The sequence below is a fragment of the Streptomyces sp. NPDC028928 genome (assembly GCF_055564915.1).
The window spans coordinates 429,906-485,974 of record NZ_JBVHVI010000001.1 but is presented as its reverse complement, the minus strand read 5'-3'; the positions used below and the strand labels follow the sequence as shown (position 1 = coordinate 485,974).

The 56,069-nt window shown below is 71.2% G+C and carries 52 protein-coding genes and 2 pseudogenes (2 of these 54 cut by a window edge); 23 read left to right on the top strand and 31 right to left on the bottom strand.

Annotated elements, in window-relative coordinates; genetic code table 11:
* On the bottom strand, window positions 1-21 hold the 5' end (the start) of the coding sequence (locus tag ACZ4U1_RS02175) for an EamA family transporter (RefSeq protein WP_467900034.1). It extends 882 nt beyond the left edge of the window; only the first 21 of its 903 coding nucleotides appear in the window; the start codon lies at window positions 19-21; its stop codon lies beyond the left edge, outside the window.
* A gap of 212 nt (window positions 22-233) precedes the next feature.
* Here ACZ4U1_RS02175 and ACZ4U1_RS02170 point away from each other — a divergent pair, with 212 nt between their 5' ends.
* Window positions 234-1,571, top strand: coding sequence for a hypothetical protein (locus tag ACZ4U1_RS02170; protein ID WP_467898498.1), 1,338 nt, complete (start codon window positions 234-236; stop codon window positions 1,569-1,571).
* Between the two features lie 61 nt (window positions 1,572-1,632).
* Here the strand turns inward: ACZ4U1_RS02170 and ACZ4U1_RS02165 are convergent, their stop codons facing one another.
* A complete protein-coding gene (locus ACZ4U1_RS02165) occupies window positions 1,633-2,757 on the bottom strand; it encodes an alpha/beta hydrolase family protein (RefSeq protein ID WP_467898496.1) in 1,125 nt (374 codons plus the stop codon).
* Between the two features lie 342 nt (window positions 2,758-3,099).
* Between ACZ4U1_RS02165 and ACZ4U1_RS02160 the strand changes: the two genes are divergently transcribed.
* The 3 genes from ACZ4U1_RS02160 (at window position 3,100) to ACZ4U1_RS02150 (ending at window position 6,281) form a co-directional block, all read left to right on the top strand.
* Window positions 3,100-4,164 (top strand): ArsR/SmtB family transcription factor, encoded by a 1,065-nt coding sequence (locus tag ACZ4U1_RS02160; protein WP_467898493.1) that lies wholly within the window; start codon window positions 3,100-3,102, stop codon window positions 4,162-4,164.
* A gap of 186 nt (window positions 4,165-4,350) precedes the next feature.
* Complete coding sequence (locus ACZ4U1_RS02155) at window positions 4,351-5,094, top strand: class I SAM-dependent methyltransferase (RefSeq protein WP_467898491.1); 744 nt, start codon at window positions 4,351-4,353, stop codon at window positions 5,092-5,094.
* Between the two features lie 224 nt (window positions 5,095-5,318).
* Complete coding sequence (locus ACZ4U1_RS02150; protein WP_467898488.1) at window positions 5,319-6,281, top strand: RimK family alpha-L-glutamate ligase; 963 nt, start codon at window positions 5,319-5,321, stop codon at window positions 6,279-6,281.
* 18 nt (window positions 6,282-6,299) lie between these two features.
* Here the strand turns inward: ACZ4U1_RS02150 and ACZ4U1_RS02145 are convergent, their stop codons facing one another.
* From ACZ4U1_RS02145 to ACZ4U1_RS02135, 3 genes are all read right to left on the bottom strand, one after another.
* A complete protein-coding gene (locus tag ACZ4U1_RS02145) occupies window positions 6,300-6,710 on the bottom strand; it encodes a mycothiol transferase (RefSeq protein WP_467900032.1) in 411 nt (136 codons plus the stop codon).
* A gap of 221 nt (window positions 6,711-6,931) precedes the next feature.
* A complete protein-coding gene (locus tag ACZ4U1_RS02140) occupies window positions 6,932-7,972 on the bottom strand; it encodes a vWA domain-containing protein (protein ID WP_467898485.1) in 1,041 nt (346 codons plus the stop codon).
* A gap of 463 nt (window positions 7,973-8,435) precedes the next feature.
* Window positions 8,436-9,716: an MFS transporter gene (locus ACZ4U1_RS02135; RefSeq protein WP_467898482.1), complete on the bottom strand. Its 1,281-nt coding sequence runs from the start codon at window positions 9,714-9,716 to the stop codon at window positions 8,436-8,438.
* A 134-nt stretch (window positions 9,717-9,850) separates the two neighbouring features.
* Between ACZ4U1_RS02135 and ACZ4U1_RS02130 the strand changes: the two genes are divergently transcribed.
* Entirely contained in the window at window positions 9,851-10,786 is a 936-nt protein-coding gene (locus tag ACZ4U1_RS02130) for a LysR family transcriptional regulator (protein WP_467898480.1), read from the top strand.
* 51 nt (window positions 10,787-10,837) lie between these two features.
* Here the strand turns inward: ACZ4U1_RS02130 and ACZ4U1_RS02125 are convergent, their stop codons facing one another.
* Window positions 10,838-10,999, bottom strand: coding sequence for a hypothetical protein (locus ACZ4U1_RS02125; protein WP_467898477.1), 162 nt, complete (start codon window positions 10,997-10,999; stop codon window positions 10,838-10,840).
* Here ACZ4U1_RS02125 and ACZ4U1_RS02120 point away from each other — a divergent pair.
* Window positions 10,998-11,744, top strand: a complete 747-nt coding sequence (locus tag ACZ4U1_RS02120) for a hypothetical protein (RefSeq protein ID WP_467898475.1) — start codon at window positions 10,998-11,000, stop codon at window positions 11,742-11,744. The two genes, ACZ4U1_RS02125 and ACZ4U1_RS02120, sit on opposite strands and share 2 nt — an antisense overlap.
* Window positions 11,745-11,841: 97 nt before the next feature.
* Here ACZ4U1_RS02120 and ACZ4U1_RS02115 read toward each other — a convergent pair whose 3' ends face one another.
* Window positions 11,842-12,720, bottom strand: a complete 879-nt coding sequence (locus ACZ4U1_RS02115; RefSeq protein ID WP_467898473.1) for an alpha/beta fold hydrolase — start codon at window positions 12,718-12,720, stop codon at window positions 11,842-11,844.
* A gap of 112 nt (window positions 12,721-12,832) precedes the next feature.
* Between ACZ4U1_RS02115 and ACZ4U1_RS02110 the strand changes: the two genes are divergently transcribed.
* The 3 genes from ACZ4U1_RS02110 (at window position 12,833) to ACZ4U1_RS02100 (ending at window position 16,223) form a co-directional block, all read left to right on the top strand.
* Complete coding sequence (locus ACZ4U1_RS02110; RefSeq protein WP_467898470.1) at window positions 12,833-14,779, top strand: BTAD domain-containing putative transcriptional regulator; 1,947 nt, start codon at window positions 12,833-12,835, stop codon at window positions 14,777-14,779.
* 248 nt (window positions 14,780-15,027) lie between these two features.
* On the top strand, window positions 15,028-15,300 hold the full coding sequence (locus ACZ4U1_RS02105; protein ID WP_467898468.1) for a hypothetical protein: 273 nt from the start codon (window positions 15,028-15,030) through the stop codon (window positions 15,298-15,300).
* Window positions 15,297-16,223 (top strand): TetR/AcrR family transcriptional regulator, encoded by a 927-nt coding sequence (locus tag ACZ4U1_RS02100; protein WP_467898465.1) that lies wholly within the window; start codon window positions 15,297-15,299, stop codon window positions 16,221-16,223. Before ACZ4U1_RS02105 ends, ACZ4U1_RS02100 begins: the two co-directional genes overlap by 4 nt.
* Here ACZ4U1_RS02100 and ACZ4U1_RS02095 read toward each other — a convergent pair.
* The 7 genes from ACZ4U1_RS02095 to ACZ4U1_RS02065 all read right to left on the bottom strand — a co-directional run bounded on the left by ACZ4U1_RS02095 (window position 16,213) and on the right by ACZ4U1_RS02065 (window position 22,173).
* The gene (locus tag ACZ4U1_RS02095; protein WP_467898462.1) at window positions 16,213-16,722 is read right to left on the bottom strand and encodes a nuclear transport factor 2 family protein; all 510 of its coding nucleotides are present in this window, start codon (window positions 16,720-16,722) and stop codon (window positions 16,213-16,215) included. The two genes, ACZ4U1_RS02100 and ACZ4U1_RS02095, sit on opposite strands and share 11 nt — an antisense overlap.
* A 69-nt stretch (window positions 16,723-16,791) precedes the next feature.
* Entirely contained in the window at window positions 16,792-18,093 is a 1,302-nt protein-coding gene (locus ACZ4U1_RS02090; protein ID WP_467898460.1) for a GNAT family N-acetyltransferase, read from the bottom strand.
* 301 nt (window positions 18,094-18,394) lie between these two features.
* Window positions 18,395-19,039 carry a TetR/AcrR family transcriptional regulator gene (locus ACZ4U1_RS02085; RefSeq protein WP_467898457.1) on the bottom strand — a complete coding sequence of 215 codons (645 nt, stop codon included), beginning with the start codon at window positions 19,037-19,039 and terminating at the stop codon, window positions 18,395-18,397.
* A gap of 38 nt (window positions 19,040-19,077) precedes the next feature.
* Entirely contained in the window at window positions 19,078-19,752 is a 675-nt protein-coding gene (locus tag ACZ4U1_RS02080; protein ID WP_467898454.1) for an SGNH/GDSL hydrolase family protein, read from the bottom strand.
* A gap of 42 nt (window positions 19,753-19,794) precedes the next feature.
* Window positions 19,795-20,253, bottom strand: a complete 459-nt coding sequence (locus ACZ4U1_RS02075) for a hypothetical protein (RefSeq protein ID WP_467898452.1) — start codon at window positions 20,251-20,253, stop codon at window positions 19,795-19,797.
* A 105-nt stretch (window positions 20,254-20,358) separates the two neighbouring features.
* Window positions 20,359-21,924: an ABC1 kinase family protein gene (locus ACZ4U1_RS02070; RefSeq protein ID WP_467898449.1), complete on the bottom strand. Its 1,566-nt coding sequence runs from the start codon at window positions 21,922-21,924 to the stop codon at window positions 20,359-20,361.
* A 9-nt stretch (window positions 21,925-21,933) separates the two neighbouring features.
* Window positions 21,934-22,173 (bottom strand): hypothetical protein, encoded by a 240-nt coding sequence (locus tag ACZ4U1_RS02065; RefSeq protein ID WP_467898447.1) that lies wholly within the window; start codon window positions 22,171-22,173, stop codon window positions 21,934-21,936.
* A gap of 187 nt (window positions 22,174-22,360) precedes the next feature.
* Between ACZ4U1_RS02065 and ACZ4U1_RS02060 the strand changes: the two genes are divergently transcribed.
* Together ACZ4U1_RS02060 and ACZ4U1_RS02055 are read left to right on the top strand one after the other, a co-directional pair.
* Window positions 22,361-23,557: a polyprenyl synthetase family protein gene (locus ACZ4U1_RS02060; RefSeq protein WP_467898446.1), complete on the top strand. Its 1,197-nt coding sequence runs from the start codon at window positions 22,361-22,363 to the stop codon at window positions 23,555-23,557.
* Between the two features lie 34 nt (window positions 23,558-23,591).
* Window positions 23,592-24,134 carry a hypothetical protein gene (locus ACZ4U1_RS02055; protein ID WP_467898444.1) on the top strand — a complete coding sequence of 181 codons (543 nt, stop codon included), beginning with the start codon at window positions 23,592-23,594 and terminating at the stop codon, window positions 24,132-24,134.
* Window positions 24,135-24,208: 74 nt separating this feature from the next.
* Here the strand turns inward: ACZ4U1_RS02055 and ACZ4U1_RS02050 are convergent, their stop codons facing one another.
* The 6 genes from ACZ4U1_RS02050 to ACZ4U1_RS02025 form a co-directional block, all read right to left on the bottom strand.
* A complete protein-coding gene (locus tag ACZ4U1_RS02050) occupies window positions 24,209-25,060 on the bottom strand; it encodes a caspase family protein (protein ID WP_467898443.1) in 852 nt (283 codons plus the stop codon).
* 69 nt (window positions 25,061-25,129) lie between these two features.
* Window positions 25,130-26,308, bottom strand: coding sequence for a YcaO-like family protein (locus ACZ4U1_RS02045; RefSeq protein ID WP_467898441.1), 1,179 nt, complete (start codon window positions 26,306-26,308; stop codon window positions 25,130-25,132).
* Window positions 26,302-27,594: a TfuA-like protein gene (locus ACZ4U1_RS02040; protein WP_467898439.1), complete on the bottom strand. Its 1,293-nt coding sequence runs from the start codon at window positions 27,592-27,594 to the stop codon at window positions 26,302-26,304. Before ACZ4U1_RS02040 ends, ACZ4U1_RS02045 begins: the two co-directional genes overlap by 7 nt.
* 58 nt (window positions 27,595-27,652) lie before the next feature.
* A complete protein-coding gene (locus ACZ4U1_RS02035; RefSeq protein WP_467898437.1) occupies window positions 27,653-28,033 on the bottom strand; it encodes a tail fiber domain-containing protein in 381 nt (126 codons plus the stop codon).
* Window positions 28,027-28,224, bottom strand: a complete 198-nt coding sequence (locus tag ACZ4U1_RS02030; RefSeq protein WP_467898435.1) for a hypothetical protein — start codon at window positions 28,222-28,224, stop codon at window positions 28,027-28,029. Before ACZ4U1_RS02030 ends, ACZ4U1_RS02035 begins: the two co-directional genes overlap by 7 nt.
* A gap of 210 nt (window positions 28,225-28,434) precedes the next feature.
* Window positions 28,435-29,094 carry an amidohydrolase family protein gene (locus ACZ4U1_RS02025; RefSeq protein ID WP_467898433.1) on the bottom strand — a complete coding sequence of 220 codons (660 nt, stop codon included), beginning with the start codon at window positions 29,092-29,094 and terminating at the stop codon, window positions 28,435-28,437.
* Here ACZ4U1_RS02025 and ACZ4U1_RS02020 point away from each other — a divergent pair.
* From ACZ4U1_RS02020 to ACZ4U1_RS02010, 3 genes and pseudogenes are all read left to right on the top strand, one after another.
* Window positions 29,038-29,238 (top strand): annotated as a pseudogene (locus ACZ4U1_RS02020) (VOC family protein); the annotation flags it as partial. The gene ACZ4U1_RS02025 and the pseudogene ACZ4U1_RS02020 overlap by 57 nt on opposite strands.
* A 130-nt stretch (window positions 29,239-29,368) precedes the next feature.
* Entirely contained in the window at window positions 29,369-30,271 is a 903-nt protein-coding gene (gene dmpG, locus ACZ4U1_RS02015; protein WP_467898432.1) for a 4-hydroxy-2-oxovalerate aldolase, read from the top strand.
* A gap of 53 nt (window positions 30,272-30,324) precedes the next feature.
* Window positions 30,325-30,711, top strand: a complete 387-nt coding sequence (locus ACZ4U1_RS02010; RefSeq protein ID WP_467898430.1) for a hypothetical protein — start codon at window positions 30,325-30,327, stop codon at window positions 30,709-30,711.
* 96 nt (window positions 30,712-30,807) lie between these two features.
* On the opposite strand, the gene ACZ4U1_RS02005 is transcribed toward ACZ4U1_RS02010, so the two are convergent.
* The 3 genes from ACZ4U1_RS02005 to ACZ4U1_RS01995 form a co-directional block, all read right to left on the bottom strand.
* A complete protein-coding gene (locus ACZ4U1_RS02005; protein WP_467898428.1) occupies window positions 30,808-31,707 on the bottom strand; it encodes a hypothetical protein in 900 nt (299 codons plus the stop codon).
* A gap of 251 nt (window positions 31,708-31,958) precedes the next feature.
* Entirely contained in the window at window positions 31,959-32,093 is a 135-nt protein-coding gene (locus ACZ4U1_RS02000; protein ID WP_467898425.1) for a hypothetical protein, read from the bottom strand.
* A gap of 133 nt (window positions 32,094-32,226) precedes the next feature.
* Complete coding sequence (locus tag ACZ4U1_RS01995) at window positions 32,227-33,669, bottom strand: lipase maturation factor family protein (RefSeq protein WP_467898422.1); 1,443 nt, start codon at window positions 33,667-33,669, stop codon at window positions 32,227-32,229.
* Window positions 33,670-33,829: 160 nt separating this feature from the next.
* Between ACZ4U1_RS01995 and ACZ4U1_RS01990 the strand changes: the two genes are divergently transcribed.
* Window positions 33,830-34,219 carry a DUF2267 domain-containing protein gene (locus tag ACZ4U1_RS01990; protein ID WP_467898419.1) on the top strand — a complete coding sequence of 130 codons (390 nt, stop codon included), beginning with the start codon at window positions 33,830-33,832 and terminating at the stop codon, window positions 34,217-34,219.
* Between the two features lie 12 nt (window positions 34,220-34,231).
* On the opposite strand, the gene ACZ4U1_RS01985 is transcribed toward ACZ4U1_RS01990, so the two are convergent.
* A complete protein-coding gene (locus ACZ4U1_RS01985) occupies window positions 34,232-34,432 on the bottom strand; it encodes a cold-shock protein (RefSeq protein ID WP_467898416.1) in 201 nt (66 codons plus the stop codon).
* Window positions 34,433-34,777: 345 nt separating this feature from the next.
* Between ACZ4U1_RS01985 and ACZ4U1_RS01980 the strand changes: the two genes are divergently transcribed.
* From ACZ4U1_RS01980 to ACZ4U1_RS01970, 3 genes are read left to right on the top strand one after another with little or no spacing between them, the layout of a single operon-like run.
* Window positions 34,778-35,587, top strand: coding sequence for a hypothetical protein (locus ACZ4U1_RS01980; RefSeq protein ID WP_467898414.1), 810 nt, complete (start codon window positions 34,778-34,780; stop codon window positions 35,585-35,587).
* Window positions 35,584-36,165, top strand: a complete 582-nt coding sequence (locus tag ACZ4U1_RS01975; RefSeq protein ID WP_467898411.1) for a hypothetical protein — start codon at window positions 35,584-35,586, stop codon at window positions 36,163-36,165. The genes ACZ4U1_RS01980 and ACZ4U1_RS01975 overlap by 4 nt, the downstream gene beginning before the upstream one ends.
* A 12-nt stretch (window positions 36,166-36,177) precedes the next feature.
* Complete coding sequence (locus ACZ4U1_RS01970; protein WP_467898409.1) at window positions 36,178-40,929, top strand: nSTAND1 domain-containing NTPase; 4,752 nt, start codon at window positions 36,178-36,180, stop codon at window positions 40,927-40,929.
* Window positions 40,930-41,013: 84 nt separating this feature from the next.
* On the opposite strand, the gene ACZ4U1_RS01965 is transcribed toward ACZ4U1_RS01970, so the two are convergent.
* Window positions 41,014-41,499: a hypothetical protein gene (locus ACZ4U1_RS01965; protein ID WP_467898406.1), complete on the bottom strand. Its 486-nt coding sequence runs from the start codon at window positions 41,497-41,499 to the stop codon at window positions 41,014-41,016.
* Between the two features lie 328 nt (window positions 41,500-41,827).
* A complete protein-coding gene (locus ACZ4U1_RS01960) occupies window positions 41,828-42,712 on the bottom strand; it encodes a helix-turn-helix domain-containing protein (protein ID WP_467898403.1) in 885 nt (294 codons plus the stop codon).
* 99 nt (window positions 42,713-42,811) lie between these two features.
* On the opposite strand from ACZ4U1_RS01960, the gene ACZ4U1_RS01955 reads away from it, so the two are divergent.
* Both ACZ4U1_RS01955 and ACZ4U1_RS01950 read left to right on the top strand, forming a co-directional pair.
* Window positions 42,812-44,248, top strand: a complete 1,437-nt coding sequence (locus tag ACZ4U1_RS01955; protein ID WP_467898400.1) for an amidase — start codon at window positions 42,812-42,814, stop codon at window positions 44,246-44,248.
* Window positions 44,249-44,518: 270 nt separating this feature from the next.
* Window positions 44,519-44,719 carry a cold-shock protein gene (locus tag ACZ4U1_RS01950; RefSeq protein WP_467898398.1) on the top strand — a complete coding sequence of 67 codons (201 nt, stop codon included), beginning with the start codon at window positions 44,519-44,521 and terminating at the stop codon, window positions 44,717-44,719.
* Between the two features lie 98 nt (window positions 44,720-44,817).
* Here the strand turns inward: ACZ4U1_RS01950 and ACZ4U1_RS01945 are convergent, their stop codons facing one another.
* Together ACZ4U1_RS01945 and ACZ4U1_RS01940 are read right to left on the bottom strand one after the other, a co-directional pair.
* Window positions 44,818-45,501: a helix-turn-helix domain-containing protein gene (locus ACZ4U1_RS01945; protein ID WP_467898395.1), complete on the bottom strand. Its 684-nt coding sequence runs from the start codon at window positions 45,499-45,501 to the stop codon at window positions 44,818-44,820.
* 244 nt (window positions 45,502-45,745) lie between these two features.
* Window positions 45,746-48,130, bottom strand: coding sequence for a phosphoketolase family protein (locus ACZ4U1_RS01940; protein WP_467898392.1), 2,385 nt, complete (start codon window positions 48,128-48,130; stop codon window positions 45,746-45,748).
* Window positions 48,131-48,454: 324 nt separating this feature from the next.
* Here ACZ4U1_RS01940 and ACZ4U1_RS01935 point away from each other — a divergent pair, with 324 nt between their 5' ends.
* Both ACZ4U1_RS01935 and ACZ4U1_RS01930 read left to right on the top strand, forming a co-directional pair.
* On the top strand, window positions 48,455-49,309 hold the full coding sequence (locus ACZ4U1_RS01935) for a potassium channel family protein (protein ID WP_467898390.1): 855 nt from the start codon (window positions 48,455-48,457) through the stop codon (window positions 49,307-49,309).
* 174 nt (window positions 49,310-49,483) lie between these two features.
* Window positions 49,484-50,221, top strand: a complete 738-nt coding sequence (locus ACZ4U1_RS01930; RefSeq protein ID WP_467898387.1) for a flavodoxin family protein — start codon at window positions 49,484-49,486, stop codon at window positions 50,219-50,221.
* A gap of 43 nt (window positions 50,222-50,264) precedes the next feature.
* Here ACZ4U1_RS01930 and ACZ4U1_RS01925 read toward each other — a convergent pair whose 3' ends face one another.
* The 3 genes and pseudogenes from ACZ4U1_RS01925 to ACZ4U1_RS01915 form a co-directional block, all read right to left on the bottom strand.
* Window positions 50,265-50,858 carry a sarcosine oxidase subunit gamma gene (locus ACZ4U1_RS01925; protein ID WP_467898384.1) on the bottom strand — a complete coding sequence of 198 codons (594 nt, stop codon included), beginning with the start codon at window positions 50,856-50,858 and terminating at the stop codon, window positions 50,265-50,267.
* Window positions 50,848-53,993, bottom strand: a pseudogene (locus tag ACZ4U1_RS01920) (sarcosine oxidase subunit delta family protein). The gene ACZ4U1_RS01925 and the pseudogene ACZ4U1_RS01920 overlap by 11 nt, the downstream one beginning before the upstream one ends.
* A gap of 26 nt (window positions 53,994-54,019) precedes the next feature.
* The gene (locus ACZ4U1_RS01915; protein WP_467898382.1) at window positions 54,020-55,270 is read right to left on the bottom strand and encodes a sarcosine oxidase subunit beta family protein; all 1,251 of its coding nucleotides are present in this window, start codon (window positions 55,268-55,270) and stop codon (window positions 54,020-54,022) included.
* 186 nt (window positions 55,271-55,456) lie between these two features.
* Between ACZ4U1_RS01915 and ACZ4U1_RS01910 the strand changes: the two genes are divergently transcribed.
* Window positions 55,457-56,069, top strand: partial view of a GntR family transcriptional regulator gene (locus tag ACZ4U1_RS01910; protein ID WP_467898379.1) — the 5' portion only. The gene runs 44 nt beyond the window's last position; the window shows 613 of its 657 coding nt (coding positions 1-613); it begins with the start codon at window positions 55,457-55,459; the stop codon falls past the right edge of the window.

Here is a 56,069-nt window from a genome sequence, read left to right as displayed (position 1 = left end):
TTCAGCCCGGTCGAGGTTCATGGTGGCCACGCGTGGATTGTCGAGGCTCGCTCGCCACGCGTCACATGATTTTCCGGGACGACGGGGCCACGGGGCCACGGGACCACGCGACTCCGGGACCGCTGGGGTCCGCCAAGCAGGCGGTTGGTGACATGTGCGGCGGTGCGGCTCCGACGCGGCGGGCACCTCCCTTGGGCATATTCCCAGTCCTGTCGACAGATGGGCGGAACGGCATGACCACACCTGCGACCGGGACAGCGGCGCTGAAGGCCACCTCGGAGCTGCTCACGGCAGCGCGGGCCCTGATCGGGCAGGCGCCGTCGGCGGAGGCCACCGAGCAGCCCGCCCCCGCGGACCAGGTGCTCGACCCGGGTGGACTGCTGAGCCAGGCCCGCCAGGCCAAGCGCAGCTACCAGGCCACGAGCCGTTGGATCCTCGCGGCCTTCGCCGTCGTCGGCCTCGTCCTCTTCGGCTCGCTTCCCTTCTCGAACATCGGCAGGATCACCGGGGGCGACGTCTGGCTCATGGGCATCGGGCTCGGCTGCGCGGCGCTCGGGATCGGGCTCGCCATCTGGGCGGCATCGCTCGTCCCCGAACCACTCGACGCCAGTCTCGGCGCGTTGGAGCAGCGCCTGAAGCCGGCCATGAAGAACCGGACCATTCGCTGGTACATGGGGCCGCGCCGCCGCGCGGAGATCCAGCTGGCCTCGATGCTCACCGGCAACGAGCACGAAGCGCATCTCGGCCCCGGCATGCACAAGATCTCCGACCTGATCAGCGAGCTGGGCAAACTGCAGAAGGCCCGGCTGGTGCAGGCGACGGCGGCGGCACGACGTGACGACGTGCTCAAAACCCTGGACGGTGCGGTGTCGGCGCACCTCGCCACGCTGGCGGAACTCCGTGAGCAGGCCGACGCCGTCGGCAAACTCGGCGACACCAACCCCAACAAACAGCGACTGGCCGACGAGCTGGCCGACCGGATCCAGCGGGAGTCAGCCGCGTACGCCGCCGCCGCGGACGAACGCGCCCGGCAGGCCCGCCGGCTGGCGACGGACGTCCGCCTCCCCGCCGCCACGGGCAGCGCTCCGCCCGCCCCGGCCGCCGCCGACCAGGACCCCGCGCCCGAAGGCGACAATCTGGCCGCCACACAGACACGACTCGACACCTACTTCTTCCACCGGGCGGTGCTCCTCGTCCAGTCCGCCATGATGCAGATGCGGGGAACCTTCCGCCTCGCCCGTCTGCTGATGATTGCCGGCGCCCTGCTGACCCTCGCCGGCGGCACCCTGTACGCCTACGTCCTGCCGGCAGGAGCATCCGAGAAGAGCCCGACCCAGGACGCGGAACGGAAACCGGCCACCGCCGCGACCGTCACCGTCGACGCGGGGACGGACATCGCCGCACAGCTCCCCGCGACCTGCGTCGGACGCCCTGTGAAGGCCCTGCGGCTGGACCAGAAAGTCCCTCCGCGCAACGGCCCCTTCACCGTGGTGGTCATCGACCCCGCATGCCCCGGAGCCCTCACCGTCCCCAAGGACCAGGGCTCCATCGACTCGCCCGCTCCTTCCTGAACACGCCCTGGGCACCAGGACCGTCAGGGCGGCCGGAAACGACCACCCTGGCGGTGGGCGGTCACACGGGCAGGTGCCGGGCGAAGAACGAGAACACCCGACGGCGTACGGTCGGCACCGCAGTGGCCGGATCGATCGCGCCGACCAACGCGTTCCGGCTCTCGGCGGCCATCAGCCCCACCGCTTGCAACTGCGGCGCCATGGCGGCGTAATCGGTGAACACCCGGTGCGTGGCATTGCCGATCACCCCTCGACAGACACGTCCGCGAGGGTGCGCCGACAGGGCGGACCAGGAACGCTCCAACGCCGTTCTGCCGGCGAAGCCCTCGGTCTGCAACAGAAGCAGCGGCCGGTCCACGCCGTGCTCGGCAACCGGGAGCAGCCTCCCCTCCTGGCCGGGTGCGGGCGGCGCGTGGTCCAGGTAACCCTCCAGATTGACAGCGGCGTCGATACGGCGATCCTCGTACATCGCCTCGGCCGCGGTGGTGCCGCCGGCCGAGTGGCCGTAGATCCCCACCCGCCGCAGATCCAGCGCACGCCCGAGGCGCTGCGGCAACACGTGTCCCGCCGCGTCGGGATCGCGCCCGGCCGCCAGTTCTTCCAGCTGGTCCAGCACGAACCGGGTGTCCGCGACCCGAGTGCCGATCATGGTGCGGAACTGCTGCGCGTCCTCCCGGGGATCCTTCCGGAAGACGGTTTCGCGCACCCTGCGCCTTCCCCGCATCGCGTGGGGGAAGTCCACCTCACTGGCATCCCCGGGGTGATCGATGGCCACCACCACGTAGCCGCGGCTCGCCAGCTCCTCGGCGAGCCCGGTGCCGAGGGTGCGCGGGTCGAGGCCGCCCGGGCTGTACAGCAGCACCGGTCGCCGCCCCGCCTGCGCGGGTGCCCCCAGGTGGGAGTGGGTCATGGTCGCCGCCCAGTTCACGCCGGCCATCGGCAAGCGGTGCACCGAGGCGTCGATCACCCCGAACAACTCGGCGGCTCCCTGGGTCATCTGCGCCGCGACAGGGTAGCCACGGACGGCACGGGCCGGGTAGAACACCGTGACCATCACTTCCCGAACCGGAATCTCGGGCTGCCACGGGTCGTTCCTGGACCGGTCGACCAGGTACAGCCTGGTGACTCCGGTCCGGTGCGGGCCGGTCGGCGCCGGCAGCCGCAGGACGACGCCGCCCCCGCTCACCCCCTGACCGCGCGCGACACCGCCACCGGCGAACAGCAGCGTGGTGGCCAGCAGGGCCGACTTGGTGACGGTCCGCCGGTCCCATCCGGCAGCACCTTCGCCCCCGACAGGGCCGCCGAGGTCTCGCCCGAGCACGCGGGCCCGGTCATCCCGCTCACTGCCACCGTGCCTCGTCCACGCCATCTCTGTCCCCTTCAGTCACTGTGCCGCAGGCCCTGTGCCTGCCGTGCCTGCCTCGCCTGCCTGACGAGGGCACGACCTGCATGCTGGCGCCCCACAGGGAGGACGGGCCAAGGTTGAGGCACAGTCCGAAACGATGGCGCGGTGACCTGGAGGAGAGTAGTGATCCGGATTCGCTTCACGGCCGCGGACTTCACCCGGATCCGGTTCGCTCCCCGGCCGGCGCCCCTGCAGGAGCTGAACACCGCCCTGATGAGGATGACCGGCGCCGACAACGAGGCGCTCCACGGCCGTTGGAGGAGGCGGGCGCTGCGATCCCTGCCCGCCGCGGTCCTGCCGCTGGCGGACCTGGTGCCCCTCGGGCAAGCACCCAGGTTCATCGACGTGTTCAGCGACAGCCTCACGGAAGGACTCGACACCGTCCGGGCTTCGCCCCCGGAACTGGTGCGCTCGGAGATCGAGCGGGTCTACGCCACCAGCGTGTCCCGTGCTCCGCTGTGGATCCGCGCACTGCACCGAGGCGATGCCGAGGCCTGGCAACTCCTACGACGCGCCCAGCACACGGCCTTCGAAACCCTCCTGCGCCCCGTGTGGCCGGTGGTGCGGGACCTGCACCAGGCGGAGTTCACCCGTCACGCCCTGACCCTGGCCGAGCACGGCCTCGGCGCCGCGCTCACCGCGTTCGTCCCCGCCGGCCGACTGCACCAGGACATCTGGGAACTGCCGGCCCCCTGGAACCAGCACATCGAGCTGCGCGGCCGCGGCATGGTGCTCGTGCCCACCTTCCACGGTCCCGGACATCCCCTCATCGCCGACCTGCCCGGCCACCCCCTGTACGTTACCGCTTCCGCCGGCCCCGGCCTGCCGCTCTCACCGGACGGTGCGAGCGACACGGAGGACGCGCTCGCCGGGGTACTCGGACGGACCCGCGTCGCCCTACTGCTCCAGCTCTCGGAGGAGCACACCACCAGCCGGCTCGCCCGACGGCTCGGCGTCAGCAATGCCACCGTCTCCGCCCACACCGCAGCGCTGCGGGCCGCGGGCCTGGTCACCACGGTCCGCGTGGGACGAGCAGTCCTGCACCGACGTACCGCCCTCGGGAACCTCCTGGTCCAGGGGCGTAGCGGAACGCGGGACACGAACGGCTGCACGTCAGCCGACTGCCGGCAGGGCCCTGAGATCCGGGACCGACGCCGGGACACCAGCGGCCGGACCGGTGACATATGAAGTGACGATCGCGGCGGTGTTGGGTGATCGGCGGTTCACCCGGCCCCTTTCTTCGTGGCATCTGCCAGTACGGCTGCCGGACCGCGCGGAGGAAGACTCTCTGCCACGACCGCGGCCCCGGCGAGCCTCCGGGTTCGGAGGGCCGGTACAGCCGCGTACAGGACGGAACACACGAGGGGGCAGCACGTGAGCGTGCAGCAGTACGACGAGATCGGCGAGGCGTTCGAGGGGTTCAAGGCCCTCCCGTTGACGCGCTACGGAGAGGTACCGAGCTTCCTGGGCCTGGTCGGGGACGTGAGCGGCAAGTCCGTTCTCGACCTGGCGTGCGGCACCGGGTTCTACAGCAGGGAGTTCAAGCGGCGCGGCGCCACGGATGTCCTCGGGGTCGACATCTCCGTCGAGATGATCGCCGCCGCGCGGGACATCGAGCAGCGTGACCCGCTGGGGGTGCGCTACGAGGTCGGTGACGTGGCCGAGCTGCCGCCCCTTGAGCGGCGCTTCGACATCGCGCTGGGCGTGCAGTGCCTCAACTACGCCGAGGACATCGCGACGATGGAACGGATGTGCCGCAACATCCGCCAGAACCTGGCGCCGGGCGGAGAGTTCTTCGTTCTCGCCCAGAAGCCCGACTACCAGTTCGACAACCCGTCCCTGGACAAGTACGGGTTCCTCTGCGAACCGGCCGGCGAGGAGATCGAGACGGGCACGCGTGTGCGGGTCACCGCTCTCATCGACCCCCAGCCGATCACCATCGTCTCCTCGGCCCCGCGTCGCGAGGTCTACGAGGACTGTCTGCGGGCGACCGGGTTCAGTGCGGTGGAGTGGGTTCCGCTGCAGGTGTCCGAGGCCGGCATCCGTGAGTTCGGCGAGGACTTCTGGGCGGACTTCCACAAGTACCCACCGCTGGAGATGCTGCGCTGCCGAGCCTGACGGCCGGGGGAGCGGCCTCAGGCTGCTGCGGTGCGTGGTTGCCGCACGACCTGGAGGGGGCGGGGGAGAGGTTCTCCTCCGCCCCGTTCGTCACCGGCGCTCGTACGACCGGAGTGGCGGATCAACGAGAACAATGGGACGTGATCAGGAACACTGGGAGACTGACCGCGCCGGCACCCGAGCGGGCGCCGGTCGACGGGCGACGAACACGGCGAGGAGCCACCGTGACCGACCAGCACCCTGCTCAGCCGGACACCCCGGTCGCCGCCGCCGACGTATGGATGCTGGTACGACAGCGCCCCGCCGTACTCCGCCGCTCCACCCAGGAACTCGCCACAGCGCTCGCCACCGCCTACGGCCCCCGCTTCGCTCTCTGGCATACCGACGAACTTGTCTTCGGCATCCACGACGGCCGGCTGACGCTCCATACCCTGGGCGGCACGGACCTGCCCGCGCCCAAGGTCGTGTGCGTGCGCCAGGTCGCCGGCCCCATGGACCACGACCGCGAGGTCACCCTGCTGCGCCACCTCGAACGCATGGGCAGCACCCTCGTCAACCCCCTCGACGCCCAGCTGAGGTCCCGCAACAAGATCTGGCAGTTGCAGGAACTCGCCCTGGCCGGACTGCCGGTCCCCGACACCCTCTCGTACGCCACCGCCCCTCTCGAAGGTGTCGTCCGCAGCCCCCACCTCACCACCCCGTGCGTCGTGAAGAGCGTCAACGGGGCGAAAGGCGCCCAGGTCTTCCTGGCCCCCGATCCCCGCCTCCTGCGCGAAATTGCCGGCAGCCTCACCCGGGAGACACCGTTCCTCTTCCAGGAGCACATCGCCCCCTCCCACGGCCGTACCCTGCGCGTCATCGTCGTCGGCGGAGAACCCATCGCCGCCGTCCTGCACACCTCCCACGACCACGCTCTCGCCGCGAACATCGCCAACGGCGGCTCCGCCACCGTGTGCACGGGCCGCTACCCGCAAGCAGAACACCTGGCCGTACGAGCGGCCCACACCCTCGGCCTGCACATCGCCGGAGTCGACCTGCTGTTCACCTCCCCGGACACCCACACCATCTGCGAGGTGAACGCCGTCCCCGGCTGGCGCCCGGAGACGACCGCGGTCACCCCCGCCATCACCGCCTTGATCACCCACCACCTGACCACCCACGACCGCACGGCACCCCACCGACCTTGAGGACCACGACGTCACGCGTCAAAGGTCAGTCCGCGTGCCGGCTGAACCAGCATGACGGGGCTTGGCGACGGCGGCCTTGGCAGCCCGCTCGATTTCCACACGGCGGGCCTCCCAGAAGGCCGCGTCGTACGGCAGGGCCGCGGAACCAGCCGTTGTTCCCGTCGAGTTGTCGAGCTGCTCGCGCAGGATGTCGGCGTGTCCGGCGTGCCGACTGGTCTCGGTGAGCATGTGGACCAGGACGTTGAAGAGCTTCACATGGGGGCGGGGCCACCAAGGCACATAGCCGGCGGAGTCAAGGGCAAGGGCGCTGATCGTCGCGTCCGAGTGCCCCCACACGCGACGGTAGCGGTCGATGATCTCCTCCCGCGTCTCGTCCTCGGCCGCCCACATGTCGGCGCCGGGCCCCACGGAATCGTCCCACCGCGCCAGAGGCTCGGGGAACGGCCGGTCGAAGGCCTCGCCGAAGTACCTGCACGGCGCACGAGCCTGTCACGCGCCGCCGACGAGGCTCAACCTCCGATCGCCACCACTCTCATCGGACAGTTCGCCCGCTCTTTCAGGTGAACCCTTGGCGCTGAGGGCGCAATACCCACCGGTCTGTGACGGTGTTGCCCGCTGCGTTACAGCGGGCAACACCGCTTGGGCGAGTGTCAGAGCATCAGCAGGAGTCGAGTGTTCGGTACGAGCTTCCGGTTCACGCTGGTGCTCTGTACGAAGATCGTGAAGTCGTCGTTGTGGTCCGGCTTGACGCGGACTTCGACGTCCGGGAGACCGAGCAGGGCTCGGGCCTCGGGACCCGTGTACACCCGGTCCGTCTTCTTCTCCAGCACCGCTATCCGCTTCTGCGCCTGGACCTTCTCCGTCTTGCTCAACTGGTAGAACGCACCACCGGTGCGGTAGGTGTGCCCGCTCTCGACGACCCATTCCCGGATCGCCGCGTCACGGGTCACCGGGATCAGCCGGTACTCCGACGGATCCGCCGGGGTGAGGCCGGCTGCCTTGATGGTGTCCTTGTTGACCGCTTCCGCGCCCGTGGAGAACACCGTCCGCGATCCCCGGATGCCCTGGGCGCGGCCCACCATGAACTTCTCGGTGGCCTGCTGGATGACCTGCCCGGCCTCCTCAAGACCCTGTGTGCTCGTGGCGTCCCAGATGGCGATGTTGTCCTTCGGGAAGCCGCACTGCATGGCCTCGCGCTTGCCCATCTGGTCCGGCACAAGGACGGCCAGGGTCCAGTTGTCCTGCTGCGTCTCGATCATTGTGGCCACGGCCTCGACCAGTTCACGCGGGTCCCTGGCAGGAGCGTCCGGGCAGCGATGACTCGCGTTCTCCTGCCCGTCGGTGAGCACGAACGTCAGGAAGCTGTGGTCGCCGTACAGTTGAGCCGTCTGCGCCAGCTCACGTTGTGACTTCAGGGCGGCCGCCAGCAGCGCCGTCATCCCACCGACCCGGTACAGCTGCTTGAGCGACGGCATCCGCAGCACATCCTTGTCGTAGATGACGCACTCCACCTTGTCCGCGAAGACGTACACCGTGACACGGGTTTCCTGGTCCAGTTCCCTCGATCGGCGGGCGAGATACGCGATCTGCTGGTCGGCGACCTCGACCACCTTGCGGCTCAGGTGCGACATGGACGAACTGGCATCCAGCACAAGGGCAACGTGATTGATGTAGTTCTGGTTACCGGACATGGCGGCTCCCCCTCTTTCCGACTGGATGCTCCTACTGTCTCACCCACCACTGACAATCGATCTTGGTCGACTCGCTCACCCTCCAGTGCGCCCTCACCGCGCGGCGAAGCCCGATCGCAGCGTGACCTGAACCAGAGGGGAGCAGCGGGTGGCCGGCGGCTGCCGGAGCCCGACGCACTCTTCCCGGACCGCCGCCCACAGCCAGTGGTGGCGGGCTTGCCCTCGGGGTGCGGGAGGGCAAGCCGTCATGTCCTGCTCACTGGCCTCCGCCGACCACACAGCGATCATGTACCGCCTCTGACGCGGTTCAGGCGCTACGACCGTGGGGGCGAGGGTCGACGGGCGTGATCCAGTTCTTCTCGGAGACCATCGGCCACCCCCGTCCTCGCCGTCTACGGCAACCTCCAGCTCGTCATGGACGCCCTGGCCGACCGTTGCTCGCGGTGACGGCCGGGGCGGCCCGTCATGTGCGGCTCGGTGCCGGGGCCGGCTCGGGGAGAGGCGCTGCCGCGCGGCGGGGGAGCAGCAGCGGGGTCGCCAGCAGGAGCACGCCGGCCAGGCCGATGGCCGTACGCGGGCCGAGCAGGCCGCCCAGCAGGCCCCAGACGGCCGTCAGCAGCGCGGTCGTAGCCTTGGCCGTCACCGCCCAGGCGGACAGCGTGCGGGCGACCCGGTCGGTGGCGGTGCGTTCAAGGCGGTAGGTGGCGTGGACGGGATTGAAGACCCCGCAGCAGAAGACGAGCCCCAGTTCGACACCGATCACCAGCAGCAGCCCTCCGGTGCCCGGCCCGAGGAAGGCCAGGCCGACGGGCCAGATCGCGCGCAGCCCCCCGGACACGACCAGGACCCGGTGCTGCCCGAACCGGGTGACGAACGGTCGAGCCAGCCGGGAACCGAGCAGCCCGCCGATCGAGGGCGCGGCGAACGCGAGGCCGTACTGCCACGGTGAGAACCCGAGCCGGCCGAGCATCAGGACGGTCAGCAGCGGCTGGGTGGCCATCACCAGGGCGTTGAACAGGGCCGTGTTGAGGAACAGCGGACGCAGCGCCGCGTCGGCGAGGATGTACCGCCAGCCGTCGAGCAGGTCCCCGGCCCGCATGCGCGCCGCCTTCCGGTGCTCCGGCCGCGGCTCGTGCCTGCCCGTCGCGCGGATGCCCAGGGCCGAGAGCAGGTAGCTGACCGCGTCGGCCACCACCGTCGCCACCGGACCGAGAAGCCCGATCGCCGCGCCGCCCAGTGGTGGTCCGATGATGGTGGTCGTCCAGGCCGTGGACTCGAACCGGGCGTTGGCGACGAGCAGGTCCTCGGCCGGCAGCAGCGTCTTCAGGTACGCACCGGAGGCGGCGCGGAAGGTGATGTCCGCCGCCGCGACGACGACCGAGACCAGCAGGAGCTGAAGGAAGGTGAGCACGCCGAGCGCGAACGCGGCGGGGATCGTCAGCAGCGCCGCGCACCGCACCAGATCCATCGCGACGAGCACCAGCCGCTTGCGGCGGAACTCCACCCACGGGCCGAGCGGCACCGCCACGGCCGCGCCCACCGCGGCCCCCACCGAGGAGAGCGCGGCGACCTCGGCCGGTCCGGCGTGCAGCACCCGGATGGCGATCAGCGGGAACGCGCCGAAGGCGAGCCACGTACCGAGCGCGCTGGTCCCGTACGCCGCCCAGAGCCACCCGAACCGGCGCCCCAGCCGATGCCCGAGCCGATGCCCGAGCAGATGTCGCAGCGGCTGCCCGCTTCCCAATGCCCCATGCCCTTCGCCACTCACCCGCACAACCGATCAGCGATCGGATGCATCAAAGCGAGCGCCAGGGCCTGGGATCAAACAACCACAGGGCCGTCGCGCACAACCAATGGTTGTGGCCGTAGGGTGTCGGCATGGACCTCGACGCCGTCCGGACTTTTGTCGTCGCCGCCGACGCGGGGCAGTTCCAGGAGGCCGCCGCCGAGCTGGCGGTCACCCAGCAAGCCGTCTCCAAGCGCATCGCCGCGCTGGAGCGCAACCTCGGCGTGCGGCTGTTCACCCGCACCGCGCGAGGCGCCCAGCTCACCATCGACGGGCAGGCGTTCCTGCCCCACGCCCGTGACCTGCTGCGCGTCGCCGAGCGCGCGGCCGCGTCCGTGCGCACCGGCCGCCGTCCACTGCGGGTCGACATCATCGCCTCGCGCGGCGCGGCGTCGGGCCTGATGCGCGGCTTCCACCGCGCGCACCCCGAGATCGACCTCGACGTGCTGATGCTGTTCGAGATCGATACGGCCGTGGCCGCCATCCGCTCCGGGGCGATCGACGCGTCCTTCCGTGCCGTCGGCGCGCCCGGCCAGCCCCTACCCGAGGACATCGAGTCCGTCCGGGTGCTCGACGAACCGCTCCAGCTTCTCACCGGTCCCGGCCACGCCCTGGCGGGCGCCCGGTCGGTGTCCCTCGCCCAGCTCGCCGGGCACCGGATCTGGATGCCCGGCATCGTCCCCGGTACCGAGTGGGCCGCCTACTACGACGACCTCGTCGCCGAGTTCGGCCTCACCATCGAGGCGACCGGCCCCAACTTCGGCTCCGACGCGCTCCTCGACACCGTCGCCGACACCCCGGCGCTGGCCACCTTCATGGGCGAGCACACCCGCCTCGTCTGGCCCGCCGGCCACGGCCTGCGCCGCATCCCGGTGACCGACCCCACGCCCGTCTACCCGCACTCGCTCCTCTGGCACCGCGACAACCCCCACCCGGCCCTGGCCACCCTCCACGCCCATCTCGCCGTCACCCCGTCCGGCCACGACACCGCCGGAACCTGGACACCGACCTGGGCGCCCCCGCGCTGAACGCCTCCGCGCTGAACGCCTCCGCGGAAGCCGGCAGGATCCTCGGCGAGGTCACATGCCCGACGCGGACCGGCGGTCGCGCAGCTTGCCGAGGAGCCGCTGGGCCTGGGCTCGGCGGCGTGGATCGGCCGCGGTACGGCGTACTTGTTCGATCGTGCGCCGCCCCTGCGGACTGCGCGCGAACTGCTTGAGTCGTTGAAGAACTCCTGACATGACACTCCTTTCGCCAGGGGGCCCTGCTCTCGTCGGGCCCCTCGGAGTTCGACTACCCGGTGACCGACGGTCCAGCCTCTTTCGGTCGAGGGCGGGCCGTCGCTGCGCCACTTCGCTTGCAGACGCCCGGGAGTTCCGACCGGCACCGGGCACGCTGCCTGGAGGAACGGAGCGAGCGCGCCGGATGGCGCTGAAATGGTTGAAGCGTCACGTGGGCGGCAGACACGGCCACTGCTGCCTCGCCGCAGGGCAACCGTCGTTCACACCATGCAATCACCGCTCTGTCCGAAGGCAGGTGCAGGCGATTTGCGTCCGGGTCGGCCTCCTGATTCCTTCGACACCTGAACACATGAGGGGCCGTTCTTGCCCGGTTCTTCGTCCGCTTGTACGTCTTCCGTTCGAGAGTCAGGGAGTCAAGTCAGTGCAGAGTTGGATGAATTGGTCCGTACGGACGGCAGGTTCCGTCATCTCTTTGATCCTCCCCTTCGCCCTTGCCGAACCGGCCTTCGCGGGGTCCGAGAGTTCTGAGCCGGCCCCCGCCTGTGTCGCCATGTACGAGAGCTGGCGGTACACCAGCGCCGCCAGCAACTGCGCCGAAACGGTCGGGGTGATGGTCGTCTACCAGGACGGTGCCACCGGCCTGTGCTACACGCTGCCGCCGGGCGCTTCCCGCACGGTCGGCGAGGGGTACCTCGGTCAGCATGGTCACCCCGACCACCTCGGAGTCTGCGAGGCGGCCGGATGACACGACGGCAGATCCGGTGTCGGTCACCGCGGCACCCTCGCACGGAGCGTGTCAGGGCCGCCGGTGAGTGCGGCCGGCACCGGCCGTCCGGGGGTGATCACCGCTTCACCAGGTTCAGGATCAGCGTGGCGATGTCCTCGGGAGCCTCCTCGGCCATGAAGTGGCCCGCCTGGGTGGTGAAGTGCTGAAGGTCGGCGGCCCACGGCCGCCAGACAGCGGCGGCGTCGAACCCCAGCTGTCGGCCCCAGTCCTGCTGGACGACCGTCACCGGCATGGCGAGCCGGTTGCCGGCGTCGAGGTCGGCCTGGTCATGTGCGATGTCGACGGTCGCCGTGGCGCGGTAGTCGGCGACGATCGACGGAACGGCGTCCCGGCATGCGCGCAGGTACTCGGCGCGCACGTCCGCCGGGATCGCTTCGGAACTCCTGGACCAGACGTCGAGGAAGTGGCCGAAGAACGCGTCGGCGCTGCCCGCGATCATCTGCTCGGGCAGACCGGGCGGCTGGGCCATCAGATACAGGTGGAAGGCCACCGCCGCGCTGACCCCGTGGAGGACGTTCCAGGTGTCCGGAGTGGGAACGATGTCCAGGATTCCCAGGTGGCTGATCCGCTCCGGGTGGTCCAGGCCGGCCCGGAAGGCGACGTGCGCGCCGCGGTCGTGCCCGACCAGCGCGAACCGGTCCAGGCCGAGTGCGTCGGCCAGGCCGACGATGTCCGCGGCCATCGTCCGCTTCGCGTAGGTGTCCTCGGTGACCGCTTCCGGCTTGCTGCTCGCGCCGTAGCCGCGTAGGTCGGGGCAGAGCACGGTGTGGTGCTCGGCGAGGAGGGGAGCGACACGTCGCCACATCAGGTGGGTCTGCGGAAAGCCGTGCAGCAGCACGACGGCCGGGCCGTCTCCGCCGACCGCCGCGGTCAGCTCAACGCCGTCGGCCACACCGATCGACCTGGTCTCGAACCCCGGAATGGTGATGCCCATCGTTGCCACTCTCTCTCGAACGCGTGAACAACAGGGAGGATCGGGGAGCCGGGTCAGCAGTGGATCAGCAGTGCATCAGCAGTGGTGGCCCGAGGCCAAGGACAATGAGGGCATGGAGATCCTCGTCAAGGTGCTCGGACCGATCGAGGTCAGGGATGCCGAGGGCCGCCCTGTAGCGGCCGGCAGCCGGCGCCGCCGCGAGCTTCTGGGACGCCTGGTCGCGGCCGGCGGCCGGGCCGTGCCGCTAGCGGTGCTGGTCGATGATCTCTGGGAGGACCCCCCGCCCACCGCGGCCGGGACGGTCCGCACCTTCGTCGCCGAGCTGCGCCGAGCCCTTGAACCGGATCGTCCCCCGCGCAGCCGCTCACACGTCATCGAGACCGTCGGTACCGGATACGCCCTACGGATTCCACGGACACACGTCGACGCCCACCGTTTCGAGGACACCCTTCGGGCCACGCGCGACGGACCCAGCGGCCAGGTTGCCCGTGCGCTGAGCGAAGCGCTCTCGTGGTGGCAGGGCGAGCCGTACGCGGACCTCGACACCTCGTCCTGGCTGACATCAGAGCGCGCCCGCCTGGCAGAACTGCACCGTCAAGCCGTCGAGCTGCGCGCCCGGGCGGTGCTCGACCTCGGGCGTGGCGCGCCCCTCGTCCCGGAGCTGGAGACGTTCGCCACCGCACACCCGTGGCGGGAGCATGCCTGGGTGCTGCTGGCCCAGGCGCTCTACCAAGCCGGACGTCAGGTCGACGCGCTGGCCTCGCTGCGGGCCGCGCGAGCCAGGCTGCTGGATCGGTTCGGACTCGAATCGGCGGACAGTCTCGACCATCTCGAACGGGACATCCTCCGGCACGCCGCGCACCTCACGCCCACGCCCCGGGACGAGGACCGGTTGCGCCTGCTCACACGCACGGAGGCGACGGGGACCTACACCCGGCTGCGCTCGATGAGCACCGTGGCCAGGGCCGCCGCGGTCACCGGAGGCACCAACCTGGTACTGGCCCAGGAGCAACGCGCCGCGGCAGCCGCGGAAGCGGAACGGACCGGAGACCCCGGCCTCACGGCCCGCGTGATCGCGGAGTACGACGTCCCCACCATCTGGACACGCGCCGACGATCCCGGACGGTCCGAGGCCCTGGTCGCGACCACGCGACGCACGCTGCACCGCCTCGGCCCAGGGGCTCCACCCGCCCTGCGAGCACGTCTCCTGGCGACCATCGCGCTGGAGCATCGCGGAACCCGAGACCGCTGGGCCGCCGAGGCGGCCACCGAAGCCGAACAACTTGCCCGAGACCTGCACGACCCCAACGTTCTGGCACTCGCGCTCAACGCCCGATTCGTGCAGTCCTTCCAGCACCCAGGGCGCACCGGCGAACGCGACATGGTTGCCGACGACCTCATCGACCTCTCCACGCGGCATGATCTCCCGCTGTTCGAGATCCTCGGCCACCTGATCAAGATCCAGGTCTGCGCGGCGCGCGGCGACACCGAGACCGCGCACCGCCACGTCGTGGCGGCCGAGCGGCTCGCCACCGTCCACGAGACCCCGCTTGTTCACGTCCTCACCGCTGCCTTCCGGACCATGCAGCTGGCCGAACGGTCGAACGACCCCGCCGAGGTCGCTCACGCCTATCGCACCGTAGCCACCGACCTCGCCGGCGCCGGCATGCCCGGGGTGGAAGCCGGCATCTTCCCGCTCGCGCTCCTGTCACTCCGCGTGCGCCACCGACGTCCGGCGCCGACGGACCCCCACCTCGACTGGGGCCCCTACCGGCCCTGGGTCCAACCCCTCCTCGACCTCGCCCGCGGCGACCTCGCAGCGGCCCGGCAGGCCGCCGCCCTCCTGCCCACACCCCCTGCTGACCACCTGTACGACTCGCTCTGGGCCGTCAACGCGCATACGGCGATCCTGCTCCAAGACGCCTCACTCGCCACACAGGCCCACGACGCCCTTTCCCCGCTGCGCGGCGAGATCGCGGGCGGAACTACCGCCATGATCACCTTCGGCCCCGTCGACGACATCCTGGCCACCCTCGATCAGCACCTGAACCGGCGATAACGCCCCTCACCCGCGGGGTTGAGACCCGTACGCCCCGCAAGACGCCGGCGTACGCCGAGCCGCCACGCGCACTCCTCACACCTCGAGCAACGACCACAAGCAAAGTAATGGCCCATTACTTGGTGACGCTGCCGAACGTTGCTTGTGTGCCGGCACAACGCGGTGCCGCGGGGGAGACAGGAGGAACGGTGCTATCGGAAGCGTTGTGGGGGCTGGCGGTGGCCGGCGGAACGGCGATGGTGGGGGCCATGGCGGCAGATGTCTGGCGGTGTGCGCAACTGCGGTTCGCGGCCCTGCTCGGCCGAGGAGAGCCCGCCCGGGAGCGGGGGGAGTCGGAGCGGGGGGAGTCGGAGCGGAGGGAGTCGGAGCGGGCCGAGTCGGGACGGGAGGCAGGGCCCCGGCACCGGACCCGGTCCCGGGTGACCTGCGTACAGCACAACACCGCCCGCGACGGCGGGACGCAGCACATCACCCTGAGCGGGGACGTCAACGTCGGCCGGGAAGGCCGGGGCCCGTGGTGAGCGACGAGGCAGGGCACGAGAGCCCCGGAACGGCGGCCGCGGTGCCGGGTCAGAGCAACGCGGCGCTCCACGGTGGCACGCAGTACATCACCGGTGGTGGCGACGTGCGGACCGTCAACGTGTTCGTCGTTCTGCACGAGCAGGCGACGGAGGAGGACGGCCCGATGCCTGCCCCCACCCGCCGCGAACGGCTGCGCCGGCAGATGTCGAGGGACGTCCGTGCGGCGGCGCGGGAGGTCATCACCCGGCAGGGTGTGGAGGCGTTGACACTCGCCGGCATCGCCCGCCGGGTCGGGGTGACCCCGGCGGCTCTGTACCGGCACTTCGACGATCTCGGGGACATCGTGCGGCACACGGCCCGGGACATCGTCGCGGAGCTGACGGACCAGTTGCGGGCATCGATCGAAGGGGAGCGCGAAACGGACTTCGCGGCCCGCCTGATCGCCCCGTCCCGGGTGTTCCGTCGCTGGGCCCTGGCGCATCGCCAGGAGTTCCGTCTGCTGTTCGGCACGCCCACCGTGGCCGCCGGTGTGACCCACACCGATGTGACCGCCGAGTGGGTCCGGGAACTCGCCGCCGTCTGGGGTGCCGAGCACATGCGGCTGTGGGCGGCCCGCCCCTATCCGATCCTGGCCGACGAGGACCTCGACCCACGGGTGCGCCGGCAGATCGCCGACTACCGCGCCGCCACGGGCGTGGAGATCCCCCTCGGCGCACTGCTCGTCATGCTGTCGTGCTGGCGCTCCCTGCACGGACAGGTGGCACTGGAGGTCTTCGAGCATCTGACCCCGTTGATCACCGATCAGGAGCCGATGTTCGAGATGCTGATGCTGGAACTGGTGACCCGCATGGGGCTGGGGGCGGACTACCGGCCCCCGAAAGGCCTCGGAGCCGACCTGACGCGGAGCCGGCCTACCGGCTGATCCGACGCGGAACCGACACGGCGGCAAGCTTGTCCGGGTTACGGATGGCGTAGACGCCGGTGACCTTCCCGTCGCCGATCTCGACCAGGAAGACGCCTGCCGGACGGTCGCCGCTGTAGACCACCATCGCGGGCATGTTGTTCCAGTTGACCACCTTGTTCCGCGGGTCCGCCAGCCGTGCCGTGCGGAAGACGGTCACGAGGACCGCGGCCACCTTCTCCGCCCCCACCACCGGCCGACGCGCCGCGGTGGTCCTGCCCCCGCTGTCCGCGGTCCAGGTGGCGTCCGGCGCGAGCAGCGAGAGCAGCCCCTCCAAGTCGCCGGTCGTCGCGGCGGTCATGAACTGCTCGGTGACCCGCGCGGCCTTCGCGACGTCGACGGGCTCGAAGCGCCTATGCCGAGTCCGTACGTGCTCGCGGGCGAAGTGCGCCACCTGGCGCGCCGTCACCGGGGACTTACCCACCGCCACGGCGATGACGTCGTAGTCGAAGCCGAACACCTCTGGCTTTCGCCGCTGCGTGACGTTCCCCGTCGCGGCGGTGCCGGTAGCCCGCGAGCGGCCGTCGGTTCAGCTGACCCAAACGCCCTGTGGTGAGAGTCGCCGTGCGAGACGCCGGCCCGCGTCACTGATCGGCGTCGACCAGGACACATCAGCGACCTGACAACCGAAGTCGTCGGCGAGTGCCTGCACGAGGCGGGCCCCTGTACCCCGGCGGCGGTATGTGTCCGCTATCCAGATCAGGTCGATGCTCGGGCGCAGGGTGTCGTCCTGGTCGCCGTACCGGGACCCTTGGACCAGATCCCAGCGGGCGTGCCGGCTGTGGTCATGGGCGGCCAGGTAGCCGATGACGCGCTCGTGCGCCTTCAAGAGGTACGCCCGCACGTTGTCCGGAGTGACCTCAGGCGCATCGAGGTGGGACCACGAGCTGAAGTCGTAGTGGTTCTCTCTCTGCGGCATCCTGGCTACTCGCGAGACCAGCTTCCGCCACGCGATGGGCGACTGGGTCGTCACGACGGCCAGGCTGCCCCACCATTGGAGGTTCTTGGGGACGCGGACGCCGAGCGCCCACGCCACGTGGTGTGCGGCGTGCCGGTTGCCATCCTCCCCGCGGTTGCGCGAGTCCATGCCGCAGGGGCAGTCGCCGCCGCTCGGTGCCTCGACGGCACGGAACCGGACGGGTTCCGCGCCGTGACTGAGATCGTGGTCTCTGCCGCCTACCCAGGGTCTTCCGGGAGCGCCGTCCGGCTCGGTGTGCCCGGTCCAGCGATCCACCCACCCCCGATACCGTTCCGGATCGCCTTCCCGTTTCTGCTTCTCGGCGGGTGGCAGCGTCGGACGGACCCACACGCTCCCGGCTGTCGCTCGACCGTTGAGGCGCAGCCCGTGCTCCTTGGCCTTGCCGCGCAGGAACCGCAAGAACGCGGCGGGTGGCGAGACGAAGTCGACACCGCGTACGAGTTCGCGCTCACCGGGAGCCAGCCAGTCATCGACGGGGAGCGCCAGTCGTTCGGCGAGGGTGTGAAGTCCTGTGTAGTCATGGGCGAGTTCGGCGGCACGCAGCGCTTCGACCGTGGCATCGACATGCGGGAACGGAGCGAACAGCGGGATCCAGGACGGGCCGCTGCTCCAGAAGAAGCGGCCCGGATAGCCGTCGTACGAAATGCGGTCCATGCAGGCTTCACGCGCCTTGTCGACGGCTTCCGTGTAGGCGGCGGGCAGCTCGCCGTCGTGTCCCCGTGAGGCCGCAGCGCTGAGGTATCCGTCGCGGTCGAGAGACACCGTGGCGTACCAGCGGTAGGCCCGGACCTGGATCTTCCGGCAACGCCAGTCACGCGGATCGGGATCGAGGTGGATCGTGCGCTCCGTCATGTGCTCCGCTCTTCAACCACTTGGCCCGGCAGCCGCTCTCGCCAACTCCCAGCGCTTGCACGGTGAGTGCGACGGTACGCGGCCGACGGGTGACCTGTCGCGGTCCGCTGCGGTGGCGAGGGAGCGTACGCGACCGTCATGATCGGTATGTTCATGGCGACCCTGGACTCGTTCATCGTCGTCGTGGCCGTGCCCGGCCGTCCAGACCGATCTCAGGGCGACCGCCTTCGCCATCGCGGCACTCGCGGCCCTGCTGGTGTTCCTCCTGCCGAAGGCGCCGCCGAGGAAGGCGTGACGACGGTCAGCAGGCCGCTTTCAGGAGGTTTTCCACGGTGCGGCGAACCTTGCCGACGACGTCTTCGTCTCCCAGGCGCAAGGCCGTGTTGGCCGCGCAGAGCACGGAATCGATCTGAAAGACCGCGAGGTCGATGTCGAGTTCCGCAATCTCGTGGGATCCGACGGCGTTCCGCAGTTCCTTCCCGATGGTGTCGAGCCATTCCTGCTGATCGCGCAGGAGGGCGTCGCGGATCGTCCCCGGCTTGCTGTCGAAACGGGCGATGTTCGCGACGCGGAAGCAGCCGCCCTCGAACAGCGGGGTGGTGGCGTACGCGATCCAGTGCTCGACCAGAGAGCGCAGCCGGTCGACTCCGGGAGCCGCGTCCCTCGCCGGGCGGACGACCGCGTCGATGAACATGTCGCGCGCGTAGTCGATGGTCGCGAGCTGGAGCACTTCCTTGGACCTGAACAGGGTCTGGATGCCCGCCTTGCTCATGCCCGTATCGGTCGCGAGACGGCCGAAGCTGACGTCGTCCAGTCCGTCGAGGGAGGCGATGTCGACGGCGCGCCGCAGCGCGGTCTCCCGCGCTCGCGCCCCTTTGAGCAGGCGTTTGTCAGTGATCGACACCGTGTCCGTCCGCCTGGCGAACGTGCGCGCTCCAGTGTCCATACGGTCGATCGTACCCCTTGTGGGGGGTGGCGCGGTGTTCAGCGTGTGCGGCGGGCCAGGGTGGCGGCCAGCGCCCTGACCATCTCGCTCGCCATGACGGCCTGGCCCGCCGTGGAGAAGTGGATGCGGTCCGCGCTCAGCAGGTTCTCCCGGGAGTTGACGGGGTGATCCCACATGTCGACGACGACGGCGTCGTACTCGCAGGCAAGGGTGCGTGTGAGGTCGTTGAGGGTGAGCACGCGTTCCGTCCAGTCGGGGAAGACCGGCACGACGTAGGAGCGCCCCAGGGTGAACGTCGTGAGCTGCGCGCCCGTCCCGGCCGACAGGTCGTACATCGTGCGCATGTTCCGCTCGATCTCCACGAAGTCCGGTGAGCGGCGCAGGAGGTCGTTGGCGCCGCACGGGATGTGCAGCAGGTCCGGGGCGAAGTCCCGCATCCCGGCGATCTGGTGGGCGAGGGTGTCGACCGTCGTCGCACCGATCACTGCCGTGTTCAGGTAGGCCAGGTCAGGCCTCACCTGCCGCAGGACGTGCGCGAATCGATCGGACCAGCCCTGGTTCCCGTAGCCGATGCTCGTGTCTCCCGTCCCCGCGGAGAGGCTGTCCCCGATCACGGCGTAGCGCTGCCAGGGGGCGTCGAACAGCATCGCCGCGGCGTCGACGGCGGCCAGGCAGAAGGGGTCGGTCTCCTCGGTGAAGGATGTCGCAGTCATGATTAAAGCATGCGGTCGACCGTATGTAGAGTCAAGAGAGGGTCACCAGCCGATCAGCTTGGGCTTCGGTGCCGTTGGGGACAGTGCCTGCTGAGCGGTTGCCGTCGCCGCCCCGGCCGCTCCCACGGCCTTGCCCGCCCCGGCCTCTGCCGCTTTCTCCGCACCCGCCGTCACCGCCTCACCGGCCGGAAGGATCCCGTGCGCGTCCAGCAGGGACGGCAGCTGCCGCACGGTCTGGGCGAGTTGGCCGGTGACCTCGGTGAGCTGGTGCAGCAGGCGCGGCAGCGCCACCAGGCTCTCGGTGAGGGCGGCGCTGTCATCGGCTGTCGTGGCCGGGGGCAGCAGGGACCACTGTGCCGGCGGTGCGGCTGGGCTCCCCGCGCTCCGCCCGAACGCGTCAGCGGGACGGTCCAGCAGTTCGTCCAACGCCTTCTTGGAATCGTCCGCCACGGCGCCGAGGAGTTCCTTGAGGATGCGGGTGATGTCCATGGTCCTGTCCATGCCTCTCATGAGACGTCACGCTTGCGGAACAAACCGCGGAACGACACCGAACAGCGGCACAACAGCGGCACCAACAGCGACACCGAACAGCGGCACCGCGAAACGTCACCGTGCTCTCGTCGCATGACGGTGGGCTGCCCACAGCGCGAGCGCTCCGCAGGCCAGGAGGGCGCTTCGGCCTGCGCCGGAGGGGCGGTTCGGTGGGCAACAGCCGCTGTGCGCGGGGCCGGGCGAGGGAAAGTGCGGACGGTCGGTGTGGGTGGTGCGGTCCGCGCGGAGTTGTTCCCCGGCCATGCTGTAGGCCAGGAGGGACTCCAGGGCTCGCCGGGCCGTGTGCTGTGGGGAGATCATTTCGCGCAGGACGTGCAGGACGATGCCGTGGACCTCGGACTCGAACAGGTCGGAGAAGGTCAGGTGCGGTGCCAGCAGCCGCACGCTCCCCTCCAGATTGACCAGCGACTTGCCCACCAGGCCGACGGTCGGGGCGGAGGCGATGCCGCGGCGGGCCGCCTTCTCCAGTACGGCGCTGAACGCCACCCCGAAGTTCAGCTCGGCCATCGACGCCGTGGCGAGCTTCGGCACCAGTGCGGCCATGTCGGCACAGAAGGCCGGCAGATTCGCCCACGGGGTGCTGCGGCCCATCTCGGCCCACACCTTGGCCAGGCCGTGGCCGTCGTTCTGGCTCACCGCCATCAACAGCAGCAGCATGCGGATGCTGGTCTGCTGGTCGAGGCGTCCGATCATGCCCCAGTCCAGCAGGGTCGCCGGCGCGTCGGGCGTGACGAAGACATTCCCGGGGTGCGGATCGGCGTGGAAGAAGCGGTCGATGAAGTAGCCGCGCCCCATGAACGCGGCCAGGTCGCGGGCGACGGCCTCGCGGTGTTCCGGACTGACTTCCCCCCGGTCGACGCGTGCCACCGAGCCGCCGGGGGCCAGGGACTGCACCAGGACGCCCGGCGCGGCGGCGACGACCTCAGGGATGTCGAGATGGGTGAACCGGCTCACCGAGGCCCGGGCCCGCTCCATGTTGGCGGCCTCCTTGGTGAAGTCCAGTTCCGCCTCCATCGCGTCGAAGACGTTGGCGAGGATGGACTCCACGTCGACCACCGCGTTGAACCGTGGCGCGCCGCGTGCCGTCAGCCAGGCGGCACGGCGCAGCAGCGCCATGTCGGCCTGGACGACCCCGCGGATCCCGGGCCGCTGGATCTTCACGACCCCGGGCGTGCCGCCGCGGAGTGTCACCCGGTGCACCTGGGCGAGGGAGGCGGCGCCCAGTGGCCGGGTGACGTCGACGTCATCGAACATCCGCTCCCAGCGGGGCCCGAAGTTCGCCTCCAGTACGGGCACGAAAGTGGCGAACGGCTCGGCGGGCACCTGGTCGTTCAGCTTCTGGAACTCCGCGCGGACGTCGGCCGGAACCATGTCCGGCCGGGTGGCCAGCACCTGGCCCAGCTTGATGTAGAGGGGGCCCAGCCGTTCGAGTGCGCTGCGTGCGGCTCGGGCCCGGCGGGCGGCTCCAGCGGAAGCGGCGCGGTCATCGCTGTCGGTGAAGGCGTGGGGCTCCGCGTTGTCGTGACGTGGTCGGACGGCTGAGCGCCCCGTCTGCTGTACGGCCAGCTCGCTCAGCACGCGTGCCACGGTGAGCAGCCGCCCGCCCGCCTGGCTCAGCATCGGTTCCTCTCACCCACGGTGCGCCGGGCCGTCGGATGCGGGCGATGTGTCCGTGGGCGCGTTGCTCACGCCGTTCATCCGCCGAAGTGTTTCCGGGAAGAGCGTGGCCAGGGCGAGCGCCGGTGCGGCGAGGACCCAGGCGGCGCGGTTCTCCTCACCGGCCTGTCGGCCGAGAAGGTCGTCGAATGCCTTCTTGTAGTCGTCCACCACGTTGTCGATGAACTCTTCGACGACATTGCGCGGTGGCATCAGAGGCCGTCCTTCCAGTGGTAGTCATTTCGGAGGCACGGAATGTATCGGCCAACTCCTGCGAGGGCAAACGGAATGGATAATCCTATGAGAGGGAAATGGGAATGCGCTCGCTGATTCGTGTCACTTGCCGGTATTCGCTACCTTTAATCTAGCCATTGCACTCTTAACGGAGCGAGCGAATTCAATGCCCGACGAACTGTCATCGCTGCCCGGTCCCGGAGGCGTCGCCGCGAGAGCCGTGGTGCACCCGCGTACGTCCCTCGATCCGATGTCCGGCTGCGACATCACGCGGGTCGCGGCGGCGCTGGACGAGGGTCTCGCCCGCATCTGCCCGTCGGCACCCACGGACACGCTGGGCGCTGAACTGATGGGTCGGGAAGGCCGGGAGGGCCCGGAGGACGCCGGCGACGGCCGGCGCGACCGGCGCCTCCACGCGGCCCTCGTCGCTCCGGTGCGTCATCTGCTCGACGCCGGCGGCAAACGCTGGCGCGCCCATCTGATGGCCCGAGTCCTGGAGATCTTCGGCGTCAACCCCCGCCCGTACGCCGAGTTGCTCGCCGCGTGCGAAGTGGGGCACGCCGGCTCCCTCATGGTGGACGACGTCGAGGACGCCTCACCGGTACGGCGCGGAGGCCCGGCCGTCCACACGCTCTTCGGCGAGAGTACGGCCATCAACGCCGGCACCGCGGCCTACTTCAGCCTCGACCGTGCCATCCGGCGCACCCTCCCCGAGGACCCGGCGCTCCGCCTGGCGGTGTACGAGACCTACCTGGCGGGCCTGCGCGCCACGCACGCCGGCCAGGCCCTGGACATCCAGGGCCATGCGGAGGAGCTGGAGCTGGCGCTGGTCACGCGGGACGCCGGGCCGCTGCTGCGGATGCTCGCGCTCACCCACCGGCTGAAAACAGGTGCGCAGGTGCGGGCCCTGTGCGAGATCGGCTCCCTGGTCGGACGGGCCGAGCCCGAACAGCGGGCCGCGCTGGGGGACTTCGGGGAGGTGCTCGGGCTCGCCTACCAGATCATGGACGACGTCGGCGACCTGCGGGGCGTGATCCATCGGGAGAAGGCCACGAAACGCGCCGCGGAGGACCTGTGCAACGCCAAGGTCGGCTTCCCGCTGGCGCACGCCGTCACCCTGCTCCCGCTCAGGGAGGCGACCGACCTGTGGCAGTCCTTGCGCACGCGTCCGGACGCGGGGGCCGTCCGGCGTGCCGCACGGACCATCGAGGACAGCGGGGCGGTGCGCGTCTGCGAGGAGGAAGCGGTTCGCCTGCTCGGTCAGGCATGGGCCGATCTGGAGCCGCACCTGCCCGACTCGCCCCACACCACGGCCCTCGCCGAGGCCGCCACCGCAGTCGTCCACCGCACCTGGAACACCTGAGCCGTCCCCCCGCACCGTGTTAAGGAGAACCCCGATGACGGACACCTTCCGTACCCTGATCGGCGACCTCGCCGACGACGCGAAGAAGGCATTCGACGACATCCTCGACCGCCCCTCCGGCTCGTCCCCGACCTCGGGGGCGGACTCGCTCGCACGACAGCTGCGCCTGCAGGCCGTGGCCAACCTGCCCGCGGAGTCCCTGCAACTGCTCGGCCGGCTCGCCGCGCTGCACAGCCTGGGAGAGGAAGAAGCCACCCGGCTGCTCAAGGACGGAGGAAAGACGCTGTCCGGCCTCACCGGACTGGCGGGCCAGTTGGGATCCCTGGGCGCGGCGAGCGGTGCGGCCACTCCTCTCGCCGGGCTGACCGGCCTGCTGGCCGCGGCTTCCGGTACCGCCGGCGGGGCGGGCCCGGCGGTCGAGGCGGCGACGGCACTGGCCGGCCTGCCCGCCCAGGTGGCCCAGCTCCAGGAAACCCTCAACGCGCTCACCAAGGCGCTCGAGGGGCTCCAGAGCCTGGCGGGCACCGCCACGCAGGCCACCGGCAGCGGCGGCGGGAACGCGAAGAAGGCGGGCTGACCCGTGGGTGAGCGCTCCCTCGCTGAACAACCACCGAGGGAGCGCTCGGAGACGACTGCCGGGCGACAGGCGTGTCAGACGGAGAACGGCGCCTGGGCGAGGAAGGCCGGGCTGGACTTGCCCGACTGGAACATGTTGGGCGTCTGGTAGAAGGGCATCTTCTCCACGATCTGCCGGTGCAGGCTGGAGTAGGTCCCCTGGAAGGCGCCGTTCCGCCAGGTCTTGAGAAGCGTTTCGGTGAACAGCCCGTTGGGACCTGAGCCGTCGCTGGAGGTCTGGTTGTCCTGGCACCCGGAGACCAGCAGCACGTCCGCCTTGACCTCCTGCTGGTCGAGGGAGGGCAGGTCGCGCTGGATGGAGTCGTACAGCTCCTGGTCCCGCTGGTAGTTGCGGAACTGCGCGTCCTGGGGGAGGACCCTGACCCTGGCCCGGACCTCGGCCGGTTCGGCGGTGTCGAAGGTGCGTTGCAGTTCCGGTCCGTTGAGGAAGAGTGACAGGTCACGGGCCACGGTGCCGCTGTGGCAGCTGTCGGACAGCATGACGATCCGTACGTCCTGGGCGAACGTGGCGAACAGCGCGTGCAGTTCGTCGTCGATCAGCTGACGGTCGTAGAGCACCCAGGTCTCGTCCATCCGGTCGGGCTCGTCACTGTTCTTGTCGGGCACCTGCGAGCCGTGGCCCGCGTACGTGAGCAGGAGCATGTCTCCGGCGGTGAGGCGGGAGGCGGCGTCCTTCAGCGCCTGCGTGACGTTGCCGCTGGTGGCTTCCTTGGTGAGCAGGGTGCCGAGCACGTCGAAGCCCGCCGTCTTGGCGAGGTTGGTCATGGTGACGGCATCGTTCTCGGGGTTCTTGAGCGCGCCCTTGGTGCCGTACTTGTCTTCGTCGATCTCGTTGAGGCCGATGTGGATGGACAGGCCCTTGGCCATGGTCTCCTCCTGCTGTGCGGGGATGGACGGTGGGCGCCCGCGTGGAATGCGGGCCGGGTGGGGGCGGGGTCAGGGCGCGTAGGACGGTCGCGGGACCTCGTGGCGGGCGTGGAAGCGGAGTCCGGGGCAGAGGACCTTGACCACGGCCAGTTCCTCGCGGTCGGCGAGGTCGACGGCGATCGGGGCGCAACCGGTGGTGCGGGCGATGTGCTGGGAAAGCCAGGCGAGTTCCGCGGACACATCGTCGAAGGCCTCGCGGTACGGGGCCACCGCGGTGTCGTAGGTGACGAGGTCAGGCGGTCGTCGCGGCGGCTCGTGCGGTCCGTCGGGATACAGGGCGGGGAGGTCGTCCCTGGTTCCGGTGATCGCGGTGAGCCGGCTCTGGGCGGCTTCGGTGACGGCCCGGGACAGCGCGACGTCCGGTGAGGAGTGAGCGCCGGAGCCGGCCGACCAGACCGGGAAGTCCTCGCTCCACACGTAGGACACGAAGCAGGGCACCTGCCACCGGTTGGGTACCAGGGCGATCTCCAGGTAGGCCCGGGCCTCACGGAAGAGGCGGACCAGGGGTGCGCTCGTGCCGTCCAGGACGGTTTCGCAGTCGACCGGGACGCGGCAGTCGTGACCGGTGTTGTCGAGCAGAGTGAGGCTGTCCCTCTCCACGACCTCGTACAGGGCGTGCAGCAGTGCCTCGTCCCGGGAGTTGCCCGACGCCAGACCGTTGCTCGATGCCTGTAGTCCGGGCGGCTGCCACGGCCGGGCCGATTCCAGGGTGAGGCGAACGCTGTCGAGGGGGACGGGCACCGGCCGCCCGTTGAGCACATCGGCTCCCCGGACCCAGGAGATCTCCTGGCCGGGGCCCACCATGCTGCCCGGCTGGTGGTCGAGGTCCAGGAAGTCGTAGGGCAGGCCGAGATCGTGCGCGGCAGTGCGCTCGAGGTCGGGCTCGGACACGACCCGCTCGGCGTGCCACAGCTCGATGCTCTCCATGACGGCGGACAGTTTCGCCAGCAGAAGGGACTGTCCCTTGCCCTGCGAGACGGCGAGGGTCCGCGACAGCGGCCGTACGGCCATGGCGACGGGCAGGCCCACGGTGTCCAGTCCCGTGACGTCGGCGACACGGGTGATGCCGTACTCGGGCAGGAGCGGCCGCACCAGGTCCCAGGTCTCCCGCGGTGCCCGCACACGGTGCGTACCGTCGGTGAACACCTTGCCGGACAGGGCCGCCCGTGCCGGAGGAACCGTCAGCATGGGCGGACTCCTCCGGCGTCGTCCGGCCGCCCTCGCCGTGCCAGCACCGCCCGTGCCGCCTCCACGGCGTCGAGGACACTGGCGTAACCCCGGTCGCGGGCGCACGCCAGCAACGCCCCCGGTTCCTCGGGCACGTTCCAGACACGGCTCAAGTAGGCGCGAAGCTCACTCCGCTTCCACTTCCTGACGTCACCGGCCGCCCCGGGAGGCGCCGGCTCGCCGGCGTGGGTGCCTTCAGGGTGTTGCCGGAGCAGCGCGCGGAGCCGGTCGGCTTCCGCGGCGCGGGCGAGCGGTGGCCTCGCGGACCTGACGAGGGCCGCGCGCACCGCCCGGTCCTCCTGCCACATCCGCGCTTCCTCGCTGGTCAGCCACTCCCGCTTCGGCTCCGGGCCGAGCCGGTCCGGCGGAGGGGCACCGTGCTGCGAACCGATCCACGCCAGTACGTAGGCGGACCAGCGCTCGGGAAACTCCGGGTCGTGGAGGCGTTGGTCGTGCAGCGCCTCGCCGAGCGTGCGCGGTGAGGCGCCTGTCGGTTCGAGCGGCAGGTGCTCCACGACGGCTTCGTCCAGGAAGGTGGTGACCCACCCGGACCCCCCGGCCCACTCCTGCCCGGCGGGTGCGGGCGCGCCGGCGGTGAGCGCCTGCGCGTGATCGAGCGCGAGGAGCGCGTCGCGCGCTTTCAGGCTGTGCCGGAGCGGGTCCTCCCGGACGGCACGGACCGCGGTCTCGACGTGATGCGAGACATGCGTCCCGGCCCGGACGAGATGATGCCGGATGGCGTTCCACGAACGGGAGGTGTACGGAAGCGCCGTCGCCACGGCCATGATGCGGCCCGCCGTGTCGGCGGTCAGCACGCCACCGTCCGTGAGCAGGGCCAGTTGGTGCCGGAGATCCACCAGCGCCAGGGTCAGGGCCCGGTACGGAGGCTCGTCCACGTGGGCGACCGCCACGTCGGCGTCCGAGTCGATGACACCGTCCCGGTACTGGCGGTAGATCTCACCGACACCGACCATGCCGTAGGCGTCGAGTTCGGCGGCGCGCAGGGCTCCGATACTGGCGGCGCCGATGACGACGGTCCCTCTGGTGAGGGCCCACAGGATCTCCTTGTGCCGCAACGGCAGACTGTGGTGGTACAGGCCGTCGATGACCACGGCGATGTCGCCGTCTCCCGGATCGAGACGGATCAGATCACCGTGGCGGGCGGGCGCGTGGACCACAGCGGTGGGAAGCCGGTCGTGGACGAGGCCGGCGGGGAGGGTGGGCCCGACGAAGACATGGATGGTCACTGGTTCGTATTCCCCACGGTCGTGGCGGAACGGCTGGTGCGGCTGGTGCGGCCTGCGGTCACCGGCCCGTCGCGGCGTCGGCGGTCAGACGGGCCACCTGCTCGCGCAGCTCCTGGACCTCCTGGCGGCATTCGTCCAGGAGTCGGTGGAGGGCCTGGATGCAGACCATGGCGACGCCGTTCATGTCGACCATGCTGATGGTCCTGTCGTCACCGCCGAGACCGAAGGCCTCCCACCAGTCCTGTGCCATGGGACCCAGATGACGGACCTGTTCCGGGTCGTTGCGGTAACGCCAGGTGCTGATCGGCATGGCGGCGACCTTGTTCAGTACGTCGAAGCCGTCGAGGGGCGGGCAGTCGACGACAGCGGGCGCGTTCTGCGGGCGGGGCCTGCGGTGTGCCTCGTCGGCGCACCGCAGGTCAGCAGCGTCGGCTACCACTGAACCGCCGCGATGTCCGTCTTCAGCGCACGGTCTGAGATGGTCGCACCACGCGACTGCGGCGGATCCTCGTCGTCACCGGACTTGCGGGACTGACCCTTCCTCTTGGGGTCCTCCTTGGTCTTGTCGGACGACCGTTCCGCCGAACGGGTCGGCTCTTCCTCGGGGGTCTCGTCGGGCCTCTCAGCCATGACCGCCACCTCCTTCGATGATTGCTTCGCCACGGCGTATGCCGTGGGCACATTCATTCGTTGCACGCGGAGGCTGTTCGAATGCGTCTCCCGGCGTTTTTCGCCTGAGAGGGCGCTTCCGGCGGGTCAAGCGGACGCTGGTGACCTACCCTCCCGGTGCCGGCAGGCAGCCGCCGGCTCCCGTGCCGCACCTCCACATAGTGGCCCGTGTCAGTCGGTGCTGGGCTGTACGAGCTTGAAGACCAGCCGTGCGGCCGTGCGTCGGGCGGTACGGCGCAGGCGTACGGGGGCCGGGACGGCCGGGGCCGGCGGTGGGGGAGTGGTGGCGAACAGGACGTGTCCCGGACGGGCGAGGGCGAACAGGGTGGGCAGGGCCGCGGGGCTGGAGGACAGGGCGGTGTCGAAGCAGAAGGAGCGGAGGTCGTCCAGCACGTCCAGGGGACTGCGGCCGGTGTCGTTCGCAAGGGTGACGGCCATGCGGTGGGAGGCGTAGGGAACGAATCCGCCGGCGTGGCTGAGGATGAAGCGGATGTCCGGGTAGCGGCGGAGGATGCCGTTGCGGACGAGGAGGTAGGCGGCCCGGGCGGTGTCGAGGAGGAAGTCGGCGGCGAACGCGGGGATGCCGTCGACCGGGGGCGCGGGCAGTTCGGCCGGGTGGACGAAGACCACGGCGCCGCGGTCGTTCAGTGCGTGCCAGAGGGCGTCCTGGCCGGCGCCGCCCAGACAGGCACCGCGGTTGTTGGCGAGGAGGGTGACTCCGTCGGCTCGCAGCTCATCCAGAGCCCGGGCGGCCTCCGCGGCGGAGGCGGCCGGGAGGTCGGCTGGAACCCGATCATCATCGACGAGACGACCTGGGAACCCGCCACCCACCAGGGCATCAGCGTCTGGGGCCACCTCCCCGTCGGCCAGACCATTGTCGACAGACTCGCCCAGTTCCGCGCCGGCGCCCGCTCCCTGGCTTACCCCGAGGACACCGTGCCCGCCCTCAGCGGTCCCGGCATCCCGGACGACTGACAGGCCGCACCCGGATCTGGTAGCCGTCGCCGTCACGCTCGAGCAGGCCGAGGCGCACCGGACCGCCCGCACTTCTCCCCCTGTCTGTGAGGCACCCGGCCACCCGCCGCGCCACGGAGGTGGCACCGCGATGACCTCCCTGTACGTCCAGGACGTGACCCTGAGGGACGGCATGCACGCCGTCCGCCACCGCTACACCGTCGAGCAGGCCCGCACCATCGCCGGCGCCCTCGACGCCGCCGGGGCCACCGCGATCGAGATCGCCCACGGCGACGGCCTGTCCGGCTCCAGCATCACCTACGGCGTCGGCGCGCACACCGACTGGGAGTGGATCGAGGCCGTCTGCGACGCCGTGACCCGCGCGGTTCCCACCACGCTGCTCCTGCCCGGCATCGGCACCCTGCACGACCTGCGCCGCGCCCGGGCCCTCGGTATCCGCTCGGTCCGCGTCGCCACCCACTGCACCGAGGCCGACATCTCCGCCCAGCACATCTTTGCCGCCCGCGACCTGGGCATGGACGTGGCCGGGTTCCTGATGATGTCGCACATGGCCGGACCGGCCGAACTGGCCCGCCAGGCCAAGCTGATGGAGTCCTACGGCGCCCAGTGCGTGTACGTCACCGACTCCGGCGGCCGGCTCACCATGGACGGCGTCCGCGACCGCGTGCGCGCCTACCGGGATGTCCTCGACCCGGCGACGGAGCTGGGCATCCACGCCCACCACAACCTCGGCCTGGGCGTCGCCAACTCCGTCGTCGCCGTCGAGAACGGCGTCACCCGGGTCGACGCCTCCCTCGCGGGCCAGGGCGCCGGTGTCGGCAACTGCCCGCTGGAGGCGTTCGTCGCGGTCGCGGACCTGATGGGCTGGGAGCACGGCTGCGCCCTGTTCCCGCTGATGGACGCCGCCGACGATGTCGTACGACCGCTGCAGGACCGTGCCGTGCGGGTCGACCGGGAGACACTCACCCTCGGCTACGCGGGCGTGTACTCCAGCTTCCTGCGTCACGCGGAGACGGCCCGCGACGCCGGCTGAGCGGACACTCCTATATAACGAGGCAAGGAGGCTCCACCAGGGAGGCGGTTGCCGTGCTGGTACGGGCTCGGGTCGACGGTGATCAGCTCCTCGTCCGCCTGCCGTGGCGCTTGGCCGCAGCCGCACGGCAGTGCGCCGTGAGGATGCCGCTGCGGCTCGTGTCGGAGATCCGGGTCGAGCCGTCGTGGTGGCGGGCGCTGCGGATCGGTACGCCGGGCCGGCACTACCGTTTCCGTCCAGGGCGGTGGTGCGCCGGAGAGCTGGTGCACGCCGACGGCCGGGACTTCGTCGCGCTGGTGGCGGGGGAGCCCGCCCTGGTGGTGGAACTCCGTCACCCACCGAGCCCGTACGCGCGCCTGGCACTGTCCGTCCGCGACCCGCACGGACTCGCCGCCCTTCTGCGACGCCGCACCGCGAGACAGGCAGATCCATCGCGATGATCTCCCTGTGGGGTGCAGTAGTACGGATCGGTCAGCCGGCCCCCTGCCGGTCGTACCAGGGTGCCGAGTCCCCGTCGTGTGGGGCTCCGGGAACGGTCAGGTCCGGCTGGCGCTCAGCCGCTCGATAGCCTCCAGGACGGCCTTGCGGCGCGCGTGCGTGCGCTCGTATCCGTCGAGAACGTGCAGGTCGGACTCGGACAGGGCGGGGAGGCGGCGCTCGATCTCCTCGACGCCGAGCTGGCTGAAGCCGATGATGGGCAGGCTCTCCTCGCTGCTGACCGCTCCCTGGATCTGCTCGGCCGCGGCAGACACCTCGTGTTTCTCCGCCACCGGCTCCCCGCCGTCGCCGGGGCCCTGTGCGGGGCGGACTGCCTCGCGCACCCAGGTGACGACGGCCCGCAGCGGCCGGGTGGCCGTGTCGGCGAGGCCGCCCTGCGCCGTCTGTTCCACCTTGAGGCCGTCACTCGCTGCGGCCACGGTCCGGGCCTGCCGGGTGAGGCTGTCCTCGAGCAGGGCCAGCAGCTCCTGGTCCTCGCGGTGCATGTCCCGGAGCAGGTCGCGGCTGGTGCGGTCCTCGGCCTGGTCGGCGAGAACCTCGCCGGCCCGGGTGCTGGCCAGGGCCCGGGCCGCGACGGCGTACTCGTCCTCGATGTTCCTCAGCACCTGCCGCTCGTCGGCCGGCCCACGGCCACGCACCAACCCGGTCACGGCCTTCTGCCCGATGGTGAGCGGGAGCGTGGCCGTTCTCCAGGTGGTGCGGGCGGCGAACCGCGCCATGTCGGTCGCGCCACCGAGCAGTCCGCGGGGACGCAGGCCGCGGACATGGCGTTCGATGCGCTGCACGCGGTCCTGCATGTCGTCGGCCTCGTGCTCCAGCATCTGCCGGTGGGGGCCGGGCGGCGCGAGGGCCGCATCCGCCCGTAGCCGGTCGCGTGCCGCGGCATGGGCCTGGTGGGCATCCTCAAGCGCCGGTATCAAGGTCTGCGTCATCGCCATGGGGGGGTTGCTCCCTGCATGCGGAGATCGGGCGGCGTTCAGCCGGGATCATCCTGCGAGGCCCGCGCCAAGATCACCCGCCGGGAGCGCGCTCGCCAAGGGCGGTGACGGTGCTGGAGCCCGGCCTGCCGCGCGCTGTCACCGGCACGGAGGCGGTCTGCCGACGGTTCGGCCATCCGAGTGAGGTCGGGTCTCCGCAGCGCAGCGGGGGCGGAGGCTGGGGCACGCCGACGGCGCGCCGGGCGCGCCGGTCAGGACCCGCTCGGGTACTCCGGCTCCCCGCCGTCGGCGTCGAACACCTTCGTGAAGGTGGCACCGCAGCGGCAGCGCGAGTGCTCGACCAGTTCCCCTTCTTCCGACACGCTCAGCCCCTGGCTGAGTCGCACATGCACATGATCACCCATGAGGAACCGCTTCCCTTGACGTCCGACAGTCCGCCCATCGTGCGGGCTCGCCGTTCCCGTGGGCAATGCCGCAGCTCACACCGGTCACGGCTCGCGGTACAACCCCGCCGCTGCGTCAGTGCAGGGGCAGCTCCTCGCGTTTTGCCACGGGTGGGACCAACTCGCCGAGGAAGGTCCGGCTCCACCAGGCTCCGGTGGCGCGCAGTTCCGGCCGGCTGGTGAACCGGAACTCGTACAGGCAGATCCGGACGAAGGCGGGTGGCGGGCCCGGGAAGGGGTTGTGGCGCAGCAGCCGCAGGACGGCCGGGTTGTTCTCCAGGAGGGCGACGAGCAGGGCGGGGAGCCAGCCCCTCGCGTACAGAGGGGAGATCGCGGCGAACCACATCAGCCAGTCCAGCCTGAGGTGGTACGGGGCCACCTGGGGCGGCAGGCGCCGCGTGTCGCCCGGCTTGCCCTTGAAGGCGTACGCCTTCCACACCGTGCCGTCGGTGATCTCCGGTTCGTCGGTGCCCTCGACGATCAGCTCGTACCGGATGCGACCCACGCTGCCGAACGCGCCGTAGGTGTTGACCAGGTGCAGCGGAGTGAAGGAGGCGTTCATGACCTGGCTGCGGGAGAGCAGGTTCCGGACCGGCCAGTAGCTGAGCACCGCGACCAGCGCGGTGACCGTCGTCACGATCCCCTCGAACCACGCCGGTGCGGCGCCGAAACGCGGCGCGGGCGGCAGCCCCAGCGCGTGGGTGACCTGCGAGCCGCCGATCGCGGACGTCGCCAGCATGATCGTCAGCCAGTTCAGCCAGGCGAAGTTGCCGGACGCGATCAGCCACAGCTGCGTGACGATCACCAGTCCGGCGGCGACGCTCGCCACCGGCTGCGGGGTGAAGAGCGCGAACGGCACGAGGAGTTGCGCGACATGGTTGGCCGCCACCTCGGCGCGGTGCACGGGCTTGGGCAGGTGGTGGAAGAACCAGCTGAGCGGGCCGGGCATCGGCTGGGTCTCGTGGTGGTAGTACAGGCACGTCAGGTCGCGCCAGCAGCGGTCGCCGCGCAGTTTGATCAGCCCGGCGCCGAACTCCAGCCGGAACAGCAGCCAGATCAGCAGCCATCGCACCAGCACGGGCGGCGCGATGTCGTCGTTGCCGAGGAAGACCGCGAGGAAGCCCGCCTCCAGCAGCAGCGACTCCCACATGAACCCGTACCAGGTCTGCCCGACGTTGACGATGGACAGGTACAACACCCACAGGGCCGCCCACACCGGCATCGCCGCCCACAACGGCATCAGGTCCGGCACCCCCGCCGCCGCAGCGGCGGACACCGCGGCGCCCGTCCAGGCCACAGTGGCGAAGAACCGGTCGGAGTAGTGCAGCTGGAAGAGGCTCGGGGCCCGCCGGAAGGGCACCTGGGCTGTGAAGCGAGGTACCGGCAGCAGGCCCCGTTCCCCGATCAGGCCGCGGAACTGGAGGGCGGAACTGAGGAAGGCGACGCAGTACAGCACGGCGATTCCGCGCTGGAAGAGCATCCTGCCCAGCCAGTAGTCAGGGTCCGAGAACCAGTCCATGACGGCATGCCTCCGCACATCCGTCCGGCGCTACCGCATCTTTCTCGTCAGCTTGACATTTACCCTGCTCATGACCTATTCAATTATCACAAATGACCAGATCGCAATGACTTGTCGGCTTCGGTGACACCACGAGGGCAGGGGGTGAACCGAGGTGATCATGCACTGGGACGCCTTGATCGCCGCAGTCCAGGACCGCGGTGAATACGCTTCGCAGGAGGAGGCGGAACGCGCCACCCGAGTCGTCCTGGCCCTGCTGGGCGCTCATCTGGTGGGAGATGTACGCGCCGAGCTGGCCGCCCGGCTCCCCGAAACGCTCGCGCTCGTCCTGCTCAACCCGCTCCAGGCACACGAACCACTGCCGCCCGAGCGGTTCATCCGGGCCACCGCGGCCTGGATCGAGGGCGCGACGGAGAAGACCGCCACCTGGGACGTCAGCGCCGTACTCAGCGTCGTGGCCGACATCGCGGGTGAGGACCTGATGAACCGCATCCTGCTCCAGCTCCCGCCTGGCTACGACCTGCTCTTCGGGCACCCGCAGCCAGGCTGATCACCACCGGTGTCAGAGCAGGCTGACGGCGCTGGCCTGCGGGCCCTTGTGGCCTTCGGTGACCTCGTACTCGACCCGCTGGCCCTCCTCCAGGCTGCGGAAACCAGCGGCCTTGATCTCGGAGTAGTGCACGAAGAGATCGGGACCGCTGTCCTGCTCGATGAACCCGAAGCCCTTGTCGGCGTTGAACCACTTGACGGTGCCCTGCGCCACGCTCGCTCCTGCTGTGTCGTACCGGTGTCAGCGGCGCCATTCTGAGCCTCATACCTTCCGTACGGTGGGCGACACGCCTGGGCGTACGCCAGCCCGACGCCCCAGAAGGTGAGCCCGGCCCGCCCGGTGGCCGCTGCTGCCTCCACACCTCCTCCACCGACACGCACATTCTCTGTATTGCGTGGGAATTCCGATCACGTACCCCGTGCATATATGCATTTCCGTGGACTCGCTATCGGACAACGCGCCCCTTCGCTAATCTGCTGCTGATCGTGGCTGCCCGATCGATGTGGCAGGGGGAAGCCGAAACGGCAGTGCGCCGGTTCGGATCGGGGGGAGAACGTGATGCAGCGCCTTGGCGTCAGGGCGGCGGTCGTTGCTGTCGCCTTGCTGATCGTCGCCGCGGGCTCGGCCTATCTGCTCCTGCGGCCCGGCGGTGCGGCGGACTCGGTCCGGCTCGAGCTCGTCGCGGACAGCCGGCTGGCCGCACTGGACCTGCCGGGGGAGCCGGACGGGGCATGCGAGGTGAAGTCGACCGTGTGCCGGTCGAGTCTCCGGGTGGAGAAGAACAGCGAGGTCAGGAAGGTCGTCGTCACCGCGCGTGACACGCTGCCGGACGGGGTTCGGCTGGCCTACTGGGGATGCCGGGAGGGCCCCGGGGCCTCCGGCTGCACGGTCCGCCAGGACCACGACGCCATCATCTGCGTGACCACCACCGGGCCCGCCGACGTGGCGCGCCAGGCCTGTGGGAAGAAGGCCGCGCCGGCGCCGGCCGACGGAACCGGAACGCTGACCGTGATCTTCAAAACGAAATGGAAGATCGATCTGTTCGGCAATTTCAAGGGATCCTGCGGTAACGACGGCGTTCTCGGAAAGAAGTGCGAAATCGCCGTCAAGCCGGGAAAGATCTATTACCTGCGCGCCCAGCCCCCGCGGGAAGGCGATCCGTACGCGCACCCCGCCCGGAAGCCCGGATTCTCCTACGTGTACATCGACTACGAGGGCTGCAACAGCGGCTTGGGGCACGGTGACGCGATCACCTGTGCGGTCTTCGGATCGGCGGGGAAAGCGACCGTCTGTGTGTCCACCGGAGACAAGTTCGAGCAGAAATCCGCGCGGGAATGCAACGCCTACCGCAGGACGGAGACGCCATGACCGGCCGCCTCGCCCGACGCCTTCTGCCCGTGGCCCTGCTCCTGGCAGCCGGATGCGCGTCGTCCGGCCAGGACCACGACGACGCTGCCCCGGGCCCTTCGGCGTCCGCGTCCTCCCGCTCCCGTGCCGACGGAGTGCCCCTGGTGGTGCTGATGACCTCCGCGTGGAGTGCCGGGATCGGCTCCGACATCCCCGGCCAGAAGTTCTGCCCGGACATCCGTGAAAGGGGCAAGACGCAGCCCAGCACCGCCGTCTCCTGCCGGTTCGTCGTCCCCCGTGGCACCGCGGTCAAGCTCACCGCGAAGGTGCGGGAGCGGCATCCGGCCCTGGTGGTCTCGAATGAAGGGGTACGGCTCAGCCTCTGTCCCCATGACGTGTGGTCCGAGGCGTCCCGGACCGTGACCTGCACCGTGACCGTGACGGAGGGAACGGCGCTGTGCCTGAACGACAACATGCCGCATCTCTCCGTCGAGTGCGAGTGGGTGGCGCAGGGATACGCACGCCTGCCCGCCACCGCCCCGTCCGGCTTCCGCCCCGGCCCGCACCAGGCGGCGCGTCCCGACGAACCGTTCAGCTGACAGGTCCGAGCGGTGAGCGAGGAAGAGCCGGGCGGCGGGCAGGACGAGCGCCGCCGACGGATGCTGGCCGGGATGCGCGGCAGGCTCGGCCGGTACGCGGAGGCGTCCGTGCCGGGGGTGCGGCGCTGGACCCCGCGCCTGCTGCTGGCCGCCCTGGCGGCCGGGGCGTTCGGCGCGCTGCTGGGGCCCGACGGGGCACTCCTGCCGACGAGCATCGGCGTACTCAGCTCGGTCGGCGGCAACGTCCTCACCGACTTCGTCACCTCCGCCGTGGACCACCTGCGGCCCGATGCCTCACCCGAGGAGGCCGAGGCGGAACTCCAGCGGCGGATCGAGGAGGTGCTCGACGAGGGCGGCGACCGTGCGGCGGTCCTGCGCGCGGCCGTCGCCCGGCTACTGCGGGACAGCGGAGCCCTCGGTGAACTCCTCCGCGGCGATTTTGGGGACGGGCGGGGAGCAGGCGGCGAACTGATCGCCGGCCTCGCCGAACTCGCCGCACACTTCGGGGAGTTCCGCTTCCTGTTCGTAGACATCGGTACCGCCCTGGACGGCCTGCGCAGCAGCGCCGACCTGCACACCGCGCAACACGACCGGATCATGGACGCGATGCGCCGGCAGGAGGCCGCCACCCACAGGGTGGGGGACGGCATAGCCGCCCTCCGCGGCGGCCCGCCGCAGACACGGACCCCGGCGCCCCGGCCCCGCTGGGTGGGGGACTGCCCGTACCGTGGCCTGGCGGCGTTCCGCGAGGAGGACGCCGAGCTGTTCCACGGTCGGGCGCGGGCGATCGAGCGACTGGTCACGCTCACCGCCGGCGTGCTCGCCGACGACCACACCGGCCCCGCCATGGTGATGGTCACCGGCGACTCCGGCGTCGGCAAGTCCTCGCTGCTGCGGGCAGGGCTGCTGCCCGCTCTGGCGGCGGCGTCCGGCGGGCTGCCACCGGAGACGACGCGGTGGCCGCAGATCGTCATGACGCCCAGGGAGTTCGGTGATCCGCTCGGCACCCTCGCCCTCCACCTCGCGTCCGTCCTGCCCGGCGCCGACCAGCACACACTGCGCGAGCGGCTGACGGCCGATCCCGAGAGCACCGGGAGATACATCCGGCAGGCGCTCCTCTCCGAGCGGCTCGAACGCCGGCGGGCCGGCGCTCCCGGCGACGGGCTGCGACTCGTCCTGGTGGTCGACCAGTTCGAGGAACTGTTCGGGGTGGGCACCCCCGACACCCGCCAGGCCGCGGCGTTCGTCACCGCCCTGCACTCCGCCACAACCCCGGCCGCAGGACACGGCAGGCCACCGGCGCTGGTGGTGATCGGCATGCGCGGGGACCAGCAGGACAACTGCTCCCGCTACGAGGTGTTGCGGCAGGCCCTGGAGCAGAACCTGTTCATCCTGGGCCCGATGGAGGAGCCGGATCTGCGCCGGGCGATCGCCGACCAGGCGGAGGCCGCCGGGCTCGCGGTCGCCCCGCGGCTCGCCGAAAGGATCCTCGCCGATCTGCGCTCCCCCGAACTCCTCGTTCCCGGCGGCGGATTCACCGCCGGTGCGCTGCCGCTGCTGTCCCAGGCGATGCTGCTCACCTGGGAGTGCCGCGAGGGAGACCGGCTCACCGACCGCGCCTACGAACTGTCGGGCGGAGTGCGCGGCGCCGTCGAGACGAGCGCGGAGCGGGTGTTTGCGGCCCTGACCCCGCGCGAGCAGGACGTCGCCGCGGACGCCCTGCGCAGACTCGCCCTCATCGGCCCGGACACGCCCGCCGTCAGCCGCCGCGTACCGCTGCGGGACCTGCCCGAGGAAGCACCAGCCGTACTGCGGAAGTTCGCCGAGCGGCGGCTCGTCGTGATCGGGAACGAGTACGCGGAGCCCGCCCATCAGACGCTGCTCCACGCCTGGCCCAGGTTGCGCGACTGGCTCAGCACCGACATCGAGGAATGGCGACGGCACGGCCGCCTCGCCCAGGACGCCGAACGATGGTCGCAGGACGGGCAGGCCCCGGCCCACCTCTACCAGGGCCCGCTGCTCGCGGCGATACGCGAGGCGGAACAGCGGTGGCTCGCCGACCCCGGCAGGTTCCCCACGCCGGAGGGACGGCAGCGGGAATTCCTGGACGCGTCCTACGCCGCCGAGACCCGACGGGTGCGCCGCCGCCGCACGCTGGCCGCGACGGTGGCGGTGGCGGTGGTCCTGGCACTGATCGCTGGAGTCTTCGCCCTCGTGGCGAGCGGCAGGCTCGACAGCCAACGCGACATGGAACTGTCCCGGCGGCTCGCGGAGAGCAGCGCGCAGGCCGCCGACCCCGTCGAGGCGGCGCTGCTCGCGGCCGCGGCCTGGCGGGTCGCTCCGACCGACGATGCCCGCCACAGCCTGCGCGTCGTCCTCGCGGGCCCCCTGCGCGGCACCCTCACCGGCCACGGCGCCGTCACGGCGATCGCCCACAGCCCCGACGGCCGGACGATCGCCACCGGCGGCACGGACTCCTTGGTCCGGCTCTGGGACGCGGCCTCGCACCGCCCGGTCGGCAAACCGCTCGCCGGCCCCGCCGGCACCGTGACCGCGCTGGCGTTCAGTGCGGACGGCCACACCCTGACCGGCGCGGGCGACGACCACACCGTACGGATCTGGGACCTGCGCGGGGGCCGGACACGGGCCCGGCCCACCGCGGCGATCGCGGCCGGCGACACCGGCCCGATCGTGCTCGGCCCGGGCGGCAGGACGTTCTTCAGCGGCACGCGGCTGTGGGACACCGCCTCCGGCAAGTCCGTCGGCGACCCGCTGGACACCCCGGCGAGCAGCGCCGCCTTCAGCCCCGACGGCCGGCTGCTCGCCACCGCCGACGCCGAACGGCGCGTACGGCTGTGGGACACCGCCATCCAGCGCCAGGCCGGCCCCACCCTCACCGGCGCCTCCGGGCCGCTCGCCTTCACACCCGACGGCAAGTACCTCATCGCCTCGGGGACATCGGGACACCTCCGGCTCCGGGACCTGGCCGGCCGGGAGTGGATCGGCGACCGGCCCGGATGCGGCGAGGACACCGCGCCGAGCGCCCTCGCCGTCGCCCCGGCCGGTACGACGATCGCGGTCGGCTGCGGGGACGGCACGGCCACCCTGCGGAGCCTGTCCGGCCGCAGCCTGCTCGGCGGCCCGCTGCGCGGCCACAGCGGCCGCGTCGACGCCCTCTCCTTCAGTCCCGACGGCACGGCGCTGGCCACCGCCGGGGACAGCGGTCCGGAGGTACGGCTGTGGAACGTCGGCGATCCGCTGCTGACCTCACTCGACAACCGGGACGGGCCCGTAGCGGCCTCCCCGGACGGGCGGTACGTCGCCGCGGGCGCCCCCGGCAACGGCGACTGGCGCATCAGGCTCTGGGACGTCACCACGGGCCGGAACACCGCACTCGGCGGGCTGGGCGACTGGACCCGCGCGCTCGCCTTCAGCCCGGACGGCCACACGGTGGCGGCGGCCGACGAGGACCGCGTCCAGACGTGGGACACCGCGAGCGGCCGGGAACTGACCACCCTGGCCGACGCCGGACCGGTTCAGGCACTCGCCTGGTCCGCCGACGGACGGTCGCTGTCCGCCGCAGCGAGCCAGGCGGGCTTCACCGTACGGCGCTGGGACGCGCGCACCGGCCGCCTGCTGCGTACGCTCACGCCCGACGTGCCCCCAGGAGACCCGCTGGCATCCCTAGGCCACCTCACGTTCGGCCCCGACCTGCGCACCCTCGCCACCGTGGCAGAGGGGCAGGACGTACGGCTGTGGGAGCTGGGCCACGGCCAGGCACTCGGCGAGGCGATGCGGGGGCAGAACGGCCGGGTCGACTCCGTGGCGTTCAGCCCCGACGGCCGCCTGCTCGCCGCGAGCGGCGCCGACGGCACCGTGCGGCTGTGGGACACCGCCCGCCGGCGGCCCGTCGGCCGGCCGCTGGAGGGCCACACCGACGAGGTGTCCGCCGTAGCCTTCAGCGGCGACGGCAGCACCCTCGCCTCCGCCGGCCGCGACGGCACCGTCCGGCTCTGGGACACCACCACCCGGACCCCGCTCGGCGTGCCGTTCACCGGCCCGTTCGAAGCCGTCCGCTCCCTGGCCTTCCTGCCGGGCCGGGAAGCCCTCGCCGCGATCACCGACATCCGCACCCTGGAGGTGTGGCGGGTGGCCGAGCCGGACGACCTCCCCGGCGCGGTCTGCGCCGCGGCCGGGCGTCCCATGACACGGGCGGAGTGGGAACGGTACGCCCCGGACGCCGCGTTCCGCGCCGTCTGCGACCACCCGGCGGCCGGCACACGCGCCCTCCCCTCCACCGGCAGCCTCCCGCCCCCCGGGCCCCTGAAGTCGAGCGGCCCCTCGGACCCCCCGGGCACACCGGCGACCGCGGCCCAGTTCGCCGGGCGCTACACCCTGGTGCTGGACGAGGGGGCGAGCCGGGCCGCCTTCCGGCCGGAGGCGCCCGCGCAGACCCACCCCTTGCAGCAGGACCTCGACTTCCTGGCCGGCTTCTACCGCGGGGACCACGGGCTGACCTTCCGCTCCGCGTGCGCCGGCGCGGACTGCGCGCTCCGCATGACCGGCTTCGCCGACATCCCCGCCGTCACCCTCCACCGCACCGCGCGGGGCACCTTCCGCGGCTCCGCCGGGGCCCGCACCTGGACCCTCCGCGCCGGCACCGTCGCCGGCGGCCGAGTCACCACGCTCACCCTCGTCTACGAGATCCGGGACGCCTCTCACCGGTACAGCGGCGCCCAGGGCTTCCGCGGCGCCAGGCCATGAACAAAGGCCGCCGCCACGGCCTCCGGGTTGCCCAGCGTCTGGTCCCGCATCAGGTGCCGTCCCCGTGCGGGCCGGCCACCACGATCACTCCTCCTCCGCGGCGCGACCCTCTCCCGCCATGAAGCGCCAGACAAGGGCGTGGCCCACGATGATCAGGGCAATGAGCATGAGCGCCTCGGCCTGGATGGGGCGCAGCCGGACATGACCGGCGAGTTCGGGGGCCACGCCGACGACCGCGATCACGCAGTAGAGCACGGTGGCGCCGGCCTGCTGCCAGGCGACGAAACTGTCGCCGCGCGTGCGGGCCAGCAGCCGCAGGGTGCATCCGCAGCCGACTACCGCGAGGGCGGTGAAGGCCGCTCGCCAGATCAGCGGCTGCTCGGTTCCGCCGACCTGGGCGAACAAGCCCATCAGGGCGGGCAGCAGGAAGGACAGGTAGACCCCGCCGACGATCCGGCGCTGGGCGGGGTCGCCCATCCAGTCGGCATGACTCTGAACGACGTTCCACCACAGGCCGACCAAGGTGAAGCAGGTCGCGGAGAAGAGGGCGTAGAAGGTGGTGACATCCATGGACGACAAGGGTTGCAGTACCGGCGACCCCGACGTGCGCCACACGCCCTGAGCCCGCCCGGCCCCGCCGATACGGCGTAGGCCCGGCCCGCCGCGCCTGGGCGGTACGCAGCTGATTCCGCACACAGCAGCTCGACCGCGCGATCGCCGACCACTACCCCCAGCCCCGCGGCACACCCGCGCAACCGCACTCCGAAGGGTGATCGTCTCGCCCACCGTGGGGTCGTACACGATGGGCAGCAGCTCCTTCAGATGCCGACCCGGAACGGCTCCTCGGGGACGGTCGCCGCCGCGTCGTACACCTCGACGATCCCCGTCAACGGCTCGGTCACGGTCGGCCAAAGGGTGACCACCGTGAAACCGATTCCCCGGACAGGTACGCGGGGGCGGACCATGCGATGTCATCGACCGCCAGCCACGGTGCCGCCGCGACAGCCGTCGGGGTCGCCCCTGCGAAGGCCATGACCTCGCGATGGAGGTGGGACTGGTCGGCGTAGCCGATCTCCGCCGCGACCCGGGCGGCGCTGTGACCGGAGGCGAGTCGGTGAGCCGCGTGGTCGAAGCGGACGAGCTGAGCCGCGCGCTTGGGAGTGAGGCCGACCTGGGAACGGAACCGGGACCACAGACGCTTACGGCTCCAACCGGCCTCGGCCGCCAGCCGCTCGATCCGGACCGCCCCCGGGTTCACCAGCATGTGCCGCCAGGCGAAGGCGACTTCCGGATCGACCGGCCGGCCCGCCTCGTGGCGTCGAGCGAGCGCCGCCTCCGCGATCGCGAACCGGTCGTCCCACGACCCGGCCGCGCGCAGCCGCTCCTGGACGCGCGCCGCGTCGCGGCCCCAGAGGTCGTCGAGGGAGACCACCGTCCCGCTCAGCTCCCAGGAGGCGCCCAGCACCGAGTGTGCGAGCACGGGCGACAGCCGTAGCTGCAGGCACTCGATGTCCTGGCCGCTCCCTCGGACACCGCCGGGCGCGAGTCCGACGACGAGACTGTCGTCCTGCCGCCGGCCGTTGACGTGGTCTACGGCGAGCGGCCCGTCGCCCAGGTTGACGGCCACCGTGACCGCCGGGTACGGGACCACGCCCAGATCGACGGGGTCCGTCGTACGAGCGCGGAACCCGGCCATGCTGACCCCCGGCAGCCGACCGGGCCGCGACGGGGTGGTGATGTCCCACACCGCGGCAGCGTCATGAGCCGGCTCGGTGGATCGCATGGCCTCAGGCTACGGAACATTCGTCCAAGACGCGGTGTCGCGGACGCGACAACACTGACGGCCTGCCATGAACTCCCCACCGGGAAAGGACCGTTGCTGATGCGTTCGCCGATCGACCCGTTCACGCCGGCCGTGGAGCTGGCCGCGGCCATACGCCGCAAGGAGGTGAGTCCGGTCGAGGTGGCCGAGGGCTGCCTGGAGCGGATCAACGCGCTCGACCCCCGCCTGAACGCCTTCTGTCATCGCGCCGACGACGACGTCCGCAAGGCCGCCTCCGCCGCAGCCGACGCCGTGGCGCGGGCGGCGTCGCCGGAAGACCTCCCGCCGTTCCACGGCGTCCCGCTGCCGGTCAAGGACCTGCTCGACGTGGCCGGATGGCCCACCAGCCACGGCTCCGCCGGCGCGAGCCCGGCGCCGGCCGCGGTGTCCGACCCGGTCGTGCAACGCTTCGTGGACGCCGGGTTCGTCCTGCTCGGCAAGACCACCACCTCCGAGTTCGGCACCCTGCCCTTCACCGAGAGCGAAGCCCTCGGCATCTCGCGCAACCCCTGGGACCCGGACCGCACACCGGGCGGCTCGTCCAGCGGGGCGGGCATCGCCGTCGCCACCGGGATGGCGCCCCTCGCCCACGCCGAGGACGGCGGCGGGTCGATCCGCATCCCCGCCTCGTGCAACGGGCTCGTCGGGCTCAAACCCACGCGCGGCCTGATCACCAACGCGACCGTGAGCGCCGAGGGTCTCGGCACCAGCGGCGTGCTCACCCGCTCGGTGGCGGACACCGCGGCCGCGCTCGACGTGCTCGCGCGCCACGATCCCGGCGCGTGGTGGTCGCCCCCGACCCGGCACGGCTCCTTCACCGCCGCACTGAGGAAACCGCCGACGGCCGGGCTGCGGATCGGTGTGCTCACCGACTCGCCGTTGGACGGGATCAGCGTGGACCCGGCGTGCACGGCGGCCGTCGAGCCGACGCTTCGCGCGCTCGAAGCGGCCGGCCACCATGTCGTGGACACCCGCCTTCCGCTGCCCCCGACCGACGAGTTGGTCGTCGCCTTCACGACCATCTGGAACACCGGCGGCGCCGGGATCGCGCTCGCGGACCCCGACCGTGTCGAGCCCCACAACCGCGCCCTGCGTGACGCCGCGCGATCGGTCGACTCGTGGGCCTACGTGGAAGGCGTGAAGAAGACCCAAGAGCTGTCGCGGCGCATGGTCGAGGGCTTCCTCGCCGGCTTCGACCTCCTGGTGACGCCCACGATGGCATGTCTCCCGCCGCTCGTCGGTGCCTGGCGGGCGGGCACCGACGAGGATCCCCTGCGGGCACTGCTGAACAGCTACCCCATGGGAGTGTTCACCTCGGTGTTCAACGTCACCGGCCAACCGGCGATCTCCGTCCCCCTCCACCACGACGAGGCGACCGGCCTGCCCGTCGGCGTCCAGATCGTCGCCGCGCCATGGCGGGAGGACCTCCTCCTCCAGGTGGCACACACCCTTGAACAGGCCCACCCCTGGGCCGACCGCCGCCCACCGACCAGCTGACTCGCGGCCCACTGCCCCGAAGACACCGCGCCCCAGGTGCCGCATGAGTGTGACCTCCATCACGCCGCTTCCGCAGGCGGGAATGAATCCGGTGGGGGCCCGGTTGGACACAGCGGTCGTAGTTTTTGTGTCTGTGTTTCACCGCACGCTCGCGAAGAACGATGTCGCGGGCGCCGCCTTCCTTCAGGGAACTGGAGAAGTCGCGTCCAGGCCGGCCCGGGACACCGCACGGTGCGGGTCCCGCACCCCAGCCCCTGCAAGGAGCGAGAAATGACTCAGGGAACCGTCAAGTGGTTCAACGCGGAGAAGGGCTTCGGCTTCATCGCCCAGGCCGGCGGACCGGACCTCTTCGTGCACTACTCCGAGATCGAGGGCCACGGCTTCCGTAGCCTCGAGGAGAACCAGCACGTGGAGTTCGAGGTCGTCCAGGGCCCCAAGGGTCCGCAGGCCGCACGCGTTCGCGCCATCTGAGGTCCGGCGGGCAAGACCTGCCGAACACCTGCTGATGAATCCGAGGGCCGGTGCCGTGAGGCGCCGGCCCTCGGTCCGTCCGCCCTGGCCGGGCGGGGTCACCAGGTGTCGATGCGGCGGCCGGTCAGGCCGGTGATGTCGATGCGTACCCAGACGTCGCGCTCCCCGCCGGCCCAGGGCGCGCTGTGCGCCTGCTCGGTGAGGCGGCGTACGGCGTCTGGGTCGGTCACCGTCTCGGCATGTCCGCGCACCACGACGCTCCAGCCCTGGCTGAGCGCGTCGTCCACGCGGTCGACCTCGAAGGCCACCTCGCGGCCGAGCCCCTGGAGGGAGACCGTGCCCGGCTGGGTCCGGAAGACGACGGCGTCGTCGACGACGCTGTAGTTGACCGGGACGATGAGGGGCGCCGCCTCGGTGGACACCGCGATCCTGCCCACGCCGTGTGTCGACAGCAGCCGGCGGCAGTCCTCCTCGCCCAGTTCGGTCAGGCGCGGTGACCTGGCGGCCTGCCCGATGCCCGGCGGCAGGTCGACATAGCCTCCGCCGAGTTCCGTGGGGTCGGTCCGCAGGGCCCCGGCCAGCCTGAGCAGCGTGCCGGCCTCCGGCGCCGCGGTGCTGTGCTGCTCCAGGTGGGCGAGATAGCTCGGGGCCATGGCCGCCCGGAACGCCAGGTCCTCCAGGGTGAGGCCCAGCTCCCTTCGCCGCCGCTCGATGCGGCGGCCGAGGTCGCCCCGTGGCACAGCCGTCGACGGCGTCTGTCGCGGTTCTCGGTGTTCCGCCATGGTCCCTCACTCCTCGGGCAGCCGGTCCGCACCGGTGCGGACCGCGGGCCTGCTCCTGTGTCGCCTGCTGTGTCCACCATGACCGATCGCGGCGCGCCCGGCGCGGTCGGCCGGCGTTCGGCAAAACCTGGGCCGTCGGTGCCCGCCTGCTCGCGCTCCGTCATCGGGATACGGTCCCGCCGCACAGCCCGGCACCAGGGCGGACGGGCCCTGATTCCCGCCAGGAACCGCACGCCGGTGCCGTTCAGCCGTTCCAGGTCCAGTCCGCGACCTCCGGCAGGTCCGTGCCGTGCTCGCGGATCCAGACGTGATGACGTTGCCGGGTGTCCTCCATGTGCTGGCGTACGGCCGCCGCCCGCACCGCGAGGCCGGGGACGCGGTCGATGACGTCCATGACCAGGCGGTAGCGGTCCAGGTCGTTGCGGACCACCATGTCGAACGGGGTGGTCGTGGTGCCGATCTCCTTGTAGCCGCGCACGTGCAGGTTGGGGTGGCCGGTACGCCGGTAGGCCAGGCGGTGGATCAGCCACGGGTAGCCGTGGTAAGCGAAGACCACCGGCCTGTCGGCGGTGAACAGCCCGTCGTACTCGAAGTCGCTCATGCCGTGCGGGTGCTCCTCGCTCGGCAGCAGCCGGGCGATGTCCACGACGTTCACCACCCGCACCACCAGCTGGGGCAGGTGGCGGCGCAGCAACTGGGCTGCGGCCAGGACCTCCTGGGTGGGTACGTCACCCGCGCAAGCCAGTACGACGTCCGGGTCCCGGGTGCCGTCCTCGGTGCCGGCCCACGGCCAGATGCCGGCGCCGCGGGCGCAGTGGACCCTGGCCTCCTCCATCGACAGCCAGTCGAAGCAGGGCTGCTTGCCGGCCACGACGACGTTGACGTAGTCGCGGCTGCGGAGCACGTGGTCGGCGACCGACAGCAGGGTGTTGGCGTCCGGCGGCAGGTAGACCCGTACCACCTCCGGGCTCTTGTTCAGCACGTGGTCCACGAAACCGGGGTCCTGGTGGGAGAAGCCGTTGTGGTCCTGGCGCCACACGTGCGAGGTCAGCAGGTAGTTCAGGGAGGCGATGGGGGCGCGCCAGGGCAGGCGGCGGGTGGTGCGCAGCCACTTGATGTGCTGGTTGACCATCGAGTCCACGATGTGCACGAACGCCTCGTAGCAGGAGAACAGCCCGTGCCGGCCGGTCAGGAGGTAGCCCTCCAGCCAGCCCTGGCAGGTGTGTTCGGAGAGGATCTCCATCACGCGGCCGTGCGGGTCGAGGTGCTCGTCCACGTCGAGGGTGGCGGCCTGCCAGGCCTTGCCGCTGGCCGCGTAGACGGCCTGGAGCCGGTTGGAGGCGGTCTCGTCGGGGCCGACGAGCCGGAAGTCGCGCCGGCCGGCGGTGGCCGCCATGACGTCCTGGAGCATGTCACCGAGCACGCGGGTCGGCTCGTGCAGCGTCGCGCCGGGCTTGTCGACGGCCACGGCGTACCGGTCCAGTGGCGGCAGCGGCAGCTCGCGCAGCAGGAGTCCGCCGTTGGCGTGCGGGGTGGCGCCGAGCCGGCGGGTGCCCTCGGGGACGCAGGCCAGGACGGTCGCGCGCGGGGCGCCGTGTTCGTCGAACAGTTCCTCGGGCCGGTAGGAGCGCAGCCACTGCTCCAGCAGGCGCAGGTGCTCGGGGTCGTCCCGGACGGCGGCCAGCGGCACCTGGTGGGCACGCCAGGTGCCCTCCACCGGCACTCCGTCGACCTCGGCCGGCCCGGTCCAGCCCTTGGGGGTGCGCAGGACGATCACCGGCCAGCGGGGCCGCTCGGTGGCGCCGTCCTCGCGGGCGGCTCGCTGGAAGGCGGCGATGCGGTCGACGGCGGTGTCCATGGCCGCGGCCATCGCACGGTGGACGGCGGCCGGTTCGTCGCCGGTGACGTGGATCGGCTCGTGGCCGTAGCCCCTGAGGAGTTCGTCCAGTTCGGCCTCGGGCAGGCGGGAGAGCACCGTCGGGTTGGCGATCTTGTAGCCGTTCAGGTGCAGGACCGGCAGCACGGCGCCGTCATGGACCGGGTCGAGGAACTTGTTCCCGTGCCAGGAGGCGGCCAGCGGCCCGGTCTCCGCCTCACCGTCGCCGATCACACAGGCGACCAGCAGGTCCGGGTTGTCGAAGGCCGCGCCGTAGGCGTGCGACAGGCAGTAGCCGAGTTCGCCGCCTTCGTGGATCGAGCCGGGGGTCTCGGGGGCGACATGACTGGGCACCCCGCCCGGGAAGGAGAACTGCCGGAACAGCCGGGCCATCCCGGCCGCGTCCCGGGTGATGTCCGGATAGGTCTCGGTGTACGACCCCTCCAGCCAGGAGTTCGCCAGGACGGCGGGGCCGCCGTGGCCGGGTCCCCAGATGCACACGGCGTCCAGGCCGCGGGCCTTGACGACGCGGTTCAGATGGGTGTGGACCAGGTTGAGGCCGGGGGAGGTGCCCCAGTGGCCGAGCAGGCGCGGCTTGACGTGTTCGGGCCGCAGCGGCTCGGTCAGCAGAGGGTTGGCCATGAGGTAGATCTGGCCCACCGCGAGGTAGTTGGCGGCGCGCCAGTGGGCGTCCAGTTCCGCGAGTTCCACGTCCGTGAGTTCGGTGAGCGCCTGCTGGGTGTCGAGGGACATCGGGGTCCTTCCGGATCGGACGGGCGGTGGTGCACGGAGTGCCCGGGGGCACAGCTCACCATCCGGCGGACCGGCGGGTACCCGACAGGGCCGTTCGGGCCACCCCTCGGGCCGAGGCGTCCCTGTCCGCCCCTTCACGGCGCGAGGTCCACCCCGTACAGCGTCCGTCCCCCGGTCGGCGCGCGCCCGCCGGCCGGCTCCGGATGGATGCACACGTACACCTCCTCCCTGCCGGGACACGGCAGGCCGGGCGTGGCGCGTGACCGTGTCCGGCAGGGGATCGTTCGATGCTGGACCCGAGGCGGGCGAGCCCGAGGAGGAGCTATGGAATGGCTGGTCACCCTGGTCGGCGCGTTGGTGGTGCTGATCATCCTGCGGGACGTGTTCCACACGCTGTGGCATCCCACCCGGCACGGCGGCCTGAGCAGGGTCGTCATGACGTTGTTGTGGCGCTTGTCGACCAGAACGCGCAGGAGCAACAGGGCCGCCGGGCTGGCCGGGCCCGTCGGCATGGTGACCGTGGTGGCCACGTGGGCCTGCGCGATGGCCGTGGGCTGGGCTCTCGTGTACTGGCCCCACATGCCGGAGGCGTTCTCCTTCAGCGGTGCGCTGAGGCCGTCCGAGCACGCCGGCCCGGTGGACGCCCTGTACCTCTCCCTGGTGACCGTGGCCACGCTCGGCCTCGGTGACATCGCCCCCGCCGCCGACTGGCTGCGTATCGTCGCGCCGTTGGAGGCGCTGATCGGCTTCGCGCTGCTGACCGCCACCGTTTCCTGGATCCTGGGCATCTATCCGGCTCTGGCCCGCAGGCGGGCCCTGGCACTGCGCATCTCGCAGCTGCGCCGTGCCGATCCGACGGCGGGTCGTCCGGAGTCCGACGTGGAGTCGGTCGTCCTCGGTCAACTCGCCGCTGACATCGCCCGTACGTGCGTGGACTTTCTCCAGTACCCGGAGTCCTACTACTTCCACGACGGCCCCGGCGACACCTCGTTGGCGCTCACTCTCGGCTACGCCACCGACCTCGCCGAACGGGCCCGGCGGACCACGTCGGGCGGCGCCGCCGTGCTCGCCACCGCCCTCGACGACCTGGCCCTCGTGCTCGACCAGCGCTTCCTGCGCACCGGCGGCACGCGGCAGCAGGTCCTCGCCGCCTACGCCCGCGACCACGGCAGCCCCTGATGGCCAGGCGACCGGCGCGTGCGCGGACGCCGTCGGCCCGGCCGTTCGCCGCCGCCGGACGAGGAGGCCGTTCGGAGGCGTTGCGGTGGCGCCCGCCGAGCGCGGTCCGCAGGCTTGATCTGCATGTGGACGCGCCGCCCGCGAGGGGTGGCGGCAAGGCCCTGGGAGGACCGTGTGACCGCTTCGTCGCCCGCCGACGACACGCCTCCGGCCCGTTACGACGACCTGCGGGCCCTGGTGATCAACTGCACCCTCAAGCGCTCTCCGGAGACGAGCAACACCCAGGGGCTGATCGACCGGAGCACGGGCATCATGGGTGCCCAGGGCGTACGCGTCGACGTCGTGCGGGCGGTGGATCATGACATCGCCACCGGTGTGTGGCCCGACATGAGGGAGCACGGCTGGAAGACGGACGCCTGGCCGGACCTGTACCGGCAGGTCATGGCGGCCGACATCCTCGTGCTGGCCGGCCCGATCTGGCTGGGCGACAACAGCTCCGTGATGAAGCAGGTGATCGAACGCCTCTACGCCTGTTCCAGTCTGCTCAACGATGCCGGTCAGTACGCCTACTACGGCCGTGTCGGCGGCTGTCTGATCACCGGGAACGAGGACGGCGTCAAGCACTGCGCCATGAACGTCCTCTACAGCCTGCAACACCTGGGGTACACCATCCCGCCCCAGGCGGACGCGGGATGGATCGGCGAGGCGGGGCCCGGCCCGTCCTACCTGGACCCCGGCTCGGGCGGACCGCAGAACGACTTCACCAACCGCAACACCACGTTCATGACCTGGAACCTGCTCCACATGGCGCGGGCGCTGAAGGACCTGGGTGGCATCCCCGCCTACGGCAACCAGCGCACCGCCTGGGACGCCGGCTGCCGCCACGACTACGAGAATCCCGAGCACCGGTAGCTGTGTGAGGCCGGGGGAGGCGGGACCTGGTGAGCGGTGGAGGTCATCCGGTGTCGTCCCGGTGTTCCGTGCAGGCGTCCACGAGCCAGGCCGCCAGGTAGGACGCGAACGAGGAACGGACCAGCAGCCAGACACCGGAGGCTGCCTCGCCCCGTACCACCAGGGTGACCGGGGCCTGTGCCAGCAGCGTCGTCAGACATGCGCCGACCGGCGTCACCCGGGGGTCCAGATCGATGGCGCACCCCTGGGCCAGCACCTCGCGGACGAGGTGTCCGGACAGGGCCAGCGTGGTGCGCTGCGCCGAGACGTCGGTGACCGTGGCGAACGCGTCCCCGACGGCCGACCTCAGCTGGGCGAGGAGCTGTTGCCGCCGGCCGTCCGGGGCCACCAGCAGCCATTCGTCCGGGCCCGTCCACAGCACCTTGACGTCGCCCGACATCTCAGCGCGCACGGGCCCCGGCAGCGCCACGCCCAAGGACGCCTCGACGGCCTCGGCGGCAGCGCTGCCGGGCTCCACCCGCAGCGTGATCTGGGTCAGGAAGGGCAGTTCCCGGACCCGCACTCCGGTGGGCAGCCGCGCCAGGCGGTCCTGCCATGCGGCCAGCGGACTGAAGCGCGTGGGCGTCTCAACCGTCACGGCGAGTTCCCTCCTTGTCGAAGAGCACGGGGTCGGTCACGGTCACCGGCACGGTCCGGCCGTCCAGCGGGACGTAGAGGGTGTCGCCGATGCGCTCGGTTCCGGAGCGCACCAGGGCGAGCGCGAACGTCCGCCGCAGGGCGTCGCTGCGGTAGCTGGAGGTGACGTGTCCCAGCATGGGGACCGGCGGCTCCGGGACGTCGCTGGTGGCGATGATCTGGGCGCCCTCGGGCAGCAGGACCCGCTCGTCGGCCGGCAGCAGGCCCACCAGCTGCTTGCGGTCGCGGCGGAGGTTCTCCGCCCGGGTGAAGGACCGCTTGCCGACGAAGTCCGGCTTCTTCCTGGACACGACCCATGACATGCCCAGGTCCTGCGGGGTGACGGTGCCGTCGGTGTCCTGCCCGATGATCGGGTAGCCCTTCTCGGCGCGCAGCACGTGCATGGTCTCGGTGCCGTACGGCGTGATGCCGAACGGGCTGCCCGCCGCGTACAGGGCCTTCCACGCGGTGATGCCGTGCCAGGCGGGGACGTTGATCTCGTAGGCGAGTTCACCGGAGAAGCTGATACGGCACACCCGCGCCGGGATGCCGGCGACGTCCGCGTCGCGCCAGGACATGAACGGGAAGGCGTCGTTGCCGACGTCCAGACCGGGGGCCACCTGTGCCAGCACGTCGCGGGAGCGGGGGCCGGCCAGGGGGATGGTCACCCAGTGCTCGGTGACGGAGGTGAGGTGCACGCGCAGGTCGGGCCACTCCGTCTGCAGCCACTCCTCCATCCACTCCAGGACCCTGGCCGCGTTGCCGGTGGTCGTGGTCAGCAGGAACTCCCGCTCGGCCACCCGGACGACGGTGCCGTCGTCGAGGACCATGCCGTCGACGCCGCACATCACGCCGTACCGGATCCGGCCCACCTTGAGTGTGCTCATCAGGTTCGTGTAGAGCCGGTCCAGCAGTACGCCGGCGTCCGGGCCCTGCACGTTGATCTTTCCGAGCGTGGAGCCGTCCATCATCGCGACGCCGGTGCGGGCGGCCCGGCACTCGCGCAGCACGGCCTCCTCCATGGTCTCGCCCGCCTGCGGGTAGTACCAGGGGCGCTTCCACTGGCCGACGTTCTCGAACAGGGCGCCGTGTTCGACATGCCAGGGGTGCAGCGCGGTCACCCGGACGGGGTCGAACAGTTCCCCGCGGTTGCGGCCCGCGAGGGCGGCGAAGGCCACGGGCACGGCGGGCGGGCGCAAGCGCGTGGTGCCGAGGTCGGCGATGTCCACCCCGAGTGCCTCCGCGACGATGCCCGAGGTCATCACGCCCGATGTCCGGCCCTGGTCATGGGCGGTGCCGATCGTGGTGTAACGCTTGACGTGCTCCACCGACTTCAGGCCGGCCCCGGTCGCCCGCAGCACGTCGGAGACGAGGGCGTCCCGCTGCAGGTCGACGAACTGGTGCGCGCCGTCCTGACCGTCCCGTCGGCTCGGGACCCGCCACAGCACCCGGCCGGGTGCCTCCTCCGGCAGGGGACCGGGGGTCGGCAGGGCGATCGTCTGACCGGGCCTGCCGAGCGCCGACAGGGCCCGTCCGGCGGCGTCCACGCCGTCGGCCAGACAGCCGGCCAGGGTGAAGGTACCGCTCGCCGATCCCGCCGTACGGACGCTGTCCAGCGCCTGCGCGGGCAGGAAGGCCCCGGTCCCGGCGTCGTAGCGCAGGCCGCCGCGGGCCTGGCTGAACAGGGACACGGCCGGGTTCCAGCCGCCGGAGACGAGCAGCAGATCGCAGTCGATTCCCTGCCGGTCCCCGACGCGACCTCGGCGGAAGGGGGCGACGTGGGCACGGGAGACCCGTTGCACGCCGCTGGTGCCGGTGACGACGTGGCCCGCGCGCACGTCGACGCCCCGTTCGACGCATACTGCCCGCCAGTGCGCGGGCACGTCCTCGCGGGCGTCGATCACCGCGGCGATCCGCACGCCCGCGTCGGCCAGTTCGAGCGCTGCCGGGTAGGCGCTGTCGTTCGTGGTGAACACGACGGCCCGCTGTCCGGGCAGGACGCCGAAGCGGTTGAGGTAGGTGCGTGCCGAGCCGGCCAGCATGATCCCGGGGCGGTCGTTGTCGTCGAAGGCGACCGGGCGCTCGTAGGCTCCGGTGGCGTACACGACCTGCTTGGCGCGGATGCGCCAGACCCGTTGCCGCGAGACATGAGCGGGTGCTGCGGCACCGAGGTGGTCCGTGCGCTTCTCCAGGGCCATGACGAGTCCGTCGTCGTAGTGACCGAACGCGGTGGTGCGCCGCAGCAGGCGGACGTCGGGGCAGGCGTCGAGCTCCGCGACGACCTCGTCGACCCACTCGGTCGCGGGTCTGCCGTCGAGCATCTCCTGACTGCCGAGCAACGACCCGCCGGGCCGGGGGAGTTCGTCGACGACGATCACACGGACTCCGGCCCGGGCGGCCGCCAGCGCGGCGGCCAGTCCGGCCGGGCCGGCGCCGACGACCAGGAGCTCACCGTGGGCGTGCATGGTGTCGTAGCGCGCCGGGTCCGGCCGGCTGCTCAGGCGGCCCTGGCCGGAAAGGCCCCGGGCGACGAGGCCGTCGTACAGCTCCACGGTGGTGGCCGTGAGCATGGGCTCAGGGAAGGGGGCCTCGATCTGCACGAGCGCGTTGGGCTCTTCGGCTCCGGCGGCCAGGACGCCGCGCGGCCGTCCGTACGTGATGCTGTCGGCCACGTGGTGCACGCCGTTGGCGAGCAGGGCCGAGGCGAGGGTGTCGCCGGGGTGCCCGGTGTAGGCGGTGCCGTCGAAGGTGAAGGACAGGATGGTGTCGCGGTCGATGCGGCCGTGGCCGTGGGCACGGAACGGGGTGTTCATCAGCCGGCCTCCTGGCCTGTGTGCCGCCCGGGGATGTCGTGGACCGCGAGGAACTCGTGGGTGACCGTGTCGCGCAGGGCGTTGAACCAGCGCCGGCAGCCGGCCGCGTGCACCCACCGCTCGGCGAACGGGCCCTTGGGGTTGTCGTGGAAGAAGACGTACTGGGCCCACTGTGCGTCATCGAGCGCGTACGGGTCGTCGGGGTAGGCGACGTGCGCCTGCCCGCCGTAGTGGAATTCGATCTCTTCGCGCTCACCGCACCAGGGGCAGGCTATGAGCTGCATGTGAACCTCCTCGGTCGGTGCGGACGTCAGTGGGCGACGGCGGCCGCGCCGTGCTCGTCGACCAGGGCGCCGGTGGTGAAGCGGGCAAGGGTGAAGGGCGCGTTGTAGGGGTGCGGTTCGCCGGTGGCGATGGTGTGCGCGAAGCACCAGCCGACGCCCGGTGTGGCCTTGAAACCGCCGGTGCCCCAGCCGCAGTTGAGGTAGAGATCCTCGACGGGGGTCAGGCCGACGATGGGGGAGGCGTCCGGGGTGACGTCGACGATGCCGGCCCAGGTGCGCAGCATGTGGGCGCGGGCGAACACGGGGAACAGCTCCAGCGCGGCGGCCATCTGGCGTTCCAGGATGTGGAAGGAGCCGCGCTGTCCGTAGCCGTTGTAGCTGTCGATGCCGGCCCCCATGACGAGTTCGCCCTTGTGGGCCTGGGAGACGTACACGTGCACGGCGTTGGACATCACGACGGTCGGGTGCACCGGTTCGAGCAGCTCCGAGACCAGGGCCTGCAGGGGGTGGCTCTGCAGCGGCAGCCGCAGGCCGGCCATGGACGCCAGCACCGAGGAGTGCCCGGCCGCGGCGAGGGCGACCTTGCCCGCGGCGATGGAGCCGCGCGTGGTCCGCACGCCTCGCACCCGGCCGTCCCGGATGTCGAGGCCGGTGACTTCGCAGTCCTGGATCAGGTCGATGCCGTGGCCGTCGGCCCTGCGGGCGAACCCCCAGGCCACGTAGTCGTGCTTGGCGATGCCCGCGCGCGGCTGGTAGGTCGCGCCGAGCACGGGGTGGCGCACGTCGGGGGAGACGTTGACGATGGGGCAGACCTTGGCGACCTCGTCCGGCTCCAGCCACTCGGCGTCGATGCCGTTGAGCTGGTTGGCGTGGACGCGGCGCTTGCTGTCGCGGATGTCCTGCGGGCTGTGGGCGAGGTTGAGTACGCCGCGCTGGCTGAAGAGGATGGGGTGGTCGAGGTCCTCTTCGAGGGTCTCCCACAGCTTCAGCGCGTGCTCGTAGATGCCGGCGCTCTCGTCCCACAGGTAGTTGGAGCGGATGATGGTGGTGTTGCGGGCCATGTTGCCGCCCGCGAGCCAGCCCTTCTCCAGGACGGCCACATTGGTGATGCCGTGGTTCTCGGCCAGGTAGTAGGCGGTGGCCAGGCCGTGTCCGCCGCCCCCGACGATGACGACGTCGTAGGACGGCTTGGGGTCGGGGTTGCGCCACAGGAAGCCGGGGTGGACGGGCAGGACGTCTCCGGGCGTGGCCGGAGTGTTGTCAGGCGGGTGCGTCACTGAGCAGCCTCCTGGGCCGCGAGGTGCGGATCGGCGGGGTGCGGCGGGAACCGGTCGGTCGGGCGTTCTCGCTCGCGGTGGCGATGGGACCTCCCTGCGGAGCGACTGAAAGACGACTGATATATCAATCGCGCTGTTGCGCTACGCTAAGAGCACGGATCCGGTCACGTCAAGGGAGGGTTTCGGGTGACTGCGTCGACCGTCGCTGGTCAGGGCGGCGAGGGAACGCTGGCCGATCAGGCCTACCGGTCCGTCTCGGACCGTCTGGTGACCCTCCAGATCCGCCCCGGAGAACCCGTCAACGACGACCGGATCGCCGCCGAACTCGGCTTCGGACGCACTCCGGTCCGGGAGGCCCTCAAGCGACTGGAGCACGAGCGCCTCATCGTCTCCTACCCACGGCGCGGAACCTTCGCCACCGAGGTGCAGATCGCCGACCTCGGACACATCTCAGAGGTCCGCAAGCAGCTGGAGCCCCTCGCCGCGAGCATCGCGGCCCAGCGCGCCGGCGACGCCGACCGAGCAGGCCTCGACCGTCTGCTGGCCCGGCTGGCGGACGCGCCCGACGGCCGCACCGACCTGATCCGGCTCGACATGACCGTGCACCGTGCCATCTACGCCGCGACCCGGAATCCCTACCTTGAGGACACCCTGATCAGGTACGACAACCTGGCCACCCGTATCTGGTGCCTGTTCCTCGACCGGCTGCCCGGCCTGGCGGGCCATGTGCACGAGCACGGTCCCCTGCTGCGCGCGATCATCGACGGCGACGCCGAGAAGGCCGCAGCCCTCGCCGCGG

Excerpts from the sequence above, each read along its gene's own strand:
- ACZ4U1_RS02170 (WP_467898498.1), top strand. The coding sequence starts at position 234 with ATGACCACACCTGCGACCGGGACAGCGGCGCTGAAGGCCACCTCGGAG.
- ACZ4U1_RS02140 (WP_467898485.1), bottom strand. The coding sequence starts at position 7,972 with ATGTCCGGTAACCAGAACTACATCAATCACGTTGCCCTTGTGCTGGAT.
- ACZ4U1_RS02130 (WP_467898480.1), top strand. The coding sequence starts at position 9,851 with ATGGACCTCGACGCCGTCCGGACTTTTGTCGTCGCCGCCGACGCGGGG.
- ACZ4U1_RS02120 (WP_467898475.1), top strand. The coding sequence starts at position 10,998 with ATGACACTCCTTTCGCCAGGGGGCCCTGCTCTCGTCGGGCCCCTCGGA.
- ACZ4U1_RS02125 (WP_467898477.1), bottom strand. The coding sequence starts at position 10,999 with ATGTCAGGAGTTCTTCAACGACTCAAGCAGTTCGCGCGCAGTCCGCAG.
- ACZ4U1_RS02115 (WP_467898473.1), bottom strand. The coding sequence starts at position 12,720 with ATGGGCATCACCATTCCGGGGTTCGAGACCAGGTCGATCGGTGTGGCC.
- ACZ4U1_RS02110 (WP_467898470.1), top strand. The coding sequence starts at position 12,833 with ATGGAGATCCTCGTCAAGGTGCTCGGACCGATCGAGGTCAGGGATGCC.
- ACZ4U1_RS02105 (WP_467898468.1), top strand. The coding sequence starts at position 15,028 with ATGGCGGCAGATGTCTGGCGGTGTGCGCAACTGCGGTTCGCGGCCCTG.
- ACZ4U1_RS02090 (WP_467898460.1), bottom strand. The coding sequence starts at position 18,093 with ATGACGGAGCGCACGATCCACCTCGATCCCGATCCGCGTGACTGGCGT.
- ACZ4U1_RS02085 (WP_467898457.1), bottom strand. The coding sequence starts at position 19,039 with ATGGACACTGGAGCGCGCACGTTCGCCAGGCGGACGGACACGGTGTCG.
- ACZ4U1_RS02080 (WP_467898454.1), bottom strand. The coding sequence starts at position 19,752 with ATGACTGCGACATCCTTCACCGAGGAGACCGACCCCTTCTGCCTGGCC.
- ACZ4U1_RS02075 (WP_467898452.1), bottom strand. The coding sequence starts at position 20,253 with ATGGACAGGACCATGGACATCACCCGCATCCTCAAGGAACTCCTCGGC.
- ACZ4U1_RS02070 (WP_467898449.1), bottom strand. The coding sequence starts at position 21,924 with ATGCTGAGCCAGGCGGGCGGGCGGCTGCTCACCGTGGCACGCGTGCTG.
- ACZ4U1_RS02065 (WP_467898447.1), bottom strand. The coding sequence starts at position 22,173 with ATGCCACCGCGCAATGTCGTCGAAGAGTTCATCGACAACGTGGTGGAC.
- ACZ4U1_RS02060 (WP_467898446.1), top strand. The coding sequence starts at position 22,361 with ATGCCCGACGAACTGTCATCGCTGCCCGGTCCCGGAGGCGTCGCCGCG.
- ACZ4U1_RS02055 (WP_467898444.1), top strand. The coding sequence starts at position 23,592 with ATGACGGACACCTTCCGTACCCTGATCGGCGACCTCGCCGACGACGCG.
- ACZ4U1_RS02050 (WP_467898443.1), bottom strand. The coding sequence starts at position 25,060 with ATGGCCAAGGGCCTGTCCATCCACATCGGCCTCAACGAGATCGACGAA.
- ACZ4U1_RS02045 (WP_467898441.1), bottom strand. The coding sequence starts at position 26,308 with ATGCTGACGGTTCCTCCGGCACGGGCGGCCCTGTCCGGCAAGGTGTTC.
- ACZ4U1_RS02030 (WP_467898435.1), bottom strand. The coding sequence starts at position 28,224 with ATGGCTGAGAGGCCCGACGAGACCCCCGAGGAAGAGCCGACCCGTTCG.
- dmpG (WP_467898432.1), top strand. The coding sequence starts at position 29,369 with ATGACCTCCCTGTACGTCCAGGACGTGACCCTGAGGGACGGCATGCAC.
- ACZ4U1_RS02005 (WP_467898428.1), bottom strand. The coding sequence starts at position 31,707 with ATGGCGATGACGCAGACCTTGATACCGGCGCTTGAGGATGCCCACCAG.
- ACZ4U1_RS01995 (WP_467898422.1), bottom strand. The coding sequence starts at position 33,669 with ATGGACTGGTTCTCGGACCCTGACTACTGGCTGGGCAGGATGCTCTTC.
- ACZ4U1_RS01990 (WP_467898419.1), top strand. The coding sequence starts at position 33,830 with ATGCACTGGGACGCCTTGATCGCCGCAGTCCAGGACCGCGGTGAATAC.
- ACZ4U1_RS01980 (WP_467898414.1), top strand. The coding sequence starts at position 34,778 with ATGCAGCGCCTTGGCGTCAGGGCGGCGGTCGTTGCTGTCGCCTTGCTG.
- ACZ4U1_RS01975 (WP_467898411.1), top strand. The coding sequence starts at position 35,584 with ATGACCGGCCGCCTCGCCCGACGCCTTCTGCCCGTGGCCCTGCTCCTG.
- ACZ4U1_RS01965 (WP_467898406.1), bottom strand. The coding sequence starts at position 41,499 with ATGGATGTCACCACCTTCTACGCCCTCTTCTCCGCGACCTGCTTCACC.
- ACZ4U1_RS01960 (WP_467898403.1), bottom strand. The coding sequence starts at position 42,712 with ATGCGATCCACCGAGCCGGCTCATGACGCTGCCGCGGTGTGGGACATC.
- ACZ4U1_RS01955 (WP_467898400.1), top strand. The coding sequence starts at position 42,812 with ATGCGTTCGCCGATCGACCCGTTCACGCCGGCCGTGGAGCTGGCCGCG.
- ACZ4U1_RS01950 (WP_467898398.1), top strand. The coding sequence starts at position 44,519 with ATGACTCAGGGAACCGTCAAGTGGTTCAACGCGGAGAAGGGCTTCGGC.
- ACZ4U1_RS01945 (WP_467898395.1), bottom strand. The coding sequence starts at position 45,501 with ATGGCGGAACACCGAGAACCGCGACAGACGCCGTCGACGGCTGTGCCA.
- ACZ4U1_RS01940 (WP_467898392.1), bottom strand. The coding sequence starts at position 48,130 with ATGTCCCTCGACACCCAGCAGGCGCTCACCGAACTCACGGACGTGGAA.
- ACZ4U1_RS01935 (WP_467898390.1), top strand. The coding sequence starts at position 48,455 with ATGGAATGGCTGGTCACCCTGGTCGGCGCGTTGGTGGTGCTGATCATC.